This window comes from Aquirufa sp., from assembly GCF_044239315.1.
Taxonomy (GTDB): Bacteria; Bacteroidota; Bacteroidia; order Cytophagales; family Spirosomataceae; genus Aquirufa.
This window is the reverse complement of record NZ_JBIIBQ010000016.1, coordinates 1-57,671: the sequence shown is the minus strand read 5'-3', so window position 1 is coordinate 57,671 and position 57,671 is coordinate 1. Positions and strand designations below refer to the sequence as shown.

Sequence of the window (57,671 nt, the reverse complement as noted above, 5' to 3'; positions counted from 1 at the left end):
CATTGAGAATAGAAAAAACGACCAATTTTGGCGAACATATTCAGTCGTATAAATGCTCAGGGACACCAGCTGATTGCGTTAAAATAGGGAAACACCAGATTTTAAAGGACCGCAAGATTGATTTAGTCGTTTCTGGCATAAATCATGGTTCAAATGCGTCTATAGCCGTTTTATATTCTGGAACCATGTCAGCTGCCATCGAGGCAGCGATGGAGGGAATTCCTGCTATTGGATTCTCCCTTTGTGACTTTGGGTCCGATGCAGATTTCTCGCACTGCCACGATTACATCATTAAAATTTGCCAGCAAGTACTACTTCATGGCTTACCTAAAGGTTTAACCCTAAATGTGAATTTCCCTGCTCACTCTTCCATGCCTTTGCAAGGTGTAAAAGTCGTAAAGCAGGCTAATGCAATCTTTAGAGAGCGATTTGAGGAGCGTAAAGATCCTTATGGGAAACCCTATTATTGGATGGATGGTGACTTGTACAATGAGGATTTGAATAACAATACCGATTTAGATGCGTTAGCTGAAAATTTCGTGAGTATTGTTCCAGTTAAATATGATTTGACGGATTATGATGAATTAAAGCAGATGCAGAGCTGGGATCTTTAAGAGGGTCAAAACACTCAGTGCATCTGTTATCTCTCCGTTTTTAGCCATCTCGATAGCTTCATTTAAAGGTATCCGACGTATTTTTAATTGTTCTGTTTCTTCTGGGCAGGCTTGTTGTTGACTGAGGTTTTTAGCTATATACATTATTGCCTTCTCATCACTTACAGAATTAGACAGGTAGACCTCCCCTAACTTTGTCCACTCGGAAGCTTTTAGTCCAGTTTCTTCTAAAAGTTCACGTTTAGCTGCTTCTAATGTGGATTCGCCTGATTCGATTGAACAGCCTCCCTCAGGTACCTCCCACGAATAGGAATTCAAGGTATAGCGGTATTGTCCTACTAGATAAGTAAATCCTTCAGAATCGATCGGTACAATCGAAATAGCAGTGTTTTTAAAGTGAACTTTGCCGTAAATTCCGGGATTACCCGCGGGATTTAGAACTTCGTGATGTTCTACTTTAATCCAAGCATTCTCGTAGACCGTCTCTTTGTTTATCGTTTTCCAGGGGTTGATTTCCTTTTCCATCCGGTAAAAATACTATCTTTGTCCTAATGAAACAGCGGCTTGTCCTTCTTTCTTTTGTCGTTTCGGTACTGATTATGGTAGCGAAATTTTCCGTTTATTATGCAAGTGGTTCGACGACTTTATTGACGGACGCATTAGAATCGATTATCAATGTGGTAGCTGCCTGTTTTGCCTATTATTCGATTTATTTAGCCTCTCTGCCAAAGGATTTAAATCATCCTTATGGGCATGGTAAAATTGAATTTTTTGCCTCTGGACTCGAAGGAGTGCTTATTTTGTTAGCTGCTGCCTATATTTTTCTACATGCGTCTCAGCATTTATATGCCTCGCCAGAACTGAAAAGTTTAGACGTAGGTATGGCTGTTTCTTTCGTATCAGCAGGAATTAACGGCTTACTTGGTTATGTCTTAGTCCAAAAAGGTCGCTCGTCCCACTCCCCTGCGTTGATAGCAGATGGCAAACATTTAAAATTAGATGCCTATAATGGTATTTTAGTGGTTGCTGCTTTGGCACTTACATACTTTACGAATTGGTATTGGGTGGATTCAATCGCCTCCTTCTTATTTGCCGGATTTATGTGTTGGCAGGGAATTAACTTGATTCGGGAGTCAGTAGCTGCCTTGATGGATGAAACCAATCCTGCCTTGTTCCAAAAAGTGACTGACTGGGTCGTATCCAATAAAAAAGAAGAATGGATTGATTTACACAATCTTCGTGTACAACAATATGGTGGTGATTTGCACATTGATTGTCATTTGACATTGCCTCGGTATTGGGATTTACAGAGAACGCACGAAGAAATTCACTCTTTTGAACAAATACTAGGTGAATTACAAGCAACCCACGTGGAGATATTCGTCCACGCGGATCCTTGTCTTGATGAGTGTTGTAGTCATTGTTCTATCGCGGATTGCGCGATTAGGAAGTCGGCTTTTTCGAAGAATATTGAATGGAATCAGATGAATTTGGCCTTAAACCAAAAACATTTCAACGAAACCTTAGCTAGTTCTTAAAGAACCGATTCCGCCATCTACCCCGATGATTTGACCTGTAATCCAAGAGTTAGCTGGATTTAACAAGAAGGAAGCTAGATTAGCCACATCTTCTGATTGCCCCACGCGTCCTAGTGGATGTCTTTTTCCACCTGCTTCGATTTTCTCTGGCGAGTTTAACAAAGCCCCAGCTAAAGGAGTATTCGTTAAAGAAGGTGCAATAGCATTCACTCGAATTTTATTAGCCGCTAATTCTGCCGCTAAAGAACGGGTCAATCCTTCGATTGCTCCTTTTGAACTGGCAATAGAAGCATGGAAGCCCATCCCTGTTTGAACGGCAACAGTGCTAAAAAGTACAATAGAGGAAGTAGGTGCTTGTTTCAAGGAAGGTAATAAAGCCTGAATAACACGAACAGCTCCAAGAATATTGATTTGGAAATCTTTTTCAAAATCAGCCGAAGTCAATCGATGAAATGGCTTTAAGTTAATGCTTCCTGGACAATACGCGATTCCGTCGATAGGGCCTGTAATAGAGGCAAATGATGAATCGTCAGAATTTAAAGCATCCCAAGTATAATTTTCTACGCCCGTTAAAGCAGATGGATTTCTTGAAAAATTGACTACTTCGTGTCCTGCTGAAAGCAAGGAGGATGCGAGTGACTCGCCAATACCTTGGCTAGCCCCCACAATAACATATTTTCCCATGATTATCCTTGGATAGATTGTAAGAATTCTCTTTTCGTAGCGTCCTCTTGAAATTTACCTCCGTAGTAAGAAGTAATGGTGGAGGTAGCCTCATCTTTTACACCTCTTGATGATACACACAAATGTTTTGCATCAATGAATACGGCTACATGATCTGTCTTTAGGACTCTTTGTAGGTGTTTCGCGATTTGTATCGTTAGGCGCTCCTGAACTTGAGGCCTTTTGGCATAATACTGAACAATTCGATTTAATTTCGAAAGGCCGATTACTTGACCAGATGAGATATAGGCAATGTGCGTCTTTCCTACGATAGGAACGAAATGGTGCTCACAATTCGAATAGAACGAGATATTTTTTTCGACCAACATTTCGTAATAACCGTACTTGTTTTCAAATAAGGCTACTTTAGGTTCATTGGCAGGGTTCAGTCCACTGAAAATCTCTTCAATGTACATTTTAGCGACACGCTTAGGAGTGCCTCGCAAAGAGTCATCTGTCAGGTCTAAACCTAATGTTAACATGATCTCACGGAAGTGAGACTCAATAATGGCTATTTTTTCCGAATCAGAAAGATCAAAAGCATCCTCCCTCATCGGTGTTTCGATAGAGGTGGCTACATGATTATCTCCTATTTCCTCGTCTGTTAACAAGAAACGGTCGGTATCAATTAGCAGGGAATTCAACGAAATTTCTTTCTGTTTCATACAATCTAATTTTTAAATCTAATTTAGAAGGGAGTTTAGCCCTCAATTTGTTGTAAATAACGATAACGATATTTTCTGCGGAAGGATTTAAATTGGCGAATTCTGGTACGTCAAGATTTAAATTCTTGTGATCAAATTTTTTGCAAACTTCTGTTTGCGCTAAATCGGATAAAAATTTCGTATCAATTACATAACCCGTTTCAGGGTCAATTGTTCCGGTAACCTGAATAATTAATTCATAATTATGTCCATGGTAGTTCGGATTGTTGCATAAACCGAAAATTTCTTTGTTTTTCTCTGCTGTCCAAAGTGGATTGTGCAAACGGTGAGCAGCGTTGAAATGCTCTTTTCGGAATACGCTAACGCGCGGGGCTTCAGTCATTTTTTCTAAATTCTTATAAAATTAAAGTATTTTCCTTAATTTTCATCTTTATTAACCTATTGTTAACCTATGAAAAGAAGGAAGTTTATATCTGATTCCTTAGTGTACACCTCTGGCACTGCTTTGTTACCCACTTTCTTGAGTCATACACCTAAAGAACAAACGAAAGTACGTTTAGGTTTTATTGGTGTGGGATTAAGAGGTCAAAATCACCTCGAAATGGCGATGTATCGTCCAGATGTTGAAGTGGTAGCCATCTGTGATATTGATCCTAAAGCGATTGATATTGCTTTGAAGATGGTTTCGGGCAAGGGTCGACCTGCACCCGCCGTTTATGGAAAGACGGAAAAAGATTTTGAAAACCTAGCTAAACGCACCGATATCGATGGCGTGGTTATCGCCACTCCTTGGGAATGGCACGTTCCCATGGCCTTAGAAGTCATGAAGCAAGGTAAGTATGCCGGTGTAGAAGTTTCCGCGACCGTTACCTTGAAAGAATCGTGGGATCTTGTGAATATGTACGAGAAAACGGGTTCTCATTGTATGATTTTAGAGAATGTTTGTTATCGTCGCGATGTCTTGGCGACTTTGAATATGGTTCGCCAAGGAATGTTTGGCACACTTAATCATGTTCAATGCGGTTACCAGCATGATTTACGCGAGGTGAAATTTAATGATGGAAAGCAAGCTTATGGAGGTGGAGTGGAATTTGGGGAGAAGGGTTTTTCTGAGGCCAAATGGCGTACCCAGCATTCTGTCGATCGCAATGGTGATTTATATCCTACACATGGTCTAGGACCAGTGGCGGAGATGTTAAATATCAATAGAGGAAATCAATTCGCCTATTTAACGTCCATGGCTACTCCTGCTTTGGGACTACATAATTACATCGTTGAAAAAGGAGGCGCAGATCATCCGAACGCGAAAGTGAATTTCAAATGCGGTGATATCGTCCAAACAATGATCAAATGTGTGAATGGTGAAACAATTCTCATTACGCATGATACGAATTCTCCGCGCCCTTACTCGTTAGGATTCCGTGTTCAAGGCACAAAGGGTTTGTGGATGGAAGATAATCGATCCATCTATATTGAAGGTGTTTCCTCTAAAGCACACCGATGGGAAGAGGCTAAACCCTATTTAGAGAAATACGATCACCCTTTGTGGAAAGCGCACGCTGCTGATGCAGAGAATGCAGGACATGGTGGTATTGATTACTTTGTTTTGAGGTCATTTATTGAGGCAATTAAAGCAAAGGTAGCTCCTCCAATTGATGTATATGATGCAGCCGCTTGGTCTGCGATTGCTCCGCTTTCAGAAGAATCCATTAAGAAAGGCTCCGCTCCTATTCAAATCCCTGATTTCACGCGGGGTAAATGGAAAACGAATCAACCTATTTTTGCTTTAAACGATCAATATTAAACCTTATGAACCAATCTAAAAACGTAAACGGACCATTATTAATAATTGGTATTCTTTTTTTTGTCTTCGGTTTTGTGACCTGGGTGAATTCGGTTTTAATCGCCTTTTTTAAGGATGCATTTCAATTAAATAACTTTGATTCACTCCTTGTCGCTTTCGCCTTCTTTATTTCGTATTTCGTGATGGCCATCCCCTCTTCCTGGGTTCTGGCAAGAACGGGCTTCAAGAAAGGTATGTCTTTAGGTCTTTTAGCTATGGCTGTAGGTACACTTTTATTTATCCCTGCGGCACAAATGGAAAATTATCCGATGTTCTTGTTTGGATTATTCGTCATTGGAACCGGTTTAGCTTTGTTACAAACGGCTTCTAACCCCTATGTGACTATTTTAGGTCCAGCAGAATCTGCCGCACAACGAATTTCCGTCATGGGTATTTGCAATAAAGTGGCTGGTATTTTAAGTCAATTTATTTTTGGAGGCTTGTTCCTCTCCAGTGCAGTGGCGGGTGTTTCAAAATTAGACATCGTGATCATGCCTTATGGTATCATGACAGCGGTTTTAATTCTTTTAGCCGTGTGGGTATGGTTTTCATCACTACCTGAAGTGGAAGCGGAGGAAACGGTTGAGGAAGCCAGTCATGCAAAATCAAGTGTTTGGGCTTATCCAAGTTTAGTGTTAGGCTTGGTCGCTTTCTTTGTTTATGTGGGTGTGGAAGTGATTGCGGGTGATACAATCATTAATTATGGTGTATCCCAAGGATTCAGTCAAGATGTTGCGAAGAGCTTTACTACCTATACTTTATACGGAATGTTAGCGGGTTATGTGGTAGGGATCTTTTTTATTCCTAAATACCTATCTCAACAAAAAGCCTTGAACTACTCCGCTATTCTTGGGGTGTTATTTTCAATAGGCGCTTTAAGTTTTTCAGGTTTTATGTCCGTTCTATGTTTGGCCTTGTTAGGACTTGCAAATGCATTGATGTGGCCTGCTATGTGGCCTTTAGCGATTAATGGATTAGGTAAATTCACTAAAATTGGATCTGCCTTAATTATCATGATGATTTCCGGAGGCGCATTGATGCCGTTATTGTATGGAAAGATTGCGGATCAAATCGGTAATACACAGTCAGCCTATGCGATTTTGATTCCTTGCTATTTATTTATCTATTATTATGCAACAATTGGTCACAAAAAGAGTTCTTGGTAGTAGAATTGCCTATTTTTGCGTTTTAATTTAGCTATGTCTACACCTTCCTTGTTTACGGACCCTCTAATTGCAGACGGAAATAAATATGCGTCCTCTCTTTATGCATATGAGAGAAGGCTAACTATTCCTGTTCAAATAGGTGATTTACACTTAGGCTCTGATTTTCCTATTCGGGTTCAGTCGATGACGACGGTAGACACGATGGATACCCTAGGCTCTATCGAACAAGCAATTCGCATGATTGATGCGGGTTGTGAATTAGTTCGTATTACAGCTCCATCGGTTAAAGAGGCTCAAAATCTCGAGAATATTCGTAAAGGATTACGCGAGCGAGGTTATACAACTCCCTTAGTAGCTGATATTCACTTTACGCCCAATGCCGCTGAATTAGCTGCCAGAATCGTCGAAAAGGTGCGTATCAATCCGGGGAATTATGCAGATAAGAAGCGTTTTGAAACGATAGATTATACGGATGCTTCCTACGCGTCAGAATTAGACCGTATTCGGGATAAATTCTTGCCTTTGGTGAAGATTTGCAAGGAATATGGAACGGCGATGCGTATCGGTACGAACCATGGTTCTTTATCAGATCGAATTTTAAGTCGGTATGGAGATACTCCAAATGGAATGGTGGAGTCTGCTTTAGAATTCTTACGCATTTGCGAGGATGAAAACTACTTCAATATTGTTCTTTCGATGAAATCATCGAACACGCAAGTGATGGTAGAAGCGTATCGATTATTAAGTAAAAAATTAAAAGACGGTGGATTTAAAGATTATCCAATGCACCTAGGTGTGACGGAAGCTGGTGAAGGTGAGGATGGTCGTATTAAATCCGCAGTAGGGATAGGTACTCTTTTAGAAGATGGTTTAGGAGATACGATTCGCGTTTCTTTAACGGAAGATCCGGAGTTTGAAATACCAGTGGCTCAAGATTTAGTGCGTCGTTATGATGTGAGAGCTTCTTCTCAAGACCCTATTTCGGCTTTTGCGGGTCATTCGGTTGCTTTTGACTCCCCTATTCATCCCTTTGCCCATTCTCGCAGAAAGACATCGGAGATTTTCTCCATTGGTGGACATCAAGTACCTAGGGTGATTGCAGATTTTTCTAACCGAGCTTCCATTTCGATAGCTGATTTAAAAGCGATAGGTCATTTTTATTTACCGGAGCCAGATAAATGGGCAATGAATGATTTAGGGGCTGATTTTATCTACACGGGTATGCAGTCTTTGGATTTCATGTTGCCTAATGGTTTACGCCAAATTCAAGATGCCTCCATTTGGACTCCTTCAGATTTCGTTTATCCGTTATTTAGTTATGAGGAGTATCATATTGCTTCGTCTAAACATCCGGTATTAAATTTTGTATCGTTGGATGCAGCTGAACTTTTAGCGGGTTCTGACGGGTTTGATTCTACTTGCGTGATTGTTTTACATTCTACGAATGCACATCAAATGCCTGCGATTCGACGTGCATTCTTTCATTTGATAGAGAAAGCAATAAGTAATCCGGTAATAATCCAACTCAACTATAGCTCCATTTCAGACGATCAATTCCAATTGTTTGCCCCTACAGATGGCGGAGCCTTGTTTATTGATGGTTTAGGCGACGGATTAATGCTGAGTATAAAGCATTCAAAAAATAAAGAAGCTTTGTGTAATTCGACGAATTTTGGGACGTTGCAAGCGAGTAGAATGCGGATTTCGAAAACGGAGTACATCTCTTGTCCATCTTGTGGACGTACCTTGTTTGATTTGCAGGAAACGACGGCAATGATTCGCCAAAAAACAGATCACCTAAAAGGAATCAAAATAGGTATAATGGGCTGTATTGTTAATGGTCCAGGTGAGATGGCCGATGCTGATTATGGGTATGTAGGTATCGGAAAAGATAAGATTGCGCTCTATAAAGGGCAAGAAGTAGTGAAAAAGTCTGTTCCTGCAGATTCTGCCGTGGACGAGTTAATCACATTAATTAAGGAACATGGAGATTGGCGCGAGCCCTCTTTAAACGATTAGACTATGAGCAGATTAAGAGAACAATTTAGAGTGGGTGAAGTTTTCACGTATTTCATTCGTGTATTCCAAAAGCCAAAGCCAGGTGCACCCGCTAATTTTAACATTCGCGCCATGCATACGATCAACAAGATTTCGATCTTGATGTTTCTCGTTTGCCTTATTGTGATGATCTACCGCGCTTTTCTGCGCTAGTTATTTAGTGCCATATAGACACCAAGATGACTTTGCTTTTTTCAAAGCAATAGCATCTTTTGTTTTTCCTTTGACATAATCACAAAGAAATTGATTCTCTTTCGGTCCTAATGCACCCGGCATTGAATTGATTAATTCATCAATTACTTTCATCGCTTGCTTTGCCTTTCTTTGCTTGAACAGCATATCAGATTCAACCATCCAGGTTCTGCGATTAATACTGGCACGATCTAAGCCCGTTTTAGCCATTTGAGACTTAATCTTCATTAACCCCGCTTCACCTAATTTTGCTGCCTGTGAGCTGGACAAGGTAATGGAGAAAATATTTTCATATACCATGCGAACCACAGAAGGGTCAAAAATAGAATTATAATAGCTTAGATTTTGGATGAAATATTCAAAAAGGCGATTATCATGGCTCATTAATGCGACTTGCATTAGATTAAAATTCAATTGAGAACTGTATTGAGCTGGTTTTAATAATGCGATGTAAGCGTTCATCGCCTTGATATTGGTTAACGTATCTCCAGTAATACGGGCATATTGAGCATAATTTATCAACATTCCAGGATTCTTTTCACCTGAAGCTAAACGTTTAGGGAATTGGGAAACCTGTTCCGCTGGATTGATAGCTTTTAATGCTATCCCATTCACCATTGATACGGTATTATCTTTTTCACCAAATATCCTCGCTTGAATAATTTTCATCGATTTTGGCTCGAAAAATACAAAGGTGGGCGTCGCGTTTAAAATGATCCCTGCCTGTTTTATTGCTAATTGATTCGCGGGATTGCGAATATCTAGCTGGTAATTGATGAAATTTTTATTGTACACCGCTCCTACGGATGGCTGTGTAAATACTCCTTTGAATGAAATACAAACGTGGCAATCAGGGGCATAAATCTCCATGAATAGCAATTTATTTTGCTTGATTGCTTCAGCACGTGCCTCTTGCAAAGAGGAAGCTGCACTGAATTTTATGCCTTGTGAAAGTCCAATAAAGGGTAATATCAGGAGTAAGAGTATTTTTTTCATGCTTATTTTGTTCCTTTTTCTGCTGCTACGATTTCTTTCTGCAAATGAGATGACAAAGTACGGCAAGTAGCTTCTAGTTCTTGAGCAAAGAAGTTATCGCCTGTAGCTTGCAAAGAGGCGTCCGCCACAGTACCTACTATTTCAATGAAGAATCTTTTCATATCCAATACTTCCATATCTTTCGTCCAAAGAGGTAATGTTAACGTCCCTTTGTGGTAAGGGTCCCAAGTAGCTACTAAAATAGCTTTGGTCTCCTCAATCCCTTCGTTTGGATTATCCGTAGCTGACCAAGAGATTTGTTCTGGGATGTTTTGGTCATCTAATTGTATCTTAAAATTGATTTCAGAATGTTTCATAGCTGTAAAATTAATCGTATTTTCGTATAAATTAAGGAAATTGATGGTTAAGGCTGAAATTATTACCATTGGAGATGAGATTCTATACGGGCAAATCCTGGATACGAATACACAGTGGATCAGTCTTGAATTAGATAAATTAGGGATAAAAACCGTACGGAAGTCTTCTGTAGGGGATCATAAATCAGAAATTTTACAAATCTTAAACGAAGCCGCTGAGCGTGCTGATGTCGTTTTTATTACAGGTGGCTTAGGTCCTACCAAGGATGATTTGACGAAAAAGATTCTAGCGGAATATTTTGACTGTGAATTAGCCATGAATCCGGTTGCTTTACAAGATGTAACCGAATTCTTTGCAAAACGTGGTCGTGAATTATCTGATATCAATCGGGATCAGGCGTTGCTTCCTACCAAGGCTGAATTTATCCGTAATGTGCAGGGTACAGCACCAGGGATGTGGTTCAATGAGAAAGGAGTTATTTGGGTTTCGATGCCAGGGGTTCCTTATGAGATGAAAAATATCATGGAGCAGGAGGTATTACCTCGCTTAGTGAAACACTTTAACACACCGGTTATTTTTCACAAGGTTGTTAAAACGGTGGGAATCGGTGAATCCTATCTTTCTGAGTTGATTGAATCCTGGGAGTTACAATTACCTGAACATATTAAATTAGCTTATTTACCTTCTATGGGGATAGTAAAATTGCGTTTAACAGCGGTGGGTGAAGATTTGACGCTTTTGAAGTCGGAGGTGGAAGCTGAGTTAACCAAAGTCAATCCGTTAATTAGATCCTTTATTTTCGGTTATGAAAAAGACGAATTAGCGGAGGTTGTTGGTCGTTTATTAATCGATCAAAAGGCCACTTTATCTGTGGCAGAGAGTTGCACTGGTGGCCATTTGGCACATCAATTCACTCAAAATCCAGGTAGTTCTGCTTATTTCATTGGAGGTATTCTCTCCTATGCTAATCAGGTCAAAATAGATCAATTGGGTGTTTCATCAGAGATTTTAGTTTCAGATGGTGCTGTATCAGAAGCGTGTATTCAAGCGATGGCAGTGGGTGTTCAAAAACGTTTGGGATCAACCTATGCTTTAGCCACTTCAGGAATTGCTGGGCCGGATGGCGGAACAGAAGAAAAACCTGTAGGAACTGTTTGGATAGCCTTAGCGCATGAGAAAGGTGTCATTACTCGAAAATTAACATTAGGTGGAACACGAATGCAAAATATTTACTTAAGCTCGCTAGCTTGTGTAAATTTGCTGCGTAAATATTTATTAAACGATTTAACCTAGTCTTATGGCCATTACAGAGGTGATTATGCCCAAAATGGGAGAAAGTATCATGGAGGCAACTGTTTTAAATTGGTTAAAACAGCCAGGCGATTATGTAGAGGCGGATGAATTTATTTTAGAAGTGGCTACGGATAAAATTGATACCGAAGTTCCTTCGCCTGTGGCAGGTTATTTGCAAAAGATTTTAGTTCCAGTGGGTTCAGTGGCTACGATTGGAAGTGCTATTTGTGTGATTGATGCCGTTTCAACTGATTCATCATCTACTTCAGAGGATTATTCGTTAGATGAATCCATCAGTAGCTTAATCGATCTTAGCCTCGCGCCTACTGAATTAAGCACGGAGAAATCAACGAATCCCTGGATATCTCCTCTGATTAAGCAGATTTGTCAATCTGAAAACGTATCCCAAAGAGAATTAAATCAGCTTCCTGGTTCTGGACTTGATGGTCGCATAACGAAAAAAGATGTCTTGAATTACATTGCCGTTCGAAATTCGAAGCGAATGATTTCGTCTGGAACTTTGAGTCAAGGGGCTGGAATGCGTTTACCTGGGGATGAAGTGATTGAAATGGATCGCATGCGAAAGATGATTTCTGAGCGCATGTTAGATTCTAAGCGCATTGCTCCACACGTCACCTCTTTTTTAGAAGCCGATGTTACCAATTTGGTTAATTGGCGAGCGAATGTAAAACAAGCTTTTCAAGATAAATACAAAGAAGCTTTGACCTTTACTCCTCTTTTATTTAAGGCAACTGCAGATGCATTAAAAGACTTTCCAGGCATGCTTATTTCTGTAGAGGGCAATTACATCGTTCAGCACGCGCAAATTAACATTGGAATGGCGGTCGCATTGCCTAATGGCAATTTAATTGTACCCGTTATTCATGAGGTAGATAAAATGTCGTTAGCAGAATTAACCCAGAAGGTGAATGATTTATCTGCGAGAGCTAGAGCCAATAAGTTAAAACCTGCTGATTTAGAAGGAGGAACATTTACTATCTCAAATATTGGAAGCTTTGGCAATTTAATGGGAACCCCTATTATCGTTCAGCCTCAGGTGGGTATTTTGGCTTTTGGAGTCATCGAAAAGAAGCCAGCAGTTATTTCAAATGACAAGGGCGAGGATGTAATTGCGATTCGTCAAAAGATGTTTATTTCACACACTTATGACCATCGTGTGGTAGATGGTTCCTTAGGTGGAGGATTTGTGAAACGAGTTTCAGATTATTTAGAGAAATTTAATAAGGATACACAGATATAAAAAAAGAGCCTCATTCGAGGCTCTTTTCATTTAGTTTAAAACTTAGCGTCATCCGGTTTCACATTCGGACGAATAATTTTAAACCAGGTTAGTAATTTGATTACTGGATAGGTTGGATCAAACTCAAACCATTTTGTAGCGAAATTAACGCGATTAGGTAGTTTGTGGTGATTGTTTTGGAACAACTCGCCCATCATTAAAACGTCAAAAATTAAAGAGTTCTTCGAATGGTCGTGGTTATCGTAGTTTTGGTAGCCATATTTATGACCAGACCAGTTTACAATCGCACCGTGTACAGGTCCCATCAAAAAGTGAACGGGTAATAAGAAGAAAAATGCCCAGTGCATATCAAAATACATATATCCCACCACGTACAAAGAGACATAAGCTACTCCCCAACCGATACGAGAGATCCAAGAATCTCCAATCTTTTCGATGGTTTTAGACACAGGATATTGATGCTCAAATCTCTCCTCGATTTTTTGCTTTCTATTAAGCACCGCATTGTAGATATCTTTCGTTTTCCACATCATAGTGAAAACGTTACTAGAGAACATCGGTGAATGTGGATCCTTCTTCGTATCCGAGAATGCATGGTGCATTCGGTGTAATATGGCATAGGCTCTCGGGCTTAAAAACGAAGAACCTTGCGATAAATACGTTAAGAAGTAGAAGAATTTTTCCCAAAACTTACTCATCAAAAACATTTTATGAGCTGAGTAGCGGTGAAGGAAAAAGGTTTGGCTAAACAAAGAAACATACCAATGTATGAAGAAAGCCGGAAGAACTAATTGCATAATAGAAGAAGTAGTATAATTGTTTTAACAAAAGTACGAAGCAAAAGTTTCTAAATTAACCTGCTTCTGCGCAAAATAACTGATTTTAGTCAATATTTAAGATATGTAGGCCATGACAAACGGCAATTCCTGCTGTTTCCGTACGTAAAATAGATTTTCCAAGGCTAAAAGGTTTCCATTTATTTTTTTTCAATTCAGCTGATTCCTGTTCTGTGAAGTCCCCTTCAGGACCTACAAGTACATGGTAATTTGCTTTTTTCGTGGCGGTTTTTGATAAAACACCTACGGGTGGATTCGAAATGAAAGCAAACAGCTTCTCCTCTCCTTCTTTGGCAACCACGTCCTTAAAAGTATGCAAACCGGTGATTTTAGGTAAATAAAGATTTTTCGATTGCTTTAAAGCCGAAATAGCTGTTTTCTCTAAACGCTGAAGTTTAATCTCCTTTCGTTCTGAGTTTTTGGAGGCAAAGAAATGAATTCCATGTATCCCAAACTCCCCACATTTCTCCACCATCCATTCCATGCGCTCCATTTGTTTCGTGGGCGCCACATATAAATGAATGGTATAAGAGGGCTTAGGTTCTGATTCGATCAAGTCTAAATTTCCGAATGCGACTTTTTTGCCTTCTATGGCAGAAATTTTAGTGGAAAACTTAGAACCTTTACCGTCTAACAGATGGATAAGCACCCCTACTTTTAATCGCAATACCCGTATAGCATGAAAGGATTCCTCTTCAGATAAATAAGAGGAATCCTTTGCATTAGGAGCGTAAAATACGGCTATACTCATTTATTATTCTTCCTCATCCTCGTCCTCATCATCTGAGTTGAAGGTATACAGCGATGGATCTAAACTAAGTGTGTTGCCATTAAAATCCGCCACAAATTTTGATAACATTTCATCATCTAATGCAGGAACATACAAAGCCGCTTCAATGCTCACACCAAAATCAAATTCAGGATCGATTTCTATATACTCGGCGACCTTGATCTCCTCGTTTTCTTCTAGATCTTCGATTACCTCTAAAATCAACATTTCTACTTCTTCATCTAATTCTTCATTAGGTTCGTAGTTCTCGTCGCGATTCTCTAGAGGAACATAAAGTGGATATTGCTGAATGATTTCACGTTCAGCTGCCTCGTATAACAAGCTTGAATAATGCAATTGTAAAGTGCAAACTATCGCATCATAAATGACCTCTTGTTTCTCATATTGACCCACAAATTGAATGTGGACCATTTCTCTTTCATTACCCGAGGGTAAATCTTCGTCTAAAATATAGACGAAAGACCGATTCTCAGCTTCACATTGCTTTTTTAAAGAGGCAATTTCTGCAGGATCGAAACCTGGATTGGTGGATGTAGACATATTTGTTTATTTGATTAACAATAATTCACGGTACTTAGGTAACGGCCACTCATCATCGTCAATAATTAATTCTAATTTATCCACGCTGTAACGAATCTCTTCAAAGTAGTTTTTCACTTTAGTGCTGTACAACACGGCTCTTTCTTCTAAATCTTCAATGTTATTCGCTTCTTTTCTAGCCTCCGTCATTTCGTTTTGCAATCGCACGATGGAAGACGTGTATTCAGAGATTTTCTTAATCATTTCAACAGTAGGTGCATAGTATTGTGGGTCGATGCCTATTTCTTTTTGGCCCTTCACATTCTCCACTAATTGCGTCTGGTACTTCAATGAAGTCGAAACAATGTGGTTAATAGCCATATCGCCTATGACACGAGATTCGATTTGAATCTTCTTTACGTAGTTTTCTAATTCAATCTCGTGACGAGCGTGCATCTCTTCTTTTGAATAAATACCATGCTTAGTGAATAATTCGATTGATTCCGGGCGCGCATAAACGGCTAATGCTTCTGGTGTAGTCTTTAAGTTCGACAAACCACGGCGAGCAGCTTCTTCTACCCACTCATCAGAATATCCATTTCCTTCAAAACGAATATTCTTTGATTCCTTTACATAACGTTTTAACACTTCCATGATTGCCAATTCCTTCTTTACCCCTTTTTCTAGCACCACCTCTACTTCCTTACGGAATTTGATTAACTGGTCAGCTACAATGGTGTTCAAAATAGTCATAGGAGCTGCTGAATTAGCAGATGAACCTACTGCGCGGAACTCAAATTTGTTACCTGTGAAGGCAAAAGGTGATGTTCTATTTCGATCTGTATTATCTAAGATTAAGGATGGTATCTTATTGATCCCTAATTTAAGGTATACATTATCGCCTTTTTCTAATTGAATCTCGTCTAGGCCATCCATGTTTTCCATGTCGTCCAAAACCTGGCTCATCGTACTTCCCAAGAAAGCGGATACAATCGCTGGCGGAGCCTCATTAGCCCCTAAACGGTGTTCGTTTCCTGCTGAAGCAATTGAGGCACGCAACAAGTCCGCTCTATCATGCACCGCTTTGACCGTATTAACAAAGAAGGTTAAGAAGCGAAGATTCTCTTTTGGTTTAGACGAAGGCGCTAATAAATTGATGCCAGTATCTGTCGCTAATGCCCAGTTATTGTGCTTTCCTGATCCATTGATGCCTGCAAATGGCTTTTCGTGGAATAGTACTTTCAATTTGTGCTTAGAAGCTACCTTGGACATCAAATCCATCAACAAGGCATTGTGATCACAAGCCAAGTTAGCCTCTTCAAATGTAGGTGCTACTTCAAATTGTGCAGGAGCTACCTCATTGTGACGAGTTCTAACCGGCATACCTAATTTAAGTGCTTCGATTTCGAAGTCCACCATGAAGGCATTCACACGGTTTGGAATAGATCCAAAATAGTGATCTTCTAGTTGTTGACCTTTCGCTGGAGCGTGACCGAAAACCGTACGTCCCGCCATCACTAAATCTGGGCGAGCATTGAATAATGCTTCGTCTACTACGAAATACTCTTGCTCAGCTCCTAAAGTAGGAATGACTTTGCTGACGTCGCGATTAAAGAATTCTTTAATCACAGCAGTAGCGGCTTTATCCACTAATTCAATTGATTTTAGTAAAGGAGTCTTATAATCCAGTGCTTCTCCTGTGTAGGAAACGAAGACAGATGGGATACATAAAGTAGCCGTTCCTGCTGCATTTTCCATAATAAATGCGGGAGATGATGGATCCCAACCAGTATAGCCACGTGCTTCAAATGTAGAACGAATTCCACCGTTAGGGAAAGAAGAGGCATCTGGTTCCTGTTGTACTAAAGCAGATCCTTTGAATTTTTCTACGGCTTTTCCATTGCTTAAATCAATGTCAAAGAAAGAGTCATGTTTCTCAGCTGTTGTACCTGTCAAAGGTTGAAACCAGTGCGTGTAGTGGGTAGCCCCTTTTGAAATAGCCCATGATTTCATGGCTGCTGCTACTTCATCAGCCGCATCGCGATCTATTTTGGACCCCGTTTGAATAGCGGTATTAATTTTTAAGTAAGCTTCAGGAGATAATAGGGATCGCATTACTTCATCATTGAAAGTCATGCTTCCATAATAATCGGAAACTTTTTCTGTAGGGAGTTTAACTGGAGTTCCTGTACGGGATTGAGCTAACTCAAGTGCCTTAAATCTAGTGATTGCCATATGAAATATTTATTCGTTAGGTAAAAATAGCGAATTGTGGCGGTAATAAAAATGGTAAAAAAATGAAAATTGGGATTGATTTTTCCATTTTTAATTTGGATTTTTTGAGTTTTTACAAAATTGCGGATTGTTTTTACAGCTTTTTTTGGTAAAAATTATTGTTTTTTTTAAAAAGGGGTATATTTTTGCTATACGAATTCCTAAAAAAGTATTTTTGTTTCAAAATCAAGTTCAAATATCATGGCTAAATCAAAATTAGAGTACATTTGGTTAGATGGCTACAAGCCAACGCAAAGTTTACGTTCCAAAACTAAAATTGAGAACAATTTCAGCGGGAAATTAGAAGATCTAGATATGTGGTCTTTCGATGGCTCCTCTACTCAACAAGCTGAAGGTGGTTCATCTGACTGTTTATTAAAGCCAGTGTATGTTTGTCCTGATCCAGCTCGCCGTGATGGTTATTTAGTTATGTGTGAAGTATTGAACGCAGATGGAACTCCTCATGAGTCAAACGGTCGTGCGACAATTGATGACGATGATAACGATTTCTGGTTCGGTTTTGAGCAAGAGTATTTCCTTTGGGATCCAGAAACAAATAAGCCTTTAGGTTTTCCAGCAAATGGATATCCTGAGCCTCAAGGACCATATTATTGTTCAGTAGGTGCAAAAAACGCCTATGGTCGTGAGATTATTGAAGAGCATTTGGATTTGTGTATTGATGCAGGTTTAAATATCGAAGGTATCAATGCGGAGGTAGCTGCAGGTCAGTGGGAATTCCAAATGTTTGCTAAAGGTGCAAAACAGGCAGGTGATGAAATCTGGTTAGGAAGATATATTTTAGAGCGTTTAGGTGAGAAGTACGGTGTTGCGATCAATTGGCACTGTAAGCCTCTAGGAGAATTAGATTGGAACGGTTCGGGAATGCACGCTAACTTCTCCAATACCGTATTACGTACAGCAGGAAATAAAGGGGCATATGATGTTATTTGTCAATCATTCGCTCCGTTTGTGAAAGAACACATCGAGGTGTATGGCGCAGATAATCACATGCGTTTAACAGGCAAGCACGAAACAGCTTCAATTCATGATTTCTCTTATGGAGTATCAGATCGTGGGGCATCTATCCGTATTCCTATCGCCGTAGTTGAAAAAGGATGGAAAGGTTGGTTAGAAGACCGTCGTCCAAACTCAGCGGCAGATCCATATAAAGTGGCTGCTCGTATTATCAAGACGGTTAAAACAGCTAAATTATAATACATTTATTAAGCATTTATATACTTTTATAGACAAGATGGCGGGTTTTCCCGCCATTTTTGTTTTACCTTTGCAACCTGATTTCAGGTATGAAGAAAGTCGCTTTTTACACGTTAGGATGCAAGCTCAATTTTGCAGAATCTAGTTCGATCGCTCGGTCTCTTGAGCCGATGGGATTTGCGCGCGCGGAATTTCAAGATAATCCGGATTTATTCGTGATAAATACCTGCAGCGTCACCGAACAGGCAGATAAGAAGTGCAAGAAAGTGGTTCGGGAGGCGAAGAAAGTGAATCCTTCCTCTACGGTTGTCATCATTGGTTGTTATGCTCAGTTGAAACCAGCTGAAATTTCGGCTATTCCCGGAGTGGATTTAGTATTAGGTGCAAATGAAAAGTTCCAATTACCGGAACTGCTTCCCCCCTATTTAAATCGTGTTTCAGCTGATTTACCTAAGTTAATTGCTTCAGAGATTCGTTACGATTTAGATTACCACGCATCTTATTCCGTAAATGATCGGACTCGTACCTTTTTAAAGGTGCAAGACGGCTGTGATTACCCTTGCTCCTATTGTACGATTCCTTTAGCTAGGGGTCAGTCTCGCTCTGACACAATTGCGAAAGTTTTGGATTTGATTGAAGAGATTTCTGCCAAAGGCGTGAAGGAAATTGTCCTTACCGGAGTAAATATTGGGGATTTTGGGATTCAAAATGGTAAACGTGTAGAAACGTTTTTTCAACTCGTGCAGGCCATCGAAGAAAAATCTTCTATTCAGCGTTTTCGTATTTCATCCATAGAACCTAATTTATTGACTTCGGAGATGATCACATTTTTAGGCGCTTCTACTAAGTTCGTTCCGCATTTTCATATTCCATTACAATCTGGTTCTAATGCTGTTTTACGATTGATGAAACGTCGTTACCAGCGCGAATTATATGTGGATCGTGTCACTTCAATTAAGGAAGTAATGCCAAATGCTTGTATCGGTGTCGACGTCATCGTAGGCCATCCAGGCGAAACGCCTGAATTATTTTTAGAGACCTACGAGTTTTTAAACTCACTTGACATATCCTACCTACACGTTTTCCCTTATTCAGAACGACCTAATACTTATGCGGTAGATATAAAGCCGAAAGTAGATGGAATGCAGAAAGCGGAGCGTTCCAAGATGTTGCATATTTTGTCGGACAAAAAACGCCGTGCCTTTTATGAATCACAAGCTGGATCAAAGGGTCAAGTATTATTTGAAGAATCGGCAACACCTGGTACGATGGAGGGTTTCTCTGAGAATTATGTTCGGGTGGTGGTTCCATTTGATCCTTTGCAGATTAATACCATTCAGCAAGTTCGCTACAAGAACTTGAATGAGACGGGTGAAATGTTGGGGGTGGTATTAGAGTACAAAGCATAAAGCACAAAGAATAAAGTTGGATAAAAGCGGCGATGCCGCTTTTATCGTTTCTGAAGAGTTTATCGGCGAAGCCGATTCCATCTCTATGCTTTATTCTTTGTGCTTTATGCTTTTACTTTTGTTTTTAAATATCGGCGCTAAACAAAAAAGTCGAAAGCTAGTAGCCTCCGACTTTTTGATTGAAACAAAACCACAAGAACCATTACTTGCGGCTTTGCTGTTGTTGAATTATTCCGCTAACGACTCGTCGTGTTGCGAGATATCCAATCCTAATCTTTCTTCTTCCTCATTTACACGTAACGGAATGATTTTGTCCGTAATGATCAAAAGGATATAAGATAAGCCAAAAGCAAAGGCCGAAACGATGGCTAAGGCTAATAAGTGCTTAAAGAATAACGAAGTTTCTCCATAGAATAAACCTTGCTCAGCAACCGCCGCATTAACGGCAGAAGTCGCGAAGATACCCGTCATTAACATACCGACCATTCCACCTAAACCATGGCAAGGGAATACGTCTAAAGTATCATCTAAGTTTGAAGATGCTCTCCAGTGGGCAGCAATGTTAGAAACAATGGCAGCGACCACACCGATGAAGATCGCTACTGGCACTGTAACAAAGCCAGATGCTGGAGTAATAGCCACTAAACCTACTACTGCACCAATACAGAAACCTAAGGCAGAAACTTTCTTGCCACGAGTTACATCAAATAAGATCCAAGATAAACCTGCAGCTGCTGCAGCTACGTGGGTTGTTGCGAAAGCAGTTACCGCTAAACCATTTGCACCTACGGCAGAACCTGCATTGAAACCAAACCATCCAAACCACAATAAACCAGTTCCTAACAAAACATAAGGAATGTTTGCTGGAGGCAAGATATTAGACTCTACGTGAGACTTGCGACGACGTAAGTACAAAGCACCTGCTAATGCAGCCCAACCAGCTGACATGTGAACAACGGTTCCACCTGCAAAATCCAAAACCCCTAAGTTAAATAAGAATCCATCTGGGTGCCATGTCCAGTGAGCTAAAGGAGCATAAACTACCACACAGAAAAGTACCATAAATAGGACAAAAGCACGGAAGTTAATACGTTCAGCTAGCGCACCAGAGATTAATGCTGGAGTGATAACGGCGAACTTCATTTGGAAAAAAGCAAATAAAGCGAAAGGAATAGTAAACTTTAATTGATCAGCTGAACCTAAAGATAATTTATGATCAAAAACGCCATTGAACATGAAGAAGGTTCTAGGATCTCCAATCCAGCCGCCTAATGAATCACCAAAGGCTAAAGAGAAACCGAATACAATCCAAATCACGGAAATAACTCCCATGGCGATAAACGATTGTAACATCGTAGAGATTACGTTTTTGTGATTTACCATTCCACCATAGAAATACGCTAATCCAGGCGTCATTAATAAGACTAAGCCTGAGGCCACAATCATCCAGGCTGTATCACCTGTGTCAAGGCCTTCTGTAGGCATAGTGCCGGGAACTGATGTTGTAAACAGTGCTAGAACTGCTACCGCTAATAAAACTAATAACGGGATCCAAGTTGGTTTTTGTGTCGTCATGTTTTTGAATGTTTAAGGTGGATATAATTAAAACTTATAGATGAAATGCATTCCTAAAGTAGTTTGTGATTTTTGATCTTTGTCATCGCCATCAATGAATTGAGCTGATTTATACGAGTCTGTACGTATTTCAGGTTTGATTAATAAATGACCTTCTGCAGCTGTGAATGTCGCTGTTAAAGTGAAAGAGCTAACATCCGTGCCAGAACCATCAGCTGCGCGCAGGGAACGAGCACCTGATGTATTGTCAAAAACTTCGTAACGGCCACCTAAACTGAATTTATCAGTGAAAGCATAGTTTGAGTAAAGAGCAACACCACCCCATGTTTTACTGTCACCTACATTACCACCACCTTGGAAATCACCTGTTTGTGAACCATAAGCTGCGTTTAAGCCAAGTAAGTATTTAGGCGTAATTTGATAAGATGTAGTTAAGTCTAACAAGTTGTAACTACCTGAATCGTCTTTTCCAGAAGATAATGGAGCTGATTCATTCGAACTGATACCATTAAAATACACGTTCCAGCCAGCAGCCGGTGAGGTGAATACTTGGTAGATGAATCCCTTAGAGGAATTATTATCATTTAAATTATCCACATTGTTGACCAATCCAACCATGGCAGAAAATTTGTCAGTGAATGCATAATTCGCTTTAGCACCAATGTGATAGAACGGTCCATTATTGAAAAGATTAGAAAGTGAATAGTTGTAGTTAACTGGAGCATCGATTACTTCATATCCGATATGAGTTCCAAACTGACCCACCGTCAGTGTTAATTTATCACTGGCTTTCCAGTTAAAGTAAGCTTGCTTGATCGCTAGAGCTGTACTTCCTTTGCCAGCACCCAAGGGTCCGATTACGTTTCCGTATTGACCTAGATCAGCGTTAGGTCCAAAAGTTAAATCAACAACAACGTCTGCTGATTTCGTTGCATATCCAAATTTCGTCTGGACTAGTCCTAATGAAAATTGATTTGATTTTTGGTCGAAAGCTCTTTCATATCCAGAGGCGCCTAAGTTGCTTCTGCTAGACGGGTTATTAAAATTCAACATATAGTATGAATCAATGTAACCTGAGAAAGAAAACTTAGGAGCTTCCGCTTCTTTTTCTTGGGAAAATCCACAAAATGCAGTTGCGGCAAATAGGGCTGTTAGGATCGTTTTTTTCATGAGGATAATATTTAAAGAGTAAATAATGCTTGATTACGAATCAAAGATGGAGCCTTAAATTGTACTTTCCAAATAATTTCAACAAAATATTAACCTATTTTTTATCTTTTTACAAAAAATACATAAAAAATGGTTAAAAATTAAACCTAAAATTTATTATTTTGCAAAAATGTCAAAAATATGAGGCTAAAATTAAACTTGATAATTTTAATCTTGAAAAAATATAAAAGTAGTCGAGTGTCGCTGGTGGGGAGTCGATTGACTTATTTTTAGAAAAGAGAGTAGAGAGTATAGAGTAGAGATGAAATGTAAATCACAAAAAAAAGAGTCCACCTTTCGATGAACTCCTTATATATGGGATAAGATATCTCTTCTCTATACTCTCTACTCTATTATATAATAAAAAAGCGAAGCTTTTTTATTCCGCATGCAACCACGCCTTCTTAGCTAACAAAGTCTCTTTATCCTCTTCGTGATCTGGATCTGGTACGCAGCAATCTACTGGGCAAACTGCAGCACATTGTGGCTCCTCGTGGAAACCGGTACATTCCGTACATTTATCAGGAACGATATAATAAAATTCTTCAGAAACGGGTTCAACAGGTGCTTTAGCATCCATGGTAGAACCATCTTCTAATTCAATTTCAGTTAAGGCTGTTCCTCCTGCCCATGTCCATTCTACACCGCCTTCATAAATCGCTGTGTTCGGGCATTCTGGTTCACAGGCCCCACAGTTAATACATTCGTCTGTTATGATAATTGCCATACCAATGTTTTTGTTTGAAGCCGCAATTTACGAACATAAATTTGAATAGTATATAATTTATATGGACTAACAGAAAAATTTTCGACCTTTGCGAGGTAAAATCCTTATTTATATGCCAAAGGCTTCTTTTTTGCAACTTATCTCCTATCTTAAGCAATTCTTCTCTGATGAATCGAATCGAGAAAAAATAGAATTATTTATAGATAAGTCCTTAAATGAGAATCCTTGGTTTTCAGAAACCTTGGTTCGTCATGCAATGCAGGCCATCGAGGAACAGTTTTTTTCTGTTCAAGCTTGGGAAGCATTTTATGAAAATCATCCAGGCCAAGTTGCTACATCAAGAAAGGTGGGGATTGTATTAGCTGGAAATTTGCCAGCTGTCGGATTGCATGATGTATTGATGGTTTTGGCTTCTGGAAATGAAGCCCATTTGAAGTTGAGTTCTCAGGATAAAGCGTTGATGCAACTGTATGTGTTAGCGATGCAGTCATTTGATGCAGCAATTCCAGTGTACATTATTGATCGTTTGCAAGGTATGGATGCCGTCATTGCGACGGGTAGCGATTTCTCAGGTGGTTATTTTGCGCATTACTTTTCAACTATTCCACACATTATACGTAAGAATAGAAGTTCTTTAGCGGTGTTAAAGGGAAATGAAACGGTAGTCGATTTCAAGGGATTAGCGCAGGACATCTTTACGTATTATGGTTTAGGTTGCCGAAACGTTTCTACGCTAGCGGTGCCTATAACGTATGATTTGACCTCATTATTTGACGAATTGACGAAGGAAACTTGGGTGTTAGATCATTCGAAGTATTCGAATAATTTTCAATACCACCGCACTTTGTTCTTACTGAACCAGATTTCGCATTTTGATTTAGGGAATCTGCTTGTGACAGAAAATGATGATTTGGTTTCTCCTGTGGGTGTTTTATATGTTCACCGTTACAGTGATGAGGCGTCTTTGCAGACTTGGATTTCCGAACGCGAGGAGAAGATTCAATGTAAGGTAGGTTTGGAGATTGGTTTTGGCCAAAGTCAACATCCAGCCCTCGATGACTTCGCGGACGGAATCGATACTTATGATTTTTTGATTAATCTTTCATAGATAATAAATAGCCCCCACGCTCCTACTGATCCTACTAGAGCTCCTACGATTACATCTAAAGGGTAATGAGCTCCCAGGTATATTCTGCTGTAAGAAATAAGCGATGCCCATAGCACAAGGGCTAGGCCAGCGAATTTATTCTTAGTCAATAAATAATAGCCCACCGCAATGGCAAAGGCATTCGCCGCATGGGAACTGCAAAATCCATACATCCCCCCACATCCTGCTGGCAAATGAATCCACGATTGGAATTCTTCTACGTGGCAAGGTCTTAGTCGTTTAAACAAGGGCTTTAAAAGACTCGAACTGAACTGATCCGCGAAAACCACCGTGGAAAGTAAATAGATGATAGCTTTCCAGCTGGCTGACTGATAGCGTCTGAATAATGAGTAGATCAATAACCCGTAGAGCGGAATCCAGGTTAGTTTGCCTGAAATGATCTCCATTGGGCCATCAAGCCAAGGCTGATGAGCCTCGTTAATGAACCTAAAAAGATCGGAATCCCAAGCTGGAAACATAGGTTAGAATTTGAATTCTGCTCGAATACGGGCAATAGTTGCTTCGGCGATGGGTTGTACTTTTTGTTCTCCTATCGCTAATTTCTCTTCGATGATTTCTGGATGCGCGATGAAATAATCAAATTTCTCTCTCGCCTCTTTGAAATAGCCTAACATTAATTCGTGAAGGGCTTGCTTTGCATGTCCATAACCATAGCCACCAGCTTCATAATTAGCGCGCATTTCTGCCACCTGAGCTGGAGAGGCCATTAATGAATATAATTTGAAAGTAATATCGTTGTCTGGATTTTTGGGCTCTTCTAAAGGAGTCGTATCGGTCACAATTTTTTTGATCTGCTTCAATAAATCCTTCTCAGGCAAGAAGATATCAATATAGTTGTTCAAGGACTTACTCATTTTAGCTCCGTCTAGACCTGGAATGGTCATGACGTCTTCGTTAATTCGTGCTTCCGGTAATACAAAAATGTCTTTGTTATAACGCTTATTCACGGAATTCGCGATGTCGCGGGTCATTTCGATGTGCTGTCTTTGGTCCTTACCCACCGGAATAAGATGCGCATCATACAAAACGATATCCGCTGCTTGTAAAACGGGATAGGTAAAAAGGCCGGCATTCACATCGGATAATTTATCCGATTTATCCTTGAAACTGTGCGCATTTGCCAGCATTGGGAAGGGTGTGAAGCAATTTAGGTACCACATTAATTCGGTGTGGTAGGCAGCTAATTTGGATTGACGATAGAAGAAATTCTTCTCGGTATCAAAGCCAAAAGCCAACCAAGCAGCCGCTATAGATAAGGTATTCGCTCGAATGCTATCCCCGTCCTTTAAAGAAGTAATGGTATGTAAGTCCGCAATAAATAAAAAGGATTCGTTGCCTGCCTGCTTTGAAAGCTCGACCGCTGGCATGATCGCCCCTAAAATATTTCCTAAATGGGGCTTTCCTGAAGCCTGAATGCCCGTTAATATACGCATAGCTTGATTTAATAATTTATGCAAAAATCAATAAAATAGACCATAACTCCAAAGGATTTGCGCTTGGGCATTCGAGCTAAATTTGCTAAATTCGTTTTTGCAATTTCACTCCTTTTTCGATGTCCCTCTCTCCTAGCCTTTTGGCCTTTTTGCGTGATCTCCGTGTCAATAACACACGGGAATGGTTTGCGGAAAATAAGGCGGTTTATGAGAAAGAGAAAAAAGGTTTTGATGCCTGGACGACTGAATTAATTTCGGAATTTGCTGATTTTGAGAATATGGATGGCGTGTTATTGAAACATTGCTCCTACCGAATATACCGAGATGTCCGCTTCTCTAAAAACAAGGAACCTTATAAGACCTGGTTTTCGGCGAGTTTCTCAGAAGGGGGTCGTAAGTCAGGTTTGATGGACTATTACGTACACATTGAGCCGAATGGGGCCTCTTTTTTAGGCGGTGGCATGTATTCACCCACACCTGAGCAATTAGCGGCCTTTCGTCAGGAAGTGGATTATAATGCAGCTGGTCTACGTAAAATCATCAAGCATCCTACATTTTTGTCGGTTTTTGGGGAAGAAGTAGGTGAAAGTCTAGTAAGAATACCCAAGGGATTTGATTCCGATCATCCGGATGCTGAATTATTAAAGAAGAAACAATTGTTTTTTTGGAAGAAATATACGGACGAACAAGTCAGCGCTCCTGATTTTACGAAACAGTTGATAGCGGATGCGAAGGTATTAAAGCCTTTCTTGGATTTCTTGAATGCTGTATTTTTTGAAAAAGAACCTTTTATAAAAGAATAACCCTCTATGCAGTTTTCGCATTTGCACAATCATTCCCAATTCTCCCTCCTAGATGGTGCGTCTAAGATTTCGTCAATGTTCAAAAAGGCGAAGGAGGATAATATGCCTGCGGTGGCTATTACGGACCACGGGAATATGTTTGGGGTGTTTCAATTTGTGGCAGAAGCGGGTAAGCAAGGGGTGAAACCAATTGTAGGTTGCGAGTTTTATTTGGTTAATGACCGTCACAAGCAGGTATTTACGAAAGATTTAAAGGATAAGCGTTATCATCAATTATTTCTAGCGAAGAATCCGGAGGGATATCAGAATTTAGTGAAACTGTGTTCGCTAGGATTTATGGAGGGTATGTATTCCAAATACCCTCGAATTGACAAAGAACTCGTATTAAAATACCACAAGGGCTTAATCGCGACGACTTGCTGTTTAGGCGCCTCTGTTCCTCAGGCTATTTTACGAGATGGCGAGGAAGCGGCTGAGAAGGAGTTTAAGTGGTGGTTAGATTTGTTTGGCGAGGATTATTATATCGAGGTACAGAATCACTTCATTCCGGAGCAACAGACAGTGAATGAGGTTTTATTGCGCTTTGCGAAGAAGTACAATGTGAAGGTGATTGCGTCGAATGATAGCCATTATTTGGACCAAAAAGACGCCAACGCCCACGATATTCTACTTTGTATCAATACCGGCGAAAAGCAGGCCACTCCTACCTATAAGGATATTGAAGGGGATTTTGACATGAAAGGAAAGCGTTTTGCTTTCTATAATGATCAATTCTATTTCAAGACGACCGAGGAGATGACTAAATTGTGGTCTCACGTTCCTGAAGCTATCGATAATACCAATGAGATCGTGGGAAAGGTGGAGACGCTGAAGCTAGAGAAGGATGTGCTTTTGCCTAATTTTCAGATACCGTCCACTTTCCTAAGTCAGGACGATTACCTGGAACATATCACGATGGAAGGCGCTAAAAAGCGCTATATCGATATTGATCAGGTGGTGGAAGAGCGTTTGCGATTCGAGTTGCACACGATTAGAACTATGGGTTTTGCAGGTTATTTCTTGATTGTGGCTGATTTTATACAAGCTGGACGTGATTTAGGTGTTTATGTGGGGCCAGGTCGTGGTTCTGCCGCGGGTTCAGTAGTTGCCTATTGCCTAGGAATTACGAATATCGATCCAATTAAGTACAATCTCCTTTTTGAGCGTTTCTTAAACCCGGATCGTAAGTCCTTGCCCGATATTGATACGGACTTTGACGATGAGGGTCGCCAAAAAGTTATCGACTATGTCGTAGACAAATATGGTAAGAACCAAGTGGCGCATATCGCTACCTATGGTACCATGGCTGCAAAAATGTCGATTAAGGACGTTTCTAGGGTGTTAGACCTCCCCTTACAAGAATCCAATGCGCTAGCTAAACTCGTTCCGGAGAAACCGAAGATTACGTTAGATCGTATTTTTAATGCGGCCTTGACGGGTGATAAGAGCTTAGCCGATAAAGAAGGTTTGAATTCTGACGAATTAGAACAAGTAAAGGAATTGCGTCGGATTAAGGAGGCAGGCGGTTTACCAGCCACGGTTATTGAGAATGCGCTCGTATTAGAGGGTTCTGTTCGCGGTACCGGTATTCACGCAGCAGGTATTATCATTGCTCCTTCTGATTTGACAGATATTTTACCAGTTGCGACTTCGAAAGATGTTAGTTTATTGATTACCCAGTACGATGGATCTGTCATTGAAAATGCGGGGGTTATTAAGATGGACTTTTTGGGCTTAAAAACCCTCTCTATTTTAAAGGAAGCAGTTCGATTAATTAAGCAGAATCACAACGAGGATATCATTTTAGATGATCTGCCTTTAGATGATAAGACGACTTACGAATTATACCAAAGAGCAGAAACAAACGGAACATTTCAGTTTGAATCGCCAGGGATGCAGAAACACTTGCGTGATCTGAAACCCGATCAGTTCTCGGATTTAATTGCGATGAATGCCTTGTTCCGCCCAGGTCCGATGGTATATATTCCTAATTACATCGCGCGTAAACACGGTCGAGAGAAGATTGAATACGATTTGCCAGAAATGGAGGAGTATTTAAGTGATACCTATGGTATTACGGTCTATCAAGAACAGGTAATGCTTCTTTCTCAGAAACTCGCGAATTTCACGAAGGGTGACGCCGATGTACTTCGTAAGGCGATGGGTAAAAAGGACAAAGCGACCATCGATAAGATGAAGAGCAAGTTCATGGAAGGTGGAGCGACGAATAATCACCCGGAAGATAGGCTGGACAAAATTTGGACAGACTGGGAGGCTTTTGCTCAGTATGCCTTTAACAAATCGCACTCAACTTGCTATGGTTTAGTGGCTTACCAGACGGGTTACTTAAAAGCGAACTACCCTCCTGAGTTTATGGCAGCGGTTCTTTCGAACTCCTTGGGTAACATTGAGAAGATCACTTTCTTTATGGATGAGTGTAAGCGGATGGGACTTAGTTTATTAGTTCCAGATGTAAATGAATCTTCTCGGTCTTTTGCGGTGAATAAGAAAGGCCAAATCCGTTTCGGTCTAGCGGCAATCAAAGGCGTAGGTGAAGCAGCGGTCGATGCCATAGTGGAAGAGCGCATGAAAAATGGTGAATACAAAGATATTTTTGATTTTGTTTCGCGCATAAATATCCGACAGGTCAACAAGAAGAGTTTAGAGTCGCTGGCTTTTGCGGGTGCCTTCGACTGCTTCCCTGAGGTTCAGCGTTCACATTATTTTGCGCTAGATCCACAGGACAATACGAATTTTATTGAGAAAATAGTTCGTTATGCTTCAAAAATGGCAGAATTGAAGGCGCAAGCTACGGCCTCGCTTTTTGGTGAATTAGGTGCTGGAACGGGCAATGACATCGCTCAGCCTCGTATTCCTACATCAGCGCCTTGGTCTGTCATGGAACAGTTGAAGAATGAGAAAGAAGTGGTGGGGGTTTATATTTCAGGTCACCCTTTAGATGATTATAAAACAGAGATTTCGAATTTTTGCAATTCCAATACGGGTCAATTAGAATTAAGGCCGGGCCAAGCACAATCATTTGCTGGGATTGTAACTAAAGTCAATGTCAGAACATCCGCGAATGGTAATCAATTCATGATCTTCACCATTGAAGATTATGCAGGAAATTATGAATTTGCTTTATTCTCTAAGGATTATATTCAGTTTGAGCGGTTTATAGCCTTAGATCGACTATTGTTTATCAACGGTTCTTACCAATTAAAGAATCGTCATATGGACCAAATGGTCTTTAAGATTCAATCCATTGAATTATTGTCTGAAATTTTATCAGATCGAACAAAAGAGATCAAATTACGTTTAGATTTAAATAGACTAAATGCACCTCAATTAGATTTGTTAGAGGAAACTTTAGAGCGAAATAAAGGTGATAAGAAATTGACTATTGAAGTTTTTGATGAACAAGAGAAAATTGGAATGGACTTTTTGTCACGAAAAATGCAGGTTTCCATTACGAAAAGTCTGATTTCTGAGTTACGAGAGCTTGAAAATGTGGCTTTTAAATTAATTTCTTAAATTTATTTATCGGGGAACTAATTGTTCTGCCGGTTTTGTTTTAATTTTGAATTTTATAAAATATATCAAACAATGGGAAAATACGTAGAGGCAACAGATGCTAATTTTCAAGAATTAATCAGCACTGATACACCAGTTTTAGTAGATTTTTGGGCAGAGTGGTGTGGCCCTTGTAAGATGATCGGACCAATCGTAGAGGAGTTAGCAGGAGATGTAGAAGGTCAAGCGATTGTAGCAAAAATGAATGTAGACCAAAATTCAGCGGTACCTGCTTCTTTAGGTATTCGTTCAATTCCAACTTTAATGGTATTTAAGAAAGGTGAAATGGTTGAGCGTTTAGTGGGTGGAAATATCCCTAAGTCCGTTTTAGCGGAGACTTTATTGAAGCACGCTTAATTTTTAGGAGAATAGACTTTATTCATAGCCTGTAACAAGATGTTGCAGGCTATTTTTATTTCTTCTTCTGTGATGGTCAAAGGCGGTGCAATGCGTAGTGAATTATCGCAAAATAAGAACCAGTCGGTAATTAAGCCAGTCAATATACATTCATCAATTACGGCTTTCACGGTTTTAAAGTCTTTCATTTCTACCGCTAGCATAAATCCAATGCCTCGTACTTCCTTGATAATGGGGTGAACTAAGAGGCTGTGGAAAAGCGCGCTTTTTGCTGGAATTTGATCCATTAAATTGTCATCCAATATATAATTCAGGGTTGCTAATGAGGCAGCACAAGAGACTGGATGTCCTCCAAAAGTCGTGATATGGCCTAAAACCGGATCAAAACTCAATGTTCTCATTAACGCTTCATTTGCAAGAAAAGCCCCGATGGGCATTCCGCCCCCCATTCCTTTCGCGGTTAACAGGATATCAGGCACAATTTCCATCGCTTGAAATGCCCAGAAAGTCCCGGTCCTGCCAAAACCTGATTGGATTTCATCAACGATCAATAAAGCCCCAGTTTCGTCGCATCGCTTTCTTAAAGCTTGAAAATAGCCTTTAGAGGCTGTTTTAACGCCCGCTTCCCCTGCTACAATTTCGATAACTACTGCGGCTGTTCGCTTCGTTATTTTAGTCAGATTCCCAATACATCCGTGGTGAATATGGCGAATATCAGGTAATAAGGGGCGAAAGGCATTTTTAAAGTTCTCATCCCCTGCTATCGATAAAGCCCCTTGGCTGGCGCCATGGTAGGCATTAAAGCAAGAAATGAATTCTGTTCTTCCCGTGTATCTTTTTGCTAACTTCATGGCTCCTTCTACTGCCTCTGTCCCTGAATTAGTGAAGTAGACTTGATTTAAGTTGGTTCCCGTGGATTTAACGAGAGCTTCTGCCAGTTTTACTTGTGGGCTTTGAATGTATTCTCCGTAGACCATCAAGTGCATGTAGTTATCTACCTGGTTTTTAATGGCTTTTACTACGGCAGGATTGCAATGACCCACATTAGATACGGCGATTCCGGAGATTAAATCCATGTAGGATTTGCCCTCAGCATCATATAAGTAGACTCCTTCTGCTTTGGTTATTTCCAAAGCCAATGGCGCATCCGAGGTGGGTGCCATAAATTTTTGAAAGAGTTGTCTGTGCGTGAATCCCATTGAGCTCAAAATTACGTTAATTCTTGTTAATCGTAGGCCGTTCATCAAAATATTCAGTTGAATTAATGTCTTTCATGTACTTTTGTTTTATGAAACCACTTTTACTCCTTTTATGTACGTGCATCGGCCTTCATGCCCAAACTTTAAGTGGCACCATACGTTCTAACAAGGGCGAATTGATGCCATTTTCGTCTTTATGGGTGACCGATTTAAATAAGGGAACTTTAGCGAATGAGGAGGGAAAATATGCTATTTCCTTGCCTAAAGGAGATCACGAAGTGGTATTTCGATTTTTAGGTCATACACCTAAGACGCATAAAATTTCTATTTCAGGTGATCAATCTTTAGATGTTGTCTTATCTGAAGAGGCAGTTACTTTACAAGATGTGAATGTGGGAGGTTTGAAGGAAGATCCTGCGATTGGTATGATGCGTCGCATGATTTCGATGGCACCTTTTCATTTAAAAGAGATTGACCGCTATTCTGCTAAAGGGTATGTAAAAGGCGCCGGAAAAATTACATCTATCTCTAAAATTATGAATGCGCTGGTGGGAAAAAAGATGGAGAAAGAGGCTGGCATTAAAGTGGGTTCTACCTATGTTTTAGAAGGAATCAATCAAATAACGTATACCCGACCTAATAAAATTGAAGAAAAAGTTCTTTTAAATCGAAATAACCTTCCATCTGTTTTGCGTAATTCCGGAGCACCTAATTTGCGGATCACCCAAACGAATTTTTATCAACCTAAAGTGTGGGGAGAATTGATTAGCCCGCTTTCACCCTCCGCTTTCTCTTTTTATAAGTTTGCCTATATAGGTAGTTTTCAATTAAATGGTCAAACCGTTTCTAAAATACAGGTTAAGCCTAAAACCGCCTCTGATGATTTGTTTGAGGGAACCTTATCTATCGTGGAAGACACCTGGAGTATTTATTCCTTTAGTTTAGCGTTCCGAAATTCACAGGGCTATTATACCTTTCAGCAACAGAATGCCTTATTCCAAGGTGTTTGGATGCCCATTAATTATGATGTGAATGTAAACTTTGAAGCAATGGGCTTTGGTGCTACTTTTCGATACATAACCCAGGTGAAGGAATATTCTATCAAAGTAAATCCCGCCTTCGTTGTAAAACCAACGATTATTGAAGAGCGATTACACAAAGATTGGGCTAAAGAGATTAATAAAGAGAAAGTCGCTTCTCCTAAATTAGCTTTAGGTAAAGAAGTAACTCGAAAAAAGCTGAAGAAGCTGTTAAAAGAGGTCGATAAAGAAGATAAGAAAGAGACGAAAGAGGAGTTTAAATCAGATTATTCCTTCACGGTTGATTCTACGGCAGGTAAAAAAAAGGAGGAGTTTTGGGAATCAGAAAGACAAGTTCCCTTAACTGAAGCAGAAGTAAAAGGGTATAAAGAAGCGGATAGCTTGTATGTATTAGATGAGAAAAAGCGTTTAAAAGATTCTGTCAACTCTTTACCTCGATTCCGTTACGTGGATATATTTAATGCCAGAACATATACCTATGGTCAGAAAGGATTAGGTGCAAGATTAACGCTTAGTGGGTTTCAATCGGGCTATAATGCTGTCGATGGTTATCATCTTGGTCGTTCCGTTGACTACCGATTCACGTATAACTTAGCAGATTATTGGGGCACTGGGCTAAGTGTTCAACATGCCTTTTCTCGTAAAGCTTGGAATGGTTCAGTGTATGCAGAGCGCAATTGGGATGAAAACCGCAGAAGATTACAAATTGCGGGTGGGTCTATTACACAACAAATTAATTCAACAGAACCTATTTCAGCGAACATCAACTTATTATATGCTCTTTTCTTGTCTCGAAATTATGTGAAAATGTACCAAAAGGATTTCATTAAAGTATTATATGCCGTTCAATTAAGTTCAAAATTGAATTTGAATTCCACCCTAGAGTACCGCACACGATCTTCTTTAGATAATCACGAGGAGAATGGATTCTTTTACAAAGAAAGGCGCTTCGAGTCAAATGGTTTACCTTTTAATAGTAGTTCCCAGCTTTATGGCTCCTTTGTATTACGCTATCAGCCCTTTGCATCATGGAGACGATTTAATGGCGCTAGACGTCTATCTAATGAGGTAGGTCCTACCATTTTAGGTGCTTATGAGCAGGCTTTTGAAGATAATCCTTACAATAAAGTATCCTTGCAGATATTTCAAACGATAACATTGGCAAATTGGGGGTCAGTTAATTACCGTGTTTCTGCAGCTCATTTTATTAATAAACCCACTTTACTACTAGATTATCAGCATTTTAAGGGAAATGAAATCAATATCAGCTCCGGGGATAATAGTTTTTTAGCTCTCCCTTATTATCAACTATCAAATCCGGGTGGTCATTTCAAAGCATTTATATCCTGGGAACCTCGGAAGTTTATACTGACTCAAAATTCAATCTTATCGATGTATGGACTCAAGGAAAAAGTAGGCTATTCCTATTTACATACACGAGTTAATACACAAGTCATTAATTACCAAGAGCTTACTTATGGTTTAACGGGCATAGGTAAAATATTAGGTATTGATTTAGTATATCCGATGGGGAATGTGGTACCTGAAAAGTGGAAAGTTCTAGTCCGATTGCCATTCTAATTGTTTATTTGCACCTTTTTGCCTAAATTGTGCTAAATTTTTTTGATATAATCTAAATTAACCTTTATGAATCAAATTGTTTACTTAGTCCCTGCTTTTGGTTTAGTAGGATTGCTGTATACAGCATGGAAGTTTAACTGGGTGTCTAAACAAGGTGCCGGTAATGAAAAAATGCAGGAATTGGCTGGTTACATAGCAGATGGTGCTATTGCCTTCTTAAAAGCGGAATGGAAAATTTTAACCTATTTCGCGATTCCTACCGCTATTCTTTTAGCTTGGTTAGGATCACAAGAGGGAACACCAGAAAATCCGATTCACTCCTCCCCTTTAATTGCCGTTGCTTTTTTAATCGGTGCAGTTTTTTCTGCTACCGCAGGTTATATTGGTATGATTGTAGCTACTAAAGCGAACGTTCGTACAGCAGAGGCTGCTAGAACTTCTTTAGCTAAAGCTTTGAACGTTTCTTTCACTGGTGGATCCGTGATGGGAATGGGCGTAGCAGGTTTAGCTATCTTGGGTTTAGGTGGTTTATTTATTGCTTTCTACCAAATCTTTGCACAAGGCCAAGCTTTGACTTCCGTAGAGATGAGAACTGCCATCGAGGTATTAGCTGGTTTCTCTTTAGGAGCTGAGTCTATCGCTTTGTTTGCGCGTGTAGGTGGTGGTATTTACACTAAAGCAGCTGACGTAGGTGCTGATTTAGTAGGTAAAGTGGAAGCTGGTATTCCAGAGGATGATGTGCGTAACCCAGCTACAATCGCTGATAACGTAGGAGATAACGTGGGTGACGTGGCTGGTATGGGTGCTGACTTATTTGGTTCTTATGTGGCCACTATTTTAGCAACCATGGTTTTGGGTCAGGAAATCTCTGTAACAGATAATTACGGTGGGTTCTCCCCTGTTTTATTGCCTATGTTAATTGCAGGGGTTGGTTTATTAGCTTCTCTTGTTTCTACGTTCTTTGTGCGTATTTCAAGTGAAACAGCCTCTGTTCAAAACGCATTAAACGTAGGTAACTATGCTTCGATTGCGATTACGTTCGTAACGTCTTACTTCTTAGTGAAGAATATCTTACCAGAATACTTAACCCTTCGTGGTACGACATTCACTTCAATGGATGTGTTTTATTCGATTATCGTAGGTTTAGTAGTCGGTGCTTTAATGTCTATCATTACTGAATATTATACGGCTATGGGCAAGCGTCCGGTTGATTCAATTGTTCAGAAATCAGGCACTGGTCACGCTACTAATATTATTGGTGGTTTAGCGGTAGGTATGGAATCTACGGTATTGCCAATTTTAGTTTTGGCAGCTGGAATTATTGGTTCTTATCACTTTGCAGGAATTTATGGTGTGTCAATCGCTGCTGCAGGTATGATGGCTACGACAGCGATGCAATTAGCTATCGATGCTTTTGGTCCTATCGCGGATAACGCGGGTGGTATTGCAGAAATGGCTCAATTACCTTCTGAAGTTCGTGATCGTACGGACAACTTGGACGCAGTAGGAAATACAACAGCTGCAACTGGTAAAGGTTTTGCGATTGCTTCCGCAGCGTTAACTTCGTTAGCCTTGTTTGCTGCTTTCGTGGGTATTGCTGGTATTAGCCAAATTGATATCTATAAAGCTGATGTATTAGCAGGTTTATTCGTGGGTGGTATGATTCCATTTATCTTCTCTGCCTTGTGCATCTCTGCGGTAGGTAAAGCGGCTATGGAAATGGTGAATGAAGTTCGTCGTCAGTTCCGTGAGATTCCAGGAATTATGGAGTACAAAGCGAAGCCAGAATACGAGAAATGTGTAGCTATCTCTACGGAGGCTTCTATCCGTCAAATGATTCTTCCAGGTGCTATCGCTTTGACAGTTCCAGTTATTGTTGGTTTCACTATGGGACCAGAAGTTCTAGGTGGTGTTTTAGCGGGTGTAACTGTTTCAGGTGTATTGATGGGTATTTTCCAATCTAATGCAGGTGGAGCTTGGGATAACGCGAAGAAATCATTCGAGAAAGGTGTATTGATTGATGGTCAAACCTATAAGAAAGGTTCTGAGCCTCACAAAGCTGCAGTAACGGGAGATACGGTAGGTGATCCATTCAAAGATACATCTGGTCCTTCTATGAACATCTTAATCAAATTGATGTCAATCGTTTCTCTTGTGATTGCTCCTTACATTCACGTAGGTGATAACGATCACGCTTCAATGAAGAAGTTAGAGAAAGCGCCAATCGTTAAGTCGATTGTAGCGAAGAAATAAATGCCAAATTATATTGGCATAAAAAAAGCCCCGCAAATTGCGGGGCTTTTCTTTTATCTATCAATCTGTGGTATCCTTTTTAGAAATTAAGCTGTTAACTTACCTCTTAATGCTCTTGGGATATCGATTGTTGCTACTGGGTTAGACATTGGATTTAAGATCTCACATCCTTCTACCTGTAGTTTATTAACTTTCACTGTTTGACCTAAGTCTAAACCAGAAATATCAACTGTTACGAAATCAGGGATGTTTTCTGCTTGACCACGTAAAGTTACTTTACGTAGTTTTTGCACCATTTTACCCCCTTTGATAACACCTGGAGAATTTCCAATTACTTTAATAGGTACAGCAATCTTGATTGGCTTACCTTTTTGGATTTCTAAGAAGTCTACATGGTAGATCATCTCGTTCACTGGGTGGAACTGTGCATCTTGTAAGATCGCACGGTATTTCGTACCCTCAATGTTTAATTCAACTTCGTACACATCCGCAGAATATAATAATTCACGGAAAAGGATCATTGGAACAGCAAAGTGAACTTGCTCAGAACCACCGTATAAAACACATGGTGCCATCGCTTCGTTACGTAAATCATTTGCGCTCTTCGTACCGAGATTCGCTCTTTTAAACCCTACAATCTCTAATTTTTTCATTTTGTTTTTGTTAATGCTTCTAGTCTTTCGCACAAAGGCTATCCCCTAGAAACGGTTGGAATTAATATTTAATAAATAATGAACTGATAGATTCGTGATCACGGATACGTCCGATGGCCTTGGCAAAAAGCTCAGCTACCGAAAGAATCTTAATTTTGTCACAAGCTTGTTTAGAAGGAATGGTATCCGTCACTAATAATTCTGTTAAAACAGAATTAGAAATGTTTTCATACGCTTTACCTGATAAAACGGGGTGTGTGACAACTGCCCTTACTGAATTTGCACCTTTGTCCATGATTAATTGAGCGGCTTTGCACAAAGTACCTCCGGTGTCAATTAAGTCATCGACTAAGATTACATCTGCTCCTTTTACGTCACCAATTAATTGCATCGAAGCAATTTCATTCGCACGTTTACGGTGCTTATCGCAAATAACCATCTCCGCATTGAAGAATTTAGCCATGTTGCGGGTACGAACAACACCTCCCACATCGGGTGATGCGAAAAGGATGTTCTCTAAATTTAAAGACTTTAAATAAGGTACAAAGATGGCATTTCCTTCCAAGTGGTCTACTGGGAAGTCCATGAATCCTTGAATTTGGCCTGCATGAAGATCAATTGTCATTAAGCGATCAGCTCCAGCTGCAGTCAATAAATTACCAATTAATTTAGCCCCAATACCTACTCGAGGACGATCTTTACGATCTTGACGAGAATACCCAAAGTATGGAATAACAGCCGTTACATAGTGAGCAGATGCACGTCTAGCAGCATCGATCATTAATAATAACTCCATTAAATTATCCGCTGTAGGGAAAGTAGACTGAATAATAAAAACATCGCAACCTCTTACGGATTCGTCAAAACTTGGTGACATTTCACCGTCTGAGAACTTCAAGGTAGTTACAGCGCCTAAATCTTTTCCATAATACTTGGCAATATCCTTTGCTAAGTAATTAGATGCAGAACCAGAAAATATTTTAACTGCGTTAATCGCTGCCATGGGATTGTTAGGGCTTATTTTTTAACAAGGGGCAAAATTAAACAATTTTGCCCCTATTTCAAATTATTTTACGGAAGCACGGATGATGTTTAAGGCACCACCTGCTTTGAACCATTCAATTTGTTGTTCATTGTAGGTATGGTTGACAGCAAAACTTTCTGTGCTACCATCAGCATGAACTAATTCAATCGTTAATGATTTATCTGGAGCGAAGCTTCCCAAACCAACGATGTTGATTGAATCATCTTCTTGGATTTTGTCATAGTCAGCTTCGTTAGCAAAAGTCAAGGCTAACATACCTTGCTTTTTCAAGTTTGTTTCGTGGATTCGAGCAAATGACTTCACTAATACCGCGCGAACTCCTAAGTGACGTGGCTCCATCGCTGCGTGCTCACGAGAAGAACCTTCACCGTAGTTTGTATCTCCTACTACGATTGTTCCTACTCCTGCAGCTTTGTAAGCACGTTGTGTAGCAGGAACCGGACCATATTCACCAGTTAATGCGTTCTTCACGTTGTCAGTCTTCTCATTGTAGAAGTTCACCGCTCCGATTAACATATTATTAGAGATGTTATCTAAGTGACCACGGTATTTTAACCAAGGACCTGCCATTGAGATATGATCCGTTGTACATTTACCTTTGGCCTTAATTAATAACTTCAAGCCTTTCAAATCAGATCCTTCCCATGCTGCGAATGGATCTAATAATTGTAAACGATCAGATGTAGGTGAAACCTTTACTTGAACACCTGAACCATCAGCTGCAGGAGCCTGGTAGCCAGCATCCTCTACATCGAAACCTAACTTAGGTAATTCGTCTCCGGTCGGTGCATCTAATTTTACCTGCTCTCCTTTGTCGTTTGTCAAGGAATCAGTTAATGGATTGAACGTTAAATCACCCGCTATGGCTAAGGCAGTAACCATTTCTGGTGAAGCTACGAAAGCAAAAGTATTCGGGTTACCATCCGCACGCTTCGCAAAGTTTCGGTTGAATGAGTGAACAATCGTGTTCTTCTCCCCTTTCTCAGCGCCTGGACGAGCCCATTGACCGATACAAGGTCCACAAGCATTTGAGAATACCGTCGCACCAATCGAATCAAATGTTGAGATAAATCCATCACGCTCGATGGTATAACGTACTAATTCTGAACCAGGAGTGATGGTGAATTGTGCTTTTGTTTTTAAACCTTTCGCTGCTACTTGCTTCGCTAAGGAAGCTGCACGTGCGATATCTTCGTAAGACGAGTTCGTGCAAGAACCAATTAGACCAACTTCCACTTTCGTAGGCCAGCCGTTTTTCTCTGCCATTTCCTTCATTTTAGAGATAGGCGTAGCTAAATCTGGGGTAAACGGACCGTTTAAGTGTGGTTCTAATGTATTTAAGTCGATTTCAATAACTTGATCGAAGTATTTTTCTGGATTAGCATATACCTCAGGATCCGCTGTTAAGTGTTCTCTCACTCCGTTCGCTAAAGCAGCGACGTCAGCGCGATCTGTTGACTCTAAATAACGAGCCATCGAATCATCATATCCAAAAGTAGAGGTGGTTGCACCGATTTCGGCACCCATATTACAAATAGTACCTTTACCCGTACAAGACATGGAAGTAGCACCTTCGCCAAAATATTCAACAACGGCACCCGTTCCACCTTTTACAGTTAAGATACCTGCTACTTTCAAGATCACATCCTTAGGAGATGTCCAACCATTTAATTTACCTGTCAATTTAACACCAATCAATTTAGGGAATTTTAACTCCCAGGCTAGGCCTGCCATTACGTCGCAAGCATCAGCTCCACCTACACCGATAGCAATCATACCTAAACCACCTGCGTTAACCGTGTGTGAGTCAGTACCAATCATCATTCCGCCAGGGAAAGCATAATTCTCTAAAACTACTTGGTGAATGATACCTGCACCTGGTTTCCAGAAACCGATACCATATTTGTCTGAAACAGACGACAAGAAGTCATAAACTTCTTTATTTTTATCCACTGCTACTTTTAAGTCTGTAGTAGAGGCTACTTTTGCTTCGATTAAGTGATCACAGTGCACAGTAGAGGGAACAGCCACTTGTGGACGTCCTGCTTGCATGAACTGTAATAAGGCCATTTGCGCAGTTGCATCTTGCATCGCCACACGGTCTGGTGCAAAATCTACATAAGAAGCGCCTCTTGCATAAGCAGCTGAAGCTGTTCCTTCCCATAAATGGCTGTAAAGAATCTTTTCTGTTAACGTAAGCGGTTTACCTGTTAACGCACGAGCCGCAGCAATGCGAGCTGGCATGCGATCATAAACAGCTTTAATCATTTCAATGTCAAAGGCCATGGTAAAAGTGTGGTAAAAATGTTTGGTAAAAAATGTTTACAAAATTAATAGATTAGCTTCAATTTTGCCACTATTTTATGATAACATTTCCTTTGTTACCGTTTTATTAAGAACTTTGTTTGATTGCTTAATTTAACCTATTTAAAATAGGATTATTTATACATTTTAATAGCACTTCGCTTGAAGCATTGGAGAATATTCTTCTTGATTTGTTCCCTTTTTCATTTTCTCCCTAATGAAATTCAAGCGCAATCCCCCTCCACTATCCTAGATAAAGCCATTCAGATGGCAGAAGAACATGGTCAAGATATAGGCTCTTTTAAGGTTCGGGTAAAAGTGCAAGAGAAGGCTAGATTTAACAATGTAATTGGGATTGCCAAGAAACGATTAGCCGCTAAAGAGGGTATTCAGATGGGTCAATGGTATGGCAATCAAACAATTGATGAAGTGCAAGTGGGCCATTTGAATCAAATGATACATGGTATAGAGTCTGTGGAAATTTTTCATAAGAAATATGGAAAACCAACTTTGTTTCTTTGGCCTGACTTTTATCAAGATTTTGTAGGTACTTCTTGTGTTTCACCTCTTAATTATCAGGCAAAATTCTACTACCATTTTAATTACAAAGGTGATACACTTGTGGATGGTAAATCTTGTTATCAATTTCAAGTAGCACCTAAGTTACGGCGCGATCGTTTGTTTAATGGGACTCTAACGCTAGATGAATCAGGATGGATTGTGCGTTTTGAGGGTACGGTATTTGCGGATGCAATCGATTACTCATTTGATTTGCAACATCAATATTTTCAAGGAAAGTGGATACCCAAAAAGAGTAGAATAAGGTTATTGGCTGGTTTATTAGGGAATGATGGTGAATATGTTATCGAACAAGAGGCTATAAGTAAACCCGAGGAATGGCAATTTGTGTCTACCTTATTTCAAGAGCCTAAAAATCCTAAAGAGACTTTAAATCTATTTCCAGTAGCTTTTGATGAAACATTTGCCAATCAATTTTTGACAAATTTGCATGAATCTTTATTACAAAAATGGAAACAGCGACCTACCTCTAATTTAGTCATGATTGATTCTGTTTATTACAAACCAGCGGGTAATGGTACGAAGTTAGATCCTTCGTTTTTCGTTGATGAACCTGGTAGTAAGACTAAGGAAGTTAGAGTTGATAGTTTTATTGTCGCGCCTTTTAAACCTTCTCAGTTGATTTTAAGTAGGTCATTCTTTTTTGGCAAATTCAAGCGCGATTTTTATCCGTTTGAAATCTATTATAAATCTCCTGTTTTCGATTCTAATTTTAATACGGTAGAAGGTTTTGTTGTTAATACATCTGTTGTATTCAGAAAACGTTGGGCAAGATACCGTATGTTAGAGGCAGAGGTATTAGGGCGCAGAGCCTTTGGTATAAATCGTAACTCTGGATTTGGACGATTGCGTTATCGCGCTGATTCCTTTGATTTAACGTTAACCAATGGAGATTATGTAGCCCAATATAATCCGGAGAATACCATTTCACCAGAGATGAATTCACTTTCGACTTTGCTTCTCAAAAATAACCAGATGAAGATCTATAGGTCGAAATTTACCTCTTTGAACTTAACCAAACGCTTTTCTGCTAGATTCTTTCTGAAATCATTCATTGAGTATTCTGAGCGTTCTCAGATGGATAATACGTCGGATTATTATTGGATTAATTTTTTAAATCGAGAATATCAGTCCAATAATCCGATTAACGGAGAATATGATAAAGCAGGTTTTGAAACGCATAAATCCTTTATTACTCAATTCCAAGTAGGTTTTCGACCTTTTTTGACACAAAGCTATCGGGCTAATACGCGAATTACTGATTGGGGCTCCTCTCCCCTTATTTTGGCCAAATATCGAGCTGGTTGGAAAGATGTGTACGGATCTACCACGGATTTTAATCAAGTGGAGTTCTCTTATTTGCATAATATTGAAGTTAATCCGTGGATTAAAATGGGTCTTTTAATTAATGCAGGTACTTTTATCGGGAATAAACCCACCTATTTTATTGATTTTAAACATTATAATGGAACATTTAATCTAATTCAGGCTGGAGAAATGTTAGCCTCTCATCGTTTGATGGGATATTATCAGAATTTTACGAATGGTTCTAATCAACGTTTAAATGTAAATCATTACACTAATTCCACTGCAGGAACTTATGTAGAAGCGCTTAGCTTTTTTCAGTTTTCTAATCTTTGGTTAAAACCTCTTTTAGGGATGAAAAAACTGTATGTAAAGGAAGTTTTGATTGCTAATGTTAATTATGTACCGAATCAAAATTTGTTTTATAATGAATTAGGGTATGGACTAGATGGCGTTTTTAAGGTACTCCGTCTTGAAGCAATCGCTAACTTCATTAATGGGCAATTTAGTTACATTGGATTTCGAATAAATATCAATTCAAGAATTCGAATCGGAAATATCCCTGAATAATTTTTTTTGCTTTTCAGCGAATTTTGCCTCTTTGTTAAATTTAGAGCGCTTATATTTGGGGTCATTTTAAGATTTTCATTTTTTAACCAGCATAATGGCAAAAAATTTAGTCATAGTTGAGTCTCCTGCGAAAGCGAAGACCATAGAAGGATATTTGGGAAAGGATTTCGTGGTGAAGTCTTCTTTTGGTCACGTTCGCGATTTACCTTTAAAGGGAGATAAAGCCATCGATGTGGAGAATGACTTCGCTCCTACCTATGTGGTTTCAGCGGATAAGACAAAAGTCATTTCAGAATTAAAAAGTTTAGCGAAATCATCTGAGGAAGTTTGGTTAGCAACGGACGACGACCGAGAAGGAGAAGCCATTTCTTGGCATTTAAAGGAAGCATTAGGATTAAAGGATAACGCAAAACGTATTGTCTTCCGTGAGATAACTAAAACAGCCATCTTACAAGCCATCACGCAGCCTAGAACCATTGATATGGATTTAGTTAATGCGCAACAGGCACGTCGTATTATGGATCGTTTGATTGGATTTGAATTATCCCCAGTACTTTGGTCGAAAGTTCAGAAAGGTTTATCAGCTGGCCGGGTGCAATCCGTTGCGGTTCGTTTAATTGTAGAGCGCGAGCGTGAAATCGAAAATCATGAGGCTGTTGCTACATTTAAAGTAGTTGCTCATTTTGATTTGCCCGGAAAAAAAGTTTTGAAAGCTGAGTTGTCTAAGTCTTTTGCCAAAGAAAATGACGCATTAGACTTCTTGAAAAAATGTGTAGGCGCTGCGTTCAGCATTAAGAGTTTGGAAACAAAACCTGCTAAAAAATCACCCGCACCCCCATTTACGACGTCCACGCTACAACAAGAAGCATCGCGTAAATTAGGTTTTGCCGTAGCTACGACGATGTCCGTCGCTCAAAAACTTTATGAATCTGGTCGCATCACGTACATGCGTACCGATTCTACGATGTTATCTCAAGAAGCTAGAGATAAGGCGAAAGCGGAAATTGAGTCAGCCTATGGCGCTAAATACCATTATAGCCGACAATTCAAAACAAAGTCTGAAAGTGCGCAAGAGGCTCACGAAGCCATTCGACCTACGGATTTTGCGAACCATAGCATTACTGGTGATGCGCGTGAGAAGCGTTTATATGAGTTAATTTGGAAACGCGCGATTGCATCTCAAATGGCAGATGCCTTAATTGAGCGTACGACCGCTTTAATCGATATTTCGACTACTCCAGAGTTATTATCGGCTCAAGGAGAAGTGATTGCTTTTGAAGGATTTTTAAAGGCTTATTTGGAGGGGAAAGATGACGAAGACGAGGATGAGAACAAAGATATGCTACCTCCTTTGAACGTGGGTCAAGTATTGTCGTTAGATGAAATGAAGGCGCAAGAGCGTTTTACGCGTGCTGCACCACGTTATACAGAAGCTAGTTTAGTGAAGGCTTTGGAGGAGAAAGGTATTGGACGTCCGTCGACCTATGCTCCTACTATTTCTACCATTATTAAACGTGCTTATGTGGTGAAGGAAGATCGTCCGGGTAGAGAACGTGAATTCCAAACCTGGGTACTTGCAAACAACGAAATTTCGGGCACGAAAGCGACAGAAACAGTTGGTACGGAAAAAGCGAAGTTATTTCCAACACACATTGGTACAATGGTGACGGATTTCTTGGTTGAAAACTTTGAAAATGTCGTCGATTATACGTTTACCGCGGAAATGGAGGATGAATTTGATAACATCGCCAAAGGTAAATTAGAGTGGACCGTGTTAATGAAAAACTTCTACAAGTCTTTCCACCAGACCATTGAAGATTCGAAATCGATCAACCGCAGTTCTGTAGGGGGTGGCCGTGAATTAGGTGTTGATCCTAAGTCAGGGCGTTTAGTGTCAGTGCGTTTAGGTAAATTTGGTCCATTTGTGCAGTTAGGGGAATCTTCTGAAGAAGAGAAACCAGTATTTGCGAATTTGACGAAGACGCAGTCGGTTAGCACATTGACTTTTGAGGAAGCTTTGTTATTACTAGAACGCCCTAAGTTACCACGTGAAGTAGGTATTCACAATGATATGCCAGTGATTATTGGTGCCGGAAAATTAGGCCCTTATATTAAATATGATGGCAAGTTTACTAGTTTACCGGATACACATGATCCATTCTCCATTGAAGTCGATCAAGCGATTGCGGTGATTGCGCAAGCCTTGAAAGATGCAGAGGCTGGAGGTCTCGGATACTTTGAAGATTCTTTGATTGAGACTGGTAAAGGCCGTTTTGGCCCTTATGTAAAGCATAATGGGAAGTATTATTCTTTAGCTAAAACGGATAATTTAGCGACGATAGATCAAGCGCGTGCGATTGAATTAATCGAGGCAAAACGAAAGGTTGAAGCGAATAAATTCATCAAGGAATTCGCAGAAAATGAGATGGTGAAAGTTGTCAATGGTATGTATGGTCCGTATATCCAAATTGGAAAACGAAATGTGAAGATCCCGAAAGGAACAGAACCAGCAGATTTAACATTAGAGGAGTGTTTAGCCTTAGGCGATGCCGCTCCTGCACCTAAGAAAGCACGTAAAAAATAAATTTATGAGTCAGATTATCGATGGAAAAATGGTAGCCGAAACGATGAAAATCGCCATCGGTGAAGAAGTTAAACAAATGGTTGCAGCGGGCCAAAAAGCTCCTCATTTAGTAGCCATCCTCGTAGGAAATAACGGTGCATCCGAGACCTATGTAGCCAATAAAGTGAAGTCCTGTGAGGAATTAGGCTTTGCTTCTACCCTTTTACGTTTCGATCCAACGATTTCAGAATCCGATTTGCTAGCGGAAGTTCAAAAGGTGAATGACAATCCAGATATGGATGGTTTAATTGTTCAACTACCTCTTCCTGCACACATTAATCCGGATAAAGTGATGGAGACTATACATCCCTCTAAGGATGTAGACGGCTTCCACCCGATCAATATTGGTCGTATGGCAAAAGGTTTACCAGCCTATATTTCTGCGACGCCTCAAGGCGTGCTTGATTTATTAGCTTATTATAAAATCGAAACAACTGGGAAGCATTGTGTAGTTGTGGGGCGTTCCCAAATTGTAGGCTTACCCATGTCTATTTTGATGCAACGTAATCATCCTGTGGGCAATTGTACCGTTACATTAACACATTCTAGAACCTTGAATTTAGAAGAGATTTGTTCTCAAGGGGATATAGTTATTGCAGCCTTGGGTATACCTGAGTTCATTAAGGCTTCGCACATTAAACCGGGTGCCGTAGTTATAGACGTTGGTTTAACGCGTGTGGAAGATGCGACTAAAAAATCTGGATTTGCCCTGAAAGGTGATGTAGATTTTGATGATGTAGCGCCTAAGTGCTCCTATATCACCCCTGTTCCTAAAGGCGTAGGTCCAATGACCATCGTTTCTTTGATGAAAAATACCCTTTTAGCTGCTAAAGGAGTTATTTATCCGAAAAACTAAGATTGGAACAGATAGCGATAAAAGACTCCTAAAGGGAGTTTTTTATCGTATTCATCATTCAAATAGATTTCTCCTGATTCTGCCTCATCTGGCACATTGAAGATTCCCTTCATTAAGTTTTCTACTACAAGTGTTGAGAAACCTAATGAGTAGACATTCGTTAAAAGAATATGTTCTTTAGGGTCTAGTATCTCTTTCACAGATCGCAACATATCGTCAATTTGTTCTTCCAATACCCATTTCTCGCCTTCTGGTCCGCGACCATAAGCGGGTGGATCTAATAGTATTCCTTGGTAAAAGTTACCGCGTCTTGCTTCACGTTTCACGAATTTAAGCGCATCCTCTGCCATCCAACGAATATTGTCCAGCTTGGAGACCTCCATATTCTCTCTGGCCCAAGATAGAACAGGTTTAACAGAATCCACGTGTGTGACATCTGCACCCACCTGCTTGCAGGCTAAACTCGCACCGCCCGTATAGGCGAATAAGTTCAAGATTTTAGGTTTAGGCGTTTTTAATAGGGGAATATTTTTTGCTAAAAATTCCCAATTCGATGCTTGTTCCGGGAAAATACCTACGTGTTTAAAAGAAGACAAGGATATTTTGAAGTTTAAATCTAGTGTTTCAGACTTATAAGGCATAAACCATTTATCTGGAACCCCTTTCTTTACTTCCCATACGCCACGTTCTGTACTACCCTTTTCTTTTTTGAAATAGGCATTTGCTTTACTGGCCCAGAATTCTTCTGAAAGAGATTTTTGCCAAACAGCTTGTGGCTCAGGCCGTCTTACCACAAAAGCGCCAAACTGCTCTAGCTTTTCGAACCCACCGGAGTCAATTAATTCATAATTTTTATCCCAAAACGTGGGTGTTTCAATGGCAATAGAAGCTAAATTTTTCAATTTTTAGGGGTTCAATGGGATTTTAGTTAGGAAGTAAACAGCACGTCTTCCCTCCTCTAAATTGTTAATTATTTGATTACCAGAAGCTAGAAAATTGTTGCCATACCAGAAATTTAAATCTGATTTTTCTTGACTACGAATTTTATCTCCATCGTTTTGCGTAATTAATTCCTGTACTTTCTCTTCTCCAGCTTGACCTTGTGCACTAATGTATTTAGAAATGATGTTATTACCTCTTTGGTAAGATAAGGTCAATACATCACCATGTAAAGAAGTCTTAATTTTTTGAATTAATTTATCCTCTTTGATATTGTTTAAATCAATCGAATGATCCCATAATAAGTTACCTTTTTCGTCCAATTCGGCAATCACTGCATGCGTATAAATCCATCCATCAAATTGCTGGGTATTACTAAAAGAATTAAATCCCCTATATCCCCATGGGCTATAATAGCTAGAGAATGGAGAATAAAGGCCATAGTTTCCGTATCCCCATCTGTATGGATTATACAGCATATTCCAAGGTGATAATAATCCTCCTCCAAACATAGCTCCAGCACCACCCCATGGCGAAAAATTAGCATACTTGTAATCTGGATAAAACGATTCAGCTACGACGATGTAATGGTCTCCCTTTTTTATTATCTCATGCATTAATAAACGATAGTCTAATCGTAGCTCTTCTCCTTTGTCTTCTTTGGTTTTTATTTTTTTCTCCTGTTTATTTTTTTGTTTTTCCCCCAAAAAATTGAAAAAATTATTGAATTGTGTAAAACTGTGGAATTTTTCTTCTTGAGGTTCACCATCCAAATAAGATGAAAAATAGATACCCTGTGAACTAGGACCTCTTCCAGATCCAATGGTGTTTTTATGCCCATATGTGCCTACCACCACTTGAAGAGAGTCATTCAATTGTGTTGATTTGGCATTCATTTGCGCATATTCTATCTTCGGATTCATGGTAATCTGACCTAATTGGTTACCATCTTCATCAAAAGACTTTAAAATTAACTGGTAGTTCTTCGCCTTTTTGCCCACGGAATAAACAACATTAATCTGTTGTTGTGTCGTATCCAAATCCATTGATTGTATTTCTGCCTCACCATTCACCACTACCGGAAGAATGCGGGTTATCTTTTCGCCTAGATTTGTATATAAAATAACCGGATTATTGTTTACAATACCGCCAATAAACAAGGATTGATTCAAAGCCTTAAAGTTTGAAATTTCCATTTTCTCGACTGAAAAGATTTGAAACTTTTCTACTATCCCATCTTTTGGATTTACTCGAACAATGTAATAATTATTACTCTTAAAGCGGCTAAATAGCAAATTCAAATATTTTCCATCATAACAATTAGTCACGTAATCAAGATTTGCATCCACGCTTCCTTGATGTATCCAGACTTGTTCTAAATCAGTATTGTATCCCCTGATAATAAATTCAGATTTGCTGGTGTGATGTAACACAACCACTCCTTTTTCCCCAAGTGGAATGGAAAAAGTTTCTAATTGATTGGATCCTGCTAGAATTTCGACTCGTTTTAATTCTTGCGCGATAGATATATAACTACAGAAAATTAAAATGATGAAAAGGCGGATTGATTTCATATTTTATTCAGCTAGGCTTAAAATAATATCGAATTCTGCTTTTGCGACTGGGGTTACCGATAGACGTGATTGCTTAATTAATGCCAAACCTGACAAGCGATCATCTGCTTTCATCGCTTTCAACGTGACTGTTTTATCAAACTTTTTCTTAGGAATTAATTCCACTACCACCCAACGCGGATCTTCCGTCGTCGGATCTGGATAGTGTTCTTTACTTACTTCGGCAAGCCCCACGACCTCCATTCCTTCATTTGAATGGTAAAAAAAGACCCAATCGCCCTTTTTCATGGCCATCATATTATTCCGAGCCTGGTAATTTCGTACCCCATCCCAAACAGATTTCCCTTCTTTAACGAAATCATCCCAAGAATATTTGAATGGTTCTGATTTTACTAGCCAATAATTCATGCTTATGGGAATTTAGGAAATTTAGAGAAGTCTGGTTTGCGTTTTTCAAGGAAGGCATTTTTTCCTTCTTTGGCCTCATCAGACAAATAATATAATAAGGTTGCATTTCCTGCTAGTTCTTGAATACCAGCTTGTCCGTCTAATTCTGCATTGAAAGCTGACTTTAACATACGCAAGGCTAATGGGCTCTTTTCTAAAATCTTTTCACACCATGCCACTGTCGTTTTTTCCAATTCTTCCAAAGGAACCACTTTGTTGACTAATCCCATCTGAAGCGCATCTGCAGCGTCATATTGATCACACAGGAACCAAATTTCTCTGGCCTTCTTTTGACCTACTACACGCGCTAAATAAGAAGCACCGAATCCGCCATCGAAAGAACCCACATTAGGTCCCGTTTGACCGAAACGCGCATTTTCCGCTGCAATTGATAAGTCACAGATGACGTGTAAAACGTGTCCACCGCCAATTGCCCAACCGGCTACCATCGCTACGACAGGCTTAGGAATGGTTCTGATTTGACGTTGTAAGTCCAATACGTTTAAACGAGGTACTGTATCTTTTCCTACATATCCACCATCTCCTCGTACACTTTGATCTCCACCGGAACAAAACGCTTTTCCACCTTCCCCTGTTAAAATAACTACTCCTACTTTCGGATCTTGACGCGCCAATTCCATGGCCTCAGACATTTCCTGAACAGTTAATGGCGTAAAGGCATTGTGTTTATGAGGTCTATTGATGGAAATTTTAGCAATTCCATTATAGAATTGAAATAGGATATCTTCGTAGGTTTTGATGGTTTCCCAAGGGAAAGATGAAATCATAATATTAATCGTTTTTATCGTTGTATTCGACCTCCCAGGTGTGGTCGGCTAATAATTTCACTTTGGCTAAATAACGGCTGTATTTAAAGGAACGGCCCCATTCTTCGGGTGCTACTAATGACATCAAGTCAGAACCGTCTTCTTTTTCGTATAAATAATAAGTCTCGCTAATAATGGGTTCAAATCCCATGGCTGCGTCATAAATACGCTCAGAAATTTCTTTTCTGTCAGCCAATAATTTAGCCTGACGCGCTAGAACTTCCATTTGCTCGTATAACTGGTTCATTTGTCGATCCGTTTGTTGGCGCATGGCTAAAACAGAGCGTCCCTTTACTTTTCCCATGTCATCTGGTTTGATGACGGCTCCTCCAGCCGTATGGGCATACGGTAGTAGACCGGGATTTTCAGCTACTTTGTCTGGATTAATGGGATTTAAGAAGGGGTCTTCTGACATAATGAGTTAGGCTTTGTGATTACCCTATATTAACTTACGAAATTAGATAATGTTTGGTTAATTTTGGAAAGAATCTGTGATTATATGCGCATCCTGCCCTCTCTTTTATCAGAATTACCTCTAGCTGAATCGGAATTTGAACAACAAGTAGTCAAATTTTGTCAGTTGTGGCGTTCAGGTGCAAAATCGTTTTTATTTCATTCTTCAGGTTCTACAGGGAATCCTAAACCCATTTACCTTTCTAGAGAGCAGCTTTATTCATCTGCAAAAATGACGGGCGAATGGCTTGATTTACAAAAAGGGGATGTTGCTTTATTATCCCTTTCCCCCTCCTATATTGCTGGTGCGATGGTTTTAGTTCGTGCATTAGTACATGATCTAGTGCTTGTTTTAGTGGAGCCTTGCCAAAACCCTTTAGTTCAAATCCCTCCAATTTCTATTCATCTCGCTTCTTTTGTACCTACCCAATGGTCGACTATCCTAGATTCCGATGTGGACTTGAATGTGTATTTTAAGGAGGCCAAAGGTGTTTTATTAGGTGGGGCTACCGTTCCAGACTCTTTAAGAAGAGATTTCGGGTTTCCAGTATATGAAACCTACGGGATGACGGAAACCGTTTCTCATATTGCTTTTAGAACCTGGAATCAGTTAGAATTTCAAACCTTGGCAGGTGTTCAAATCGCACAGAGCGATGAAAATTGCCTATTAATTTGTGCTCCGATGACGGATAATAGCTGGATTGAAACGCGTGATGTGGTGGAAATCGTAGAACCGGGGCGTTTTAAGTTAATGGGACGTTTAGATCGCATCATTAATTCAGGTGGATTAAAGATTCAACCGGAGAAAATTGAAGAAGTCTATCGATCATTAATTAACGTTCCGCTATTTGTGGCCGGTGTTCCTGATGAGTTTTGGGGCCAGAAGGTAGTCTTGTTTGTGGAAGCAATTCATATGCCTGATTATGATGAGAAGACAATTCATGCGCTGCTTCATTCTTATGAAGTCCCCAAACAAGTGGTATGTCTCGCCTCTTTTATAAAAACCACGAGTGCTAAAATAGATACGTTGAAAACCGTAGCTTTGTATCTTAATACCATTTAAATGAATCCGAATAAATTATCCCGCAGCTTTAAACTATTTTACGAGTCGCCCATCAATGTGCCTGCTCCTTATCATTTAGAGGCTGTTTTTACCTTTTTACAATTTGAAACGGCTACTCCTGGCGTTGAGATTGAGATTCAATATATCGATCGGTCGGATTTTTCTCGAGAAGAATTAATTGCGGATGGATTAGTACCTGATGATCAATGGACATATAAAGGCGAATTACCGTTAGTTTGGCGTGATCGATTGATGCCACAGTTTCAAGAGTATGTGACAGGATCTTGCTCTCCCAAGGACCAGGAGCCCTTTATTACCCTCGAAGCAAATGATACGACGCCTAATGTTCCCATATATTTAGAGCCACAGGAGACCTTGATTCAGGAATTTATGCAGGCTATGTTCGAAATCGATGGCCGAGAATTACCACTTTATTTGGGATTTCAATTTAAAGATCGTGCCGGTAATTGGCGTAAGATTGAGGGTGAAATGTCATTCGCCTCTTTGAGTTTTTCATATCTTGATAGCGAAGAGGGTCAAAAGTCTTTTTCAAATTGGGATGAATTGCAGGAATTAATGAATCACGTATTTATTGCGGAATTTCAAGCGGACAAAGCAAATCAAAACTGTAAATCAGCTAGTTTAGCGGTTTATCCAGGAGATGGTTTGTGGTATGTAGCGGGTCATTCCCTACGCAAGCCGAGTGGAAACAATTATTTTTTTGACGAGTTAGAGGAAAAATTACAATTCATTTTTTAATTATGGAAGATCAAATTTTAGAAATCCTTGCCTTACAAAAGACCGCATTACTTCGTCTGAGCACATCTAGTGCAGAAGAGCGTATTGCTAAGTTGCGTAAAATTGAATCGTATTTGCTACTGCACAAAGAGGAATTGTGTGATGTCATGTACCAAGATTTTAAAAAGCCAGCCTCCGAGGTAGTTATTGCTGAGATGCTGGGTGTTAAGCGTGAAATTAATCACACGATAAAACATTTGAAGTCTTGGATGAAACCAGCCTCTGTTTCCACACCCTTGATGCTTTTAGGCACTAAAGGTCTAGTACAATATGAAGCAAAAGGACTTTGTTTGATCATATCCCCTTGGAACTACCCATTCAATTTATCCATATGTCCCTTAGTACATGCAATTGCGGCTGGTAATGCGGTTATTTTAAAGCCTTCTGAACTAACTCCAAATACGTCAAGCTTCATCAAAAAGATGATTTCATCGCTTTTCGACAAAAGTGAAGTAGCGGTTTTTGAGGGTGATGCAACTGTTTCTACTTTCCTTTTAGAACAAAAATTTGATCATATTTTCTTTACTGGAAGTCCAGCTATCGGTAAAGTTGTTATGGCAGCGGCAGCGAAGCATCTCACTTCAGTTACGTTAGAATTAGGTGGAAAATCGCCAGCTATTGTCGGTCCGGACGTGAATGTGGAGGAAGCTGCTGCTAAGATTTCCTGGGGTAAGTTTTTAAATAACGGCCAAACCTGCATCGCCCCTGACTATTTGTATGTGCATGAAAAGAATTATTTTTCTTTTTTACAGGCCTTGGAAGCTTCGGTAGAGACTTTTTATGGATCGAATGTTGCTAAAAGCAAGGATTATGCGCGTATCGTTAATCGACGCCATTTTGATCGGATTGCCTCACTTTTAGAAGATGCGAAAGAAAAGGGAGCTCAAGTTTTATTCGGAGGAATTACTGATGCAGACGATTGTTATATTTCTCCTACTGTGTTGACAAATTGCACTCCTGACATGCGTATTTTGCAAGAGGAGATATTTGGCCCTATCCTACCTATTATGTCTTTCAAAGATGAATTTCAGATAACTGCTGACATTCGTTCTGGTGATAAACCACTCGCTTTATATGTCTTCTCGACTAACACAGAATTCAATAACTATATTTTAAATAACACGAGTTCAGGAACGTCTGTTGTCAATGATTGTTTGATTCAATTTGGTCACAATGAGTTACCTTTTGGAGGTGTAAATCATTCAGGTATTGGTAAATCTGGCGGTCATTATGGTTTTGTCGAATTTTCGAATCAAAAATCTGTCGTCATTCAAAGAACTAATTTGCTGAAGAATTTTTATCCGCCTTATAGTGTAAAAGTCCGCTGGATGATTGACTTTGTTTTGAAATGGTTATAAGAATTTTATTTTTAGTCTGTGTGTTATTTTCTTCTTGCCAAAGTTCCCAAGACTCTAAAGGCGAAAATATTCCTGATCGAAGAGCTTTTCAGTTAGGTCAAAATGCAGAGAAGAACGTTCAGTTTTTAACCTTGCAAATAGAGGATCAACCTAGCGCTAATTTGTATTTTTTACGAGCTAAGAATTATGTTGTTTTACATGCATGCGGTTTGGCTGATCAAGATCTAGAGCGAGCGCTTCGTGATAATCCTGGTGAGCCTGCCTATTTAGCCTTATCTGCGAAAGTAAAACAACTAGTGGAGGATTATACTACCTCCATCGATCGCGCAAAATTAGTTGAAGCTACTGATTACAGTTCGCCTAAAAACAACTTATTGTTAGCTCAAAATTATTTAGCGTCTAATCAAATGAGTTTGGCCAGATTCTATATCAAGCAGTTAGACGCATCTTCTTTTTCACCAACAGATCGGATTACTTTAAAGGCAGTGAAAGATTATGCAGTTTCTGATTCTTCCAGACTATTTGAATTAATGGAAACTAAACCTAAGGATGACTCACCTTTAGTTTATATTTATTATTCCGAAGGTTTAGGTGTTTTACCTTCTCTACGTTATCAAAAAGAAATCTTGGCAAGTTTGAAGGCTTATCCCCTTGATCCTTATTTTATGCGTTTTTGGGCTCGATTTTTGGTTAAAATGAAGAAATATGATCAAGCAGCTTCTGTTTATAAACAAGTATTAAAAGTATTTCCTCGAACGAAATCTCTCGCTGCAGAATTAATTCACATGGATCTTGCAAGGCAAGGTAAGTTACCTGAGAAGCGTTCAGAATTCACTTCTGATTCATTGGCTATTTCAAGCGATTCTTTAGCTCAAAATTAATCAGGTGCTCCATTCAATACATTGCGCCTTAATTTGTAACTTTGCACAAATTTTTTTAGAATGATAAAAATCACCTTTCCCGACGGACAAGTCAGAGAATTTGAAAAAGGAATCACTCCTTATCAGGTTGCATTACAAATTTCAGAAGGTCTAGCACGTAATGTGTTAGCTGCTAATTTAAATGGTGAAGTAGTGGATTCCTCTACTCCTATCGATGCAGATGCCTCTTTGCAATTACTAACTTGGAATGATACGGAGGGTAAGAAGACTTTTTGGCATTCATCAGCCCATTTACTTGCTGAGGCTATTGAGGCTTTATTTCCAGGAACTAAATTTGGTATTGGTCCCGCTATTGAGCAAGGTTTTTATTACGATATCGACTTAGGAGAACACGAATTCGGTTCAGATCAATTCAAGGCAATTGAAGATAAAATGCTTGAATTAGGTCGGGAAAAAAATGAATACGTTCGTACTTCTGTCTCCAAAGCCGATGCGATCGCCTTTTTCAAAGAAAAAGGCGATGAATATAAATTAGAACTAATCGACGGTCTAGCGGATGGTTCGATTACCTTCTACAATCAAGGAAATTTTACGGATTTATGCCGTGGACCTCATATTCCGAATACCGGTTTTATTAAGTCTGTTAAATTGATGTCTGTCGCTGGAGCCTATTGGCGTGGTGACGAGAAGCGTAAGCAGTTAACGCGTATTTATGCGATTACCTTCCCTAAGGCAAAAGAATTAGAAGAGTATTTGACTTTATTAGAAGAGGCAAAGCGCCGTGACCACCGTAAACTAGGTAAGGAAATGGAATTATTCGCCTTCTCAGAGAAAGTAGGTATGGGACTTCCATTGTGGTTACCTAAAGGTACTCTATTACGTGAACGTTTAGAAAACTTCTTACGTCGTGCACAAGTGAGAGCGGGTTATTCTCCTGTTATCACCCCCCATATTGCGAGCAAAGAATTATATGTGACTTCAGGTCACTATGCGAAATACGGTAAGGATTCTTTCCAACCAATTCATACGCCTGATGAGAATGAAGAATTCTTCTTAAAGCCGATGAATTGCCCTCACCACTGTGAGATTTATAAGACGAAGCCCCGCTCCTACAAGGATTTACCTTTGCGTTTAGCGGAATTCGGTACAGTATACCGTTATGAGCAAAGTGGTGAATTACACGGTTTAACTCGTGTGAGAGGGTTCACGCAAGATGATGCACACATTTTCTGTCGTCCAGATCAAGTGGAAGATGAATTTATGAAAGTTATTGACTTGGTTTTATATGTGTTCAAAGCTTTAGGTTTTGACTCCTATTCTGCTCAGGTCTCCTTGCGTGATAAAGAAAATAAGGAGAAGTATATCGGAAACGACGAAGATTGGGATCGTGCTGAATCAGCAATTATCCGTTCAGCGGAGGAAAAAGGTTTGCCCTATGTTATCGAATATGGTGAGGCAGCTTTCTATGGCCCAAAGTTAGACTTTATGGTAAAAGATGCTTTAGGCCGTAAATGGCAATTAGGTACGATTCAAGTGGATTATCAATTACCACAGCGTTTTGAATTAGAATATACCGGTTCAGATAATGTGAAACACCGCCCTGTAATGATTCACCGGGCGCCATTTGGTTCTTTAGAGCGTTTTGTGGCTATTTTGATTGAAAATACGGCGGGTAATTTCCCTTTATGGTTATCTCCTGATCAAATCGCTGTCCTTCCTATTTCAGAGAAATACGAGGATTATGCGAACGAATTGTATTTACGTCTTCAGGAGAAAGATTTGCGGGGCTATGTAGATCATAGAAACGAGAAGATGGGACGTAAGATCAGAGATGCAGAAATTGCTAAAGTGCCATTTATGATTGTAGTAGGTGAAAAGGAACAAGCAGAAGGAATTGTATCCGTTCGTAAGAAAGGCGACGGAGATGTGGGTTCGATGACTTTGGATGCGTTCATCGCTATGGCGCAGGAAGAAATCCAGTCCTTAACCTATGAAAAATAGGAGCTTAAGCGTGATTTGCTTGCAATTGCGTTAATTTTGATTTAGCTTTCGATTTAATATATATTAAACCCATTTTATTTTATGGCTTTACGCCCGAATAACAATTACAGAGGAAATAAGAGAGAAGAAGAACCTTACCGGATTAATCAATTAATTCGTGGTGTTGAGGAAGTTCGTTTAGTAGGCGAGAATATTGAGATTGGAGTTTATCCATTCGAGAAAGCGTTAGAATTAGCTAATGCACAGAGTTTAGATTTAGTGGAGATATCTCCTAAAGCAGTCCCTCCTGTTTGTAAAATCATCGATTATGCTAAATTCAAGTATGATCAAAAGAAGAAGCAAAAGGAAATCAAAGCGAATGCTACTAAAACAGTTATTAAAGAAATCCGTTTCGGTCCTAATACCGATGAGCATGATTTCAATTTCAAATTAAAACATGCGGTTAATTTCCTTAAAGAGGGTGCTAAGGTGAAAGCTTATGTACACTTTGTGGGTAGAACAATTGTCTTTAAAGAGCGTGGTGAAATGTTATTGTTGAACTTCGCTAAAGGCCTGGAAGATGTAGGTAAACCAGACGATATGCCTAAATTAGAAGGTAAGCGAATGAGCATCATCTTCTCCCCTAAGGCCATCAAGAAATAATTTTCAAACGGATGCTGGAATTATAGGGTAATTTTCATTACTTTTGC

General features: G+C 39.7%; 49 protein-coding genes (1 of these 49 running past the window's edge). 25 read left to right on the top strand and 24 right to left on the bottom strand.

Annotation, left to right across the window (positions count from 1 at the left end; all coding sequences use genetic code 11):
- A protein-coding gene (gene surE / locus ACILP5_RS07395; RefSeq protein WP_395618021.1) for a 5'/3'-nucleotidase SurE crosses the window boundary here: on the top strand, positions 1 to 614 show its 3' portion. Its footprint begins 154 nt before the window's first position; only the last 614 of its 768 coding nucleotides appear in the window; its start codon lies off the left edge, out of view; the stop codon is at positions 612 to 614.
- On the opposite strand, the gene ACILP5_RS07390 is transcribed toward surE, so the two are convergent.
- Positions 585 to 1,139, bottom strand: a complete 555-nt coding sequence (locus ACILP5_RS07390; protein ID WP_395618020.1) for an NUDIX domain-containing protein — start codon at positions 1,137 to 1,139, stop codon at positions 585 to 587. The genes surE and ACILP5_RS07390 overlap by 30 nt on opposite strands.
- A gap of 26 nt (positions 1,140 to 1,165) precedes the next feature.
- Between ACILP5_RS07390 and ACILP5_RS07385 the strand changes: the two genes are divergently transcribed.
- The gene (locus ACILP5_RS07385) at positions 1,166 to 2,152 is read left to right on the top strand and encodes a cation diffusion facilitator family transporter (protein WP_395618019.1); all 987 of its coding nucleotides are present in this window, start codon (positions 1,166 to 1,168) and stop codon (positions 2,150 to 2,152) included.
- On the opposite strand, the gene ACILP5_RS07380 is transcribed toward ACILP5_RS07385, so the two are convergent.
- Genes ACILP5_RS07380 through ACILP5_RS07370 form a run of 3 tightly spaced genes read right to left on the bottom strand, consistent with a single transcriptional unit; the run spans position 2,138 to position 3,922 of the window.
- The gene (locus ACILP5_RS07380; RefSeq protein ID WP_395618018.1) at positions 2,138 to 2,836 is read right to left on the bottom strand and encodes an SDR family NAD(P)-dependent oxidoreductase; all 699 of its coding nucleotides are present in this window, start codon (positions 2,834 to 2,836) and stop codon (positions 2,138 to 2,140) included. The two genes, ACILP5_RS07385 and ACILP5_RS07380, sit on opposite strands and share 15 nt — an antisense overlap.
- Positions 2,837 to 2,838: 2 nt before the next feature.
- The gene (folE, locus tag ACILP5_RS07375; RefSeq protein ID WP_395618017.1) at positions 2,839 to 3,540 is read right to left on the bottom strand and encodes a GTP cyclohydrolase I FolE; all 702 of its coding nucleotides are present in this window, start codon (positions 3,538 to 3,540) and stop codon (positions 2,839 to 2,841) included.
- A complete protein-coding gene (locus tag ACILP5_RS07370; protein WP_395618016.1) occupies positions 3,500 to 3,922 on the bottom strand; it encodes a 6-pyruvoyl trahydropterin synthase family protein in 423 nt (140 codons plus the stop codon). The genes folE and ACILP5_RS07370 overlap by 41 nt, the downstream gene beginning before the upstream one ends.
- A gap of 69 nt (positions 3,923 to 3,991) precedes the next feature.
- Between ACILP5_RS07370 and ACILP5_RS07365 the strand changes: the two genes are divergently transcribed.
- From ACILP5_RS07365 to ACILP5_RS07350, 4 genes are read left to right on the top strand one after another with little or no spacing between them, the layout of a single operon-like run.
- Positions 3,992 to 5,344, top strand: a complete 1,353-nt coding sequence (locus ACILP5_RS07365; protein ID WP_395618015.1) for a Gfo/Idh/MocA family protein — start codon at positions 3,992 to 3,994, stop codon at positions 5,342 to 5,344.
- A 5-nt stretch (positions 5,345 to 5,349) separates the two neighbouring features.
- Positions 5,350 to 6,549, top strand: a complete 1,200-nt coding sequence (locus ACILP5_RS07360; protein ID WP_395618014.1) for a sugar MFS transporter — start codon at positions 5,350 to 5,352, stop codon at positions 6,547 to 6,549.
- Positions 6,550 to 6,582: 33 nt separating this feature from the next.
- Positions 6,583 to 8,568, top strand: a complete 1,986-nt coding sequence (gene ispG / locus ACILP5_RS07355) for a (E)-4-hydroxy-3-methylbut-2-enyl-diphosphate synthase (protein ID WP_395618013.1) — start codon at positions 6,583 to 6,585, stop codon at positions 8,566 to 8,568.
- Between the two features lie 3 nt (positions 8,569 to 8,571).
- Entirely contained in the window at positions 8,572 to 8,760 is a 189-nt protein-coding gene (locus ACILP5_RS07350; protein WP_395618012.1) for a DUF6728 family protein, read from the top strand.
- Here ACILP5_RS07350 and ACILP5_RS07345 read toward each other — a convergent pair whose 3' ends face one another.
- Both ACILP5_RS07345 and gldC read right to left on the bottom strand, forming a co-directional pair.
- A complete protein-coding gene (locus ACILP5_RS07345; protein WP_395618011.1) occupies positions 8,761 to 9,795 on the bottom strand; it encodes a thioredoxin family protein in 1,035 nt (344 codons plus the stop codon).
- A 2-nt stretch (positions 9,796 to 9,797) separates the two neighbouring features.
- On the bottom strand, positions 9,798 to 10,151 hold the full coding sequence (gene gldC, locus ACILP5_RS07340; protein ID WP_395618010.1) for a gliding motility protein GldC: 354 nt from the start codon (positions 10,149 to 10,151) through the stop codon (positions 9,798 to 9,800).
- A 43-nt stretch (positions 10,152 to 10,194) separates the two neighbouring features.
- Between gldC and ACILP5_RS07335 the strand changes: the two genes are divergently transcribed.
- Entirely contained in the window at positions 10,195 to 11,445 is a 1,251-nt protein-coding gene (locus tag ACILP5_RS07335; protein WP_395618009.1) for a competence/damage-inducible protein A, read from the top strand.
- Positions 11,446 to 11,449: 4 nt separating this feature from the next.
- Entirely contained in the window at positions 11,450 to 12,706 is a 1,257-nt protein-coding gene (locus ACILP5_RS07330) for a dihydrolipoamide acetyltransferase family protein (protein ID WP_395618008.1), read from the top strand.
- A gap of 35 nt (positions 12,707 to 12,741) precedes the next feature.
- Here ACILP5_RS07330 and ACILP5_RS07325 read toward each other — a convergent pair whose 3' ends face one another.
- The 4 genes from ACILP5_RS07325 to ACILP5_RS07310 form a co-directional block, all read right to left on the bottom strand.
- Positions 12,742 to 13,503 carry an acyl-CoA desaturase gene (locus tag ACILP5_RS07325; protein ID WP_395618007.1) on the bottom strand — a complete coding sequence of 254 codons (762 nt, stop codon included), beginning with the start codon at positions 13,501 to 13,503 and terminating at the stop codon, positions 12,742 to 12,744.
- Positions 13,504 to 13,588: 85 nt separating this feature from the next.
- Positions 13,589 to 14,293, bottom strand: coding sequence for an RsmE family RNA methyltransferase (locus ACILP5_RS07320; RefSeq protein ID WP_395618006.1), 705 nt, complete (start codon positions 14,291 to 14,293; stop codon positions 13,589 to 13,591).
- Between the two features lie 3 nt (positions 14,294 to 14,296).
- A complete protein-coding gene (locus ACILP5_RS07315; protein WP_395618005.1) occupies positions 14,297 to 14,872 on the bottom strand; it encodes a hypothetical protein in 576 nt (191 codons plus the stop codon).
- Positions 14,873 to 14,878: 6 nt separating this feature from the next.
- On the bottom strand, positions 14,879 to 17,086 hold the full coding sequence (locus ACILP5_RS07310) for a glutamine synthetase III (protein WP_395618004.1): 2,208 nt from the start codon (positions 17,084 to 17,086) through the stop codon (positions 14,879 to 14,881).
- 240 nt (positions 17,087 to 17,326) lie between these two features.
- On the opposite strand from ACILP5_RS07310, the gene ACILP5_RS07305 reads away from it, so the two are divergent.
- Together ACILP5_RS07305 and mtaB are read left to right on the top strand one after the other, a co-directional pair.
- Entirely contained in the window at positions 17,327 to 18,340 is a 1,014-nt protein-coding gene (locus tag ACILP5_RS07305; protein ID WP_395618003.1) for a glutamine synthetase beta-grasp domain-containing protein, read from the top strand.
- 89 nt (positions 18,341 to 18,429) lie between these two features.
- On the top strand, positions 18,430 to 19,749 hold the full coding sequence (gene mtaB / locus ACILP5_RS07300) for a tRNA (N(6)-L-threonylcarbamoyladenosine(37)-C(2))-methylthiotransferase MtaB (RefSeq protein ID WP_395618002.1): 1,320 nt from the start codon (positions 18,430 to 18,432) through the stop codon (positions 19,747 to 19,749).
- Positions 19,750 to 19,977: 228 nt separating this feature from the next.
- On the opposite strand, the gene ACILP5_RS07295 is transcribed toward mtaB, so the two are convergent.
- From ACILP5_RS07295 to ACILP5_RS07285, 3 genes are all read right to left on the bottom strand, one after another.
- A complete protein-coding gene (locus tag ACILP5_RS07295) occupies positions 19,978 to 21,324 on the bottom strand; it encodes an ammonium transporter (protein ID WP_395618001.1) in 1,347 nt (448 codons plus the stop codon).
- Positions 21,325 to 21,351: 27 nt separating this feature from the next.
- Positions 21,352 to 22,494, bottom strand: coding sequence for a porin (locus tag ACILP5_RS07290; RefSeq protein ID WP_395618000.1), 1,143 nt, complete (start codon positions 22,492 to 22,494; stop codon positions 21,352 to 21,354).
- Between the two features lie 418 nt (positions 22,495 to 22,912).
- Complete coding sequence (locus ACILP5_RS07285; RefSeq protein WP_395617999.1) at positions 22,913 to 23,260, bottom strand: 4Fe-4S dicluster domain-containing protein; 348 nt, start codon at positions 23,258 to 23,260, stop codon at positions 22,913 to 22,915.
- Positions 23,261 to 23,372: 112 nt separating this feature from the next.
- On the opposite strand from ACILP5_RS07285, the gene ACILP5_RS07280 reads away from it, so the two are divergent.
- Positions 23,373 to 24,368, top strand: coding sequence for an acyl-CoA reductase (locus tag ACILP5_RS07280; protein WP_395617998.1), 996 nt, complete (start codon positions 23,373 to 23,375; stop codon positions 24,366 to 24,368).
- Here ACILP5_RS07280 and ACILP5_RS07275 read toward each other — a convergent pair.
- Together ACILP5_RS07275 and trpS are read right to left on the bottom strand one after the other, a co-directional pair.
- On the bottom strand, positions 24,341 to 24,886 hold the full coding sequence (locus ACILP5_RS07275) for a phosphatase PAP2 family protein (RefSeq protein WP_395617997.1): 546 nt from the start codon (positions 24,884 to 24,886) through the stop codon (positions 24,341 to 24,343). The genes ACILP5_RS07280 and ACILP5_RS07275 overlap by 28 nt on opposite strands.
- Positions 24,887 to 24,889: 3 nt before the next feature.
- Positions 24,890 to 25,861, bottom strand: coding sequence for a tryptophan--tRNA ligase (gene trpS, locus ACILP5_RS07270; protein ID WP_395617996.1), 972 nt, complete (start codon positions 25,859 to 25,861; stop codon positions 24,890 to 24,892).
- Positions 25,862 to 25,980: 119 nt separating this feature from the next.
- On the opposite strand from trpS, the gene ACILP5_RS07265 reads away from it, so the two are divergent.
- The 3 genes from ACILP5_RS07265 (at position 25,981) to trxA (ending at position 30,633) form a co-directional block, all read left to right on the top strand.
- Complete coding sequence (locus ACILP5_RS07265) at positions 25,981 to 26,664, top strand: DUF2461 domain-containing protein (RefSeq protein ID WP_395617995.1); 684 nt, start codon at positions 25,981 to 25,983, stop codon at positions 26,662 to 26,664.
- A 6-nt stretch (positions 26,665 to 26,670) separates the two neighbouring features.
- Positions 26,671 to 30,237, top strand: coding sequence for a DNA polymerase III subunit alpha (gene dnaE / locus ACILP5_RS07260; protein WP_395617994.1), 3,567 nt, complete (start codon positions 26,671 to 26,673; stop codon positions 30,235 to 30,237).
- A 72-nt stretch (positions 30,238 to 30,309) separates the two neighbouring features.
- Positions 30,310 to 30,633, top strand: coding sequence for a thioredoxin (gene trxA / locus ACILP5_RS07255; RefSeq protein WP_395617993.1), 324 nt, complete (start codon positions 30,310 to 30,312; stop codon positions 30,631 to 30,633).
- On the opposite strand, the gene ACILP5_RS07250 is transcribed toward trxA, so the two are convergent.
- On the bottom strand, positions 30,630 to 31,796 hold the full coding sequence (locus ACILP5_RS07250; protein WP_395617992.1) for an aspartate aminotransferase family protein: 1,167 nt from the start codon (positions 31,794 to 31,796) through the stop codon (positions 30,630 to 30,632). The genes trxA and ACILP5_RS07250 overlap by 4 nt on opposite strands.
- 125 nt (positions 31,797 to 31,921) lie before the next feature.
- Between ACILP5_RS07250 and ACILP5_RS07245 the strand changes: the two genes are divergently transcribed.
- Both ACILP5_RS07245 and ACILP5_RS07240 read left to right on the top strand, forming a co-directional pair.
- Positions 31,922 to 34,453 (top strand): DUF5686 and carboxypeptidase regulatory-like domain-containing protein, encoded by a 2,532-nt coding sequence (locus tag ACILP5_RS07245; RefSeq protein WP_395617991.1) that lies wholly within the window; start codon positions 31,922 to 31,924, stop codon positions 34,451 to 34,453.
- A 66-nt stretch (positions 34,454 to 34,519) separates the two neighbouring features.
- The gene (locus tag ACILP5_RS07240) at positions 34,520 to 36,706 is read left to right on the top strand and encodes a sodium-translocating pyrophosphatase (protein ID WP_395617990.1); all 2,187 of its coding nucleotides are present in this window, start codon (positions 34,520 to 34,522) and stop codon (positions 36,704 to 36,706) included.
- 86 nt (positions 36,707 to 36,792) lie between these two features.
- Here the strand turns inward: ACILP5_RS07240 and ACILP5_RS07235 are convergent, their stop codons facing one another.
- From ACILP5_RS07235 to ACILP5_RS07225, 3 genes are all read right to left on the bottom strand, one after another.
- A complete protein-coding gene (locus ACILP5_RS07235) occupies positions 36,793 to 37,359 on the bottom strand; it encodes a 50S ribosomal protein L25/general stress protein Ctc (protein ID WP_395617989.1) in 567 nt (188 codons plus the stop codon).
- A 61-nt stretch (positions 37,360 to 37,420) separates the two neighbouring features.
- Positions 37,421 to 38,362 (bottom strand): ribose-phosphate pyrophosphokinase, encoded by a 942-nt coding sequence (locus ACILP5_RS07230; protein WP_395617988.1) that lies wholly within the window; start codon positions 38,360 to 38,362, stop codon positions 37,421 to 37,423.
- 63 nt (positions 38,363 to 38,425) lie between these two features.
- Positions 38,426 to 40,690, bottom strand: a complete 2,265-nt coding sequence (locus ACILP5_RS07225) for an aconitate hydratase (RefSeq protein ID WP_395617987.1) — start codon at positions 40,688 to 40,690, stop codon at positions 38,426 to 38,428.
- A gap of 180 nt (positions 40,691 to 40,870) precedes the next feature.
- Between ACILP5_RS07225 and ACILP5_RS07220 the strand changes: the two genes are divergently transcribed.
- The 3 genes from ACILP5_RS07220 to ACILP5_RS07210 all read left to right on the top strand — a co-directional run bounded on the left by ACILP5_RS07220 (position 40,871) and on the right by ACILP5_RS07210 (position 46,641).
- Positions 40,871 to 43,162: a DUF5686 family protein gene (locus tag ACILP5_RS07220; protein WP_395617986.1), complete on the top strand. Its 2,292-nt coding sequence runs from the start codon at positions 40,871 to 40,873 to the stop codon at positions 43,160 to 43,162.
- 94 nt (positions 43,163 to 43,256) lie between these two features.
- A complete protein-coding gene (gene topA / locus ACILP5_RS07215) occupies positions 43,257 to 45,746 on the top strand; it encodes a type I DNA topoisomerase (protein WP_395617985.1) in 2,490 nt (829 codons plus the stop codon).
- 4 nt (positions 45,747 to 45,750) lie between these two features.
- Complete coding sequence (locus ACILP5_RS07210; protein WP_395617984.1) at positions 45,751 to 46,641, top strand: bifunctional 5,10-methylenetetrahydrofolate dehydrogenase/5,10-methenyltetrahydrofolate cyclohydrolase; 891 nt, start codon at positions 45,751 to 45,753, stop codon at positions 46,639 to 46,641.
- On the opposite strand, the gene ACILP5_RS07205 is transcribed toward ACILP5_RS07210, so the two are convergent.
- From ACILP5_RS07205 to ACILP5_RS07185, 5 genes are read right to left on the bottom strand one after another with little or no spacing between them, the layout of a single operon-like run.
- Complete coding sequence (locus ACILP5_RS07205; protein ID WP_395617983.1) at positions 46,638 to 47,543, bottom strand: class I SAM-dependent methyltransferase; 906 nt, start codon at positions 47,541 to 47,543, stop codon at positions 46,638 to 46,640. The genes ACILP5_RS07210 and ACILP5_RS07205 overlap by 4 nt on opposite strands.
- 3 nt (positions 47,544 to 47,546) lie before the next feature.
- Positions 47,547 to 49,154, bottom strand: coding sequence for a hypothetical protein (locus ACILP5_RS07200; protein WP_395617982.1), 1,608 nt, complete (start codon positions 49,152 to 49,154; stop codon positions 47,547 to 47,549).
- Between the two features lie 3 nt (positions 49,155 to 49,157).
- Complete coding sequence (locus tag ACILP5_RS07195; RefSeq protein ID WP_395617981.1) at positions 49,158 to 49,562, bottom strand: EVE domain-containing protein; 405 nt, start codon at positions 49,560 to 49,562, stop codon at positions 49,158 to 49,160.
- Positions 49,563 to 49,564: 2 nt separating this feature from the next.
- Complete coding sequence (gene menB, locus ACILP5_RS07190; protein ID WP_395617980.1) at positions 49,565 to 50,389, bottom strand: 1,4-dihydroxy-2-naphthoyl-CoA synthase; 825 nt, start codon at positions 50,387 to 50,389, stop codon at positions 49,565 to 49,567.
- Between the two features lie 4 nt (positions 50,390 to 50,393).
- A complete protein-coding gene (locus ACILP5_RS07185; protein WP_395617979.1) occupies positions 50,394 to 50,843 on the bottom strand; it encodes a DUF2452 domain-containing protein in 450 nt (149 codons plus the stop codon).
- A gap of 84 nt (positions 50,844 to 50,927) precedes the next feature.
- Here ACILP5_RS07185 and ACILP5_RS07180 point away from each other — a divergent pair, with 84 nt between their 5' ends.
- The 6 genes from ACILP5_RS07180 to infC all read left to right on the top strand — a co-directional run bounded on the left by ACILP5_RS07180 (position 50,928) and on the right by infC (position 57,624).
- Positions 50,928 to 51,944, top strand: a complete 1,017-nt coding sequence (locus tag ACILP5_RS07180) for an AMP-binding protein (protein WP_395617978.1) — start codon at positions 50,928 to 50,930, stop codon at positions 51,942 to 51,944.
- Complete coding sequence (locus ACILP5_RS07175; RefSeq protein WP_395617977.1) at positions 51,945 to 52,703, top strand: hypothetical protein; 759 nt, start codon at positions 51,945 to 51,947, stop codon at positions 52,701 to 52,703.
- Between the two features lie 2 nt (positions 52,704 to 52,705).
- Positions 52,706 to 54,100, top strand: coding sequence for an aldehyde dehydrogenase family protein (locus ACILP5_RS07170; protein WP_395617976.1), 1,395 nt, complete (start codon positions 52,706 to 52,708; stop codon positions 54,098 to 54,100).
- The gene (locus tag ACILP5_RS07165; RefSeq protein ID WP_395617975.1) at positions 54,091 to 54,981 is read left to right on the top strand and encodes a hypothetical protein; all 891 of its coding nucleotides are present in this window, start codon (positions 54,091 to 54,093) and stop codon (positions 54,979 to 54,981) included. The genes ACILP5_RS07170 and ACILP5_RS07165 overlap by 10 nt, the downstream gene beginning before the upstream one ends.
- Before the next feature lie 60 nt (positions 54,982 to 55,041).
- Positions 55,042 to 56,982, top strand: a complete 1,941-nt coding sequence (thrS, locus tag ACILP5_RS07160; protein ID WP_395617974.1) for a threonine--tRNA ligase — start codon at positions 55,042 to 55,044, stop codon at positions 56,980 to 56,982.
- A gap of 81 nt (positions 56,983 to 57,063) precedes the next feature.
- Complete coding sequence (gene infC / locus ACILP5_RS07155) at positions 57,064 to 57,624, top strand: translation initiation factor IF-3 (protein ID WP_395617973.1); 561 nt, start codon at positions 57,064 to 57,066, stop codon at positions 57,622 to 57,624.
- The last annotated feature ends 47 nt before the right edge of the window (positions 57,625 to 57,671 follow it).

Bases quoted from the DNA above. Each gene is read 5' to 3' on its own strand.
- ACILP5_RS07240 (WP_395617990.1), top strand. From the start codon at position 34,520: ATGAATCAAATTGTTTACTTAGTCCCTGCTTTTGGTTTAGTAGGATTG.
- ACILP5_RS07200 (WP_395617982.1), bottom strand. From the start codon at position 49,154: ATGAAATCAATCCGCCTTTTCATCATTTTAATTTTCTGTAGTTATATA.
- ACILP5_RS07165 (WP_395617975.1), top strand. From the start codon at position 54,091: ATGGTTATAAGAATTTTATTTTTAGTCTGTGTGTTATTTTCTTCTTGC.
- ACILP5_RS07350 (WP_395618012.1), top strand. From the start codon at position 8,572: ATGAGCAGATTAAGAGAACAATTTAGAGTGGGTGAAGTTTTCACGTAT.
- ACILP5_RS07210 (WP_395617984.1), top strand. From the start codon at position 45,751: ATGAGTCAGATTATCGATGGAAAAATGGTAGCCGAAACGATGAAAATC.
- trpS (WP_395617996.1), bottom strand. From the start codon at position 25,861: ATGCGTATATTAACGGGCATTCAGGCTTCAGGAAAGCCCCATTTAGGA.
- ACILP5_RS07180 (WP_395617978.1), top strand. From the start codon at position 50,928: ATGCGCATCCTGCCCTCTCTTTTATCAGAATTACCTCTAGCTGAATCG.
- ACILP5_RS07335 (WP_395618009.1), top strand. From the start codon at position 10,195: ATGGTTAAGGCTGAAATTATTACCATTGGAGATGAGATTCTATACGGG.
- ACILP5_RS07185 (WP_395617979.1), bottom strand. From the start codon at position 50,843: ATGTCAGAAGACCCCTTCTTAAATCCCATTAATCCAGACAAAGTAGCT.
- ACILP5_RS07380 (WP_395618018.1), bottom strand. From the start codon at position 2,836: ATGGGAAAATATGTTATTGTGGGGGCTAGCCAAGGTATTGGCGAGTCA.
- ACILP5_RS07360 (WP_395618014.1), top strand. From the start codon at position 5,350: ATGAACCAATCTAAAAACGTAAACGGACCATTATTAATAATTGGTATT.
- ACILP5_RS07175 (WP_395617977.1), top strand. From the start codon at position 51,945: ATGAATCCGAATAAATTATCCCGCAGCTTTAAACTATTTTACGAGTCG.
- dnaE (WP_395617994.1), top strand. From the start codon at position 26,671: ATGCAGTTTTCGCATTTGCACAATCATTCCCAATTCTCCCTCCTAGAT.
- ACILP5_RS07315 (WP_395618005.1), bottom strand. From the start codon at position 14,872: ATGTCTACATCCACCAATCCAGGTTTCGATCCTGCAGAAATTGCCTCT.
- topA (WP_395617985.1), top strand. From the start codon at position 43,257: ATGGCAAAAAATTTAGTCATAGTTGAGTCTCCTGCGAAAGCGAAGACC.
- ACILP5_RS07310 (WP_395618004.1), bottom strand. From the start codon at position 17,086: ATGGCAATCACTAGATTTAAGGCACTTGAGTTAGCTCAATCCCGTACA.
- ACILP5_RS07280 (WP_395617998.1), top strand. From the start codon at position 23,373: ATGCCAAAGGCTTCTTTTTTGCAACTTATCTCCTATCTTAAGCAATTC.
- ACILP5_RS07385 (WP_395618019.1), top strand. From the start codon at position 1,166: ATGAAACAGCGGCTTGTCCTTCTTTCTTTTGTCGTTTCGGTACTGATT.
- ACILP5_RS07365 (WP_395618015.1), top strand. From the start codon at position 3,992: ATGAAAAGAAGGAAGTTTATATCTGATTCCTTAGTGTACACCTCTGGC.
- ACILP5_RS07235 (WP_395617989.1), bottom strand. From the start codon at position 37,359: ATGAAAAAATTAGAGATTGTAGGGTTTAAAAGAGCGAATCTCGGTACG.
- ACILP5_RS07230 (WP_395617988.1), bottom strand. From the start codon at position 38,362: ATGGCAGCGATTAACGCAGTTAAAATATTTTCTGGTTCTGCATCTAAT.
- ACILP5_RS07225 (WP_395617987.1), bottom strand. From the start codon at position 40,690: ATGGCCTTTGACATTGAAATGATTAAAGCTGTTTATGATCGCATGCCA.
- ACILP5_RS07275 (WP_395617997.1), bottom strand. From the start codon at position 24,886: ATGTTTCCAGCTTGGGATTCCGATCTTTTTAGGTTCATTAACGAGGCT.
- ACILP5_RS07305 (WP_395618003.1), top strand. From the start codon at position 17,327: ATGGCTAAATCAAAATTAGAGTACATTTGGTTAGATGGCTACAAGCCA.
- ACILP5_RS07245 (WP_395617991.1), top strand. From the start codon at position 31,922: ATGAAACCACTTTTACTCCTTTTATGTACGTGCATCGGCCTTCATGCC.
- mtaB (WP_395618002.1), top strand. From the start codon at position 18,430: ATGAAGAAAGTCGCTTTTTACACGTTAGGATGCAAGCTCAATTTTGCA.
- ispG (WP_395618013.1), top strand. From the start codon at position 6,583: ATGTCTACACCTTCCTTGTTTACGGACCCTCTAATTGCAGACGGAAAT.
- infC (WP_395617973.1), top strand. From the start codon at position 57,064: ATGGCTTTACGCCCGAATAACAATTACAGAGGAAATAAGAGAGAAGAA.
- gldC (WP_395618010.1), bottom strand. From the start codon at position 10,151: ATGAAACATTCTGAAATCAATTTTAAGATACAATTAGATGACCAAAAC.
- ACILP5_RS07325 (WP_395618007.1), bottom strand. From the start codon at position 13,503: ATGCAATTAGTTCTTCCGGCTTTCTTCATACATTGGTATGTTTCTTTG.
- ACILP5_RS07370 (WP_395618016.1), bottom strand. From the start codon at position 3,922: ATGACTGAAGCCCCGCGCGTTAGCGTATTCCGAAAAGAGCATTTCAAC.
- ACILP5_RS07265 (WP_395617995.1), top strand. From the start codon at position 25,981: ATGTCCCTCTCTCCTAGCCTTTTGGCCTTTTTGCGTGATCTCCGTGTC.
- ACILP5_RS07170 (WP_395617976.1), top strand. From the start codon at position 52,706: ATGGAAGATCAAATTTTAGAAATCCTTGCCTTACAAAAGACCGCATTA.
- thrS (WP_395617974.1), top strand. From the start codon at position 55,042: ATGATAAAAATCACCTTTCCCGACGGACAAGTCAGAGAATTTGAAAAA.
- ACILP5_RS07285 (WP_395617999.1), bottom strand. From the start codon at position 23,260: ATGGCAATTATCATAACAGACGAATGTATTAACTGTGGGGCCTGTGAA.
- folE (WP_395618017.1), bottom strand. From the start codon at position 3,540: ATGAAACAGAAAGAAATTTCGTTGAATTCCCTGCTAATTGATACCGAC.
- ACILP5_RS07320 (WP_395618006.1), bottom strand. From the start codon at position 14,293: ATGAGTATAGCCGTATTTTACGCTCCTAATGCAAAGGATTCCTCTTAT.
- ACILP5_RS07390 (WP_395618020.1), bottom strand. From the start codon at position 1,139: ATGGAAAAGGAAATCAACCCCTGGAAAACGATAAACAAAGAGACGGTC.
- trxA (WP_395617993.1), top strand. From the start codon at position 30,310: ATGGGAAAATACGTAGAGGCAACAGATGCTAATTTTCAAGAATTAATC.
- ACILP5_RS07290 (WP_395618000.1), bottom strand. From the start codon at position 22,494: ATGAAAAAAACGATCCTAACAGCCCTATTTGCCGCAACTGCATTTTGT.
- ACILP5_RS07250 (WP_395617992.1), bottom strand. From the start codon at position 31,796: ATGGCACCCACCTCGGATGCGCCATTGGCTTTGGAAATAACCAAAGCA.
- ACILP5_RS07295 (WP_395618001.1), bottom strand. From the start codon at position 21,324: ATGACGACACAAAAACCAACTTGGATCCCGTTATTAGTTTTATTAGCG.
- ACILP5_RS07345 (WP_395618011.1), bottom strand. From the start codon at position 9,795: ATGAAAAAAATACTCTTACTCCTGATATTACCCTTTATTGGACTTTCA.
- menB (WP_395617980.1), bottom strand. From the start codon at position 50,389: ATGATTTCATCTTTCCCTTGGGAAACCATCAAAACCTACGAAGATATC.
- ACILP5_RS07195 (WP_395617981.1), bottom strand. From the start codon at position 49,562: ATGAATTATTGGCTAGTAAAATCAGAACCATTCAAATATTCTTGGGAT.
- ACILP5_RS07330 (WP_395618008.1), top strand. From the start codon at position 11,450: ATGGCCATTACAGAGGTGATTATGCCCAAAATGGGAGAAAGTATCATG.